The sequence below is a fragment of the Nonomuraea sp. NPDC051191 genome, assembly GCF_044455665.1.
In the GTDB taxonomy this organism is placed as follows: Bacteria; Actinomycetota; Actinomycetes; order Streptosporangiales; family Streptosporangiaceae; genus Nonomuraea.
Genome location: NZ_JBITEZ010000001.1, coordinates 276002 through 332879 on the forward strand (window position 1 = coordinate 276002; position 56878 = coordinate 332879).

At 72.5% G+C, this 56878-nt stretch carries 49 protein-coding genes and 1 pseudogene (2 of these 50 cut by a window edge); 27 read left to right on the forward strand and 23 right to left on the reverse strand.

The features are described from left to right. Positions 1-775, reverse strand: the start of a protein-coding gene (locus ACIA8R_RS01155) for a fatty acyl-AMP ligase (RefSeq protein WP_397035802.1). It extends 944 nt beyond the left edge of the window; 775 of the gene's 1719 nt are visible here — the first part of the coding sequence; its start codon is at positions 773-775; the stop codon falls past the left edge of the window. A 333-nt stretch (positions 776-1108) separates the two neighbouring features. Between ACIA8R_RS01155 and ACIA8R_RS01160 the strand changes: the two genes are divergently transcribed. The 3 genes from ACIA8R_RS01160 to ACIA8R_RS01170 all read left to right on the forward strand — a co-directional run bounded on the left by ACIA8R_RS01160 (position 1109) and on the right by ACIA8R_RS01170 (position 6203). Then, complete coding sequence (locus ACIA8R_RS01160) at positions 1109-3916, forward strand: PEP/pyruvate-binding domain-containing protein (protein ID WP_397035804.1); 2808 nt, start codon at positions 1109-1111, stop codon at positions 3914-3916. Next, positions 3913-4545 (forward strand): phosphatidylinositol phosphate synthase, encoded by a 633-nt coding sequence (gene pgsA / locus ACIA8R_RS01165; RefSeq protein WP_397035806.1) that lies wholly within the window; start codon positions 3913-3915, stop codon positions 4543-4545. The genes ACIA8R_RS01160 and pgsA overlap by 4 nt, the downstream gene beginning before the upstream one ends. Positions 4546-4796: 251 nt before the next feature. Further along, positions 4797-6203 carry an MDR family MFS transporter gene (locus tag ACIA8R_RS01170; protein ID WP_357702121.1) on the forward strand — a complete coding sequence of 469 codons (1407 nt, stop codon included), beginning with the start codon at positions 4797-4799 and terminating at the stop codon, positions 6201-6203. Here ACIA8R_RS01170 and ACIA8R_RS01175 read toward each other — a convergent pair. From ACIA8R_RS01175 to ACIA8R_RS01185, 3 genes are all read right to left on the reverse strand, one after another. Continuing rightward, the gene (locus tag ACIA8R_RS01175; protein ID WP_364083877.1) at positions 6200-6853 is read right to left on the reverse strand and encodes a response regulator transcription factor; all 654 of its coding nucleotides are present in this window, start codon (positions 6851-6853) and stop codon (positions 6200-6202) included. The genes ACIA8R_RS01170 and ACIA8R_RS01175 overlap by 4 nt on opposite strands. After that, entirely contained in the window at positions 6838-8169 is a 1332-nt protein-coding gene (locus ACIA8R_RS01180) for a histidine kinase (protein ID WP_364083874.1), read from the reverse strand. Before ACIA8R_RS01180 ends, ACIA8R_RS01175 begins: the two co-directional genes overlap by 16 nt. Positions 8170-8323: 154 nt before the next feature. After that, a complete protein-coding gene (locus ACIA8R_RS01185) occupies positions 8324-9229 on the reverse strand; it encodes a LysR family transcriptional regulator (protein WP_397035809.1) in 906 nt (301 codons plus the stop codon). 110 nt (positions 9230-9339) lie between these two features. On the opposite strand from ACIA8R_RS01185, the gene ACIA8R_RS01190 reads away from it, so the two are divergent. The 4 genes from ACIA8R_RS01190 to ACIA8R_RS01205 all read left to right on the forward strand — a co-directional run bounded on the left by ACIA8R_RS01190 (position 9340) and on the right by ACIA8R_RS01205 (position 13125). Further along, positions 9340-10218: an NAD(P)H-binding protein gene (locus tag ACIA8R_RS01190; RefSeq protein ID WP_397035811.1), complete on the forward strand. Its 879-nt coding sequence runs from the start codon at positions 9340-9342 to the stop codon at positions 10216-10218. 79 nt (positions 10219-10297) lie between these two features. Beyond that, positions 10298-10957, forward strand: coding sequence for a TetR/AcrR family transcriptional regulator (locus tag ACIA8R_RS01195; protein WP_397035813.1), 660 nt, complete (start codon positions 10298-10300; stop codon positions 10955-10957). A 9-nt stretch (positions 10958-10966) separates the two neighbouring features. Next, positions 10967-12169, forward strand: coding sequence for a cytochrome P450 (locus ACIA8R_RS01200; RefSeq protein ID WP_357702109.1), 1203 nt, complete (start codon positions 10967-10969; stop codon positions 12167-12169). Positions 12170-12345: 176 nt separating this feature from the next. Continuing rightward, positions 12346-13125: a hypothetical protein gene (locus tag ACIA8R_RS01205; RefSeq protein WP_397035815.1), complete on the forward strand. Its 780-nt coding sequence runs from the start codon at positions 12346-12348 to the stop codon at positions 13123-13125. Between the two features lie 135 nt (positions 13126-13260). Here ACIA8R_RS01205 and ACIA8R_RS01210 read toward each other — a convergent pair whose 3' ends face one another. Next, entirely contained in the window at positions 13261-13503 is a 243-nt protein-coding gene (locus ACIA8R_RS01210) for an endo-1,4-beta-xylanase (RefSeq protein WP_397035817.1), read from the reverse strand. Between the two features lie 100 nt (positions 13504-13603). Here ACIA8R_RS01210 and ACIA8R_RS01215 point away from each other — a divergent pair, with 100 nt between their 5' ends. Together ACIA8R_RS01215 and ACIA8R_RS01220 are read left to right on the forward strand one after the other, a co-directional pair. Then, complete coding sequence (locus ACIA8R_RS01215) at positions 13604-13897, forward strand: hypothetical protein (protein WP_397035819.1); 294 nt, start codon at positions 13604-13606, stop codon at positions 13895-13897. Further along, entirely contained in the window at positions 13897-16035 is a 2139-nt protein-coding gene (locus ACIA8R_RS01220; RefSeq protein WP_397035821.1) for a peptidase domain-containing ABC transporter, read from the forward strand. The genes ACIA8R_RS01215 and ACIA8R_RS01220 overlap by 1 nt, the downstream gene beginning before the upstream one ends. A 3-nt stretch (positions 16036-16038) precedes the next feature. Here ACIA8R_RS01220 and ACIA8R_RS01225 read toward each other — a convergent pair whose 3' ends face one another. The 5 genes from ACIA8R_RS01225 to ACIA8R_RS01245 form a co-directional block, all read right to left on the reverse strand. Beyond that, on the reverse strand, positions 16039-18270 hold the full coding sequence (locus ACIA8R_RS01225; RefSeq protein WP_397035823.1) for a polysaccharide lyase 8 family protein: 2232 nt from the start codon (positions 18268-18270) through the stop codon (positions 16039-16041). Between the two features lie 46 nt (positions 18271-18316). Then, positions 18317-19291, reverse strand: a complete 975-nt coding sequence (locus ACIA8R_RS01230) for a zinc-binding dehydrogenase (protein WP_397035825.1) — start codon at positions 19289-19291, stop codon at positions 18317-18319. Between the two features lie 137 nt (positions 19292-19428). Further along, a complete protein-coding gene (locus ACIA8R_RS01235) occupies positions 19429-21144 on the reverse strand; it encodes an acetolactate synthase large subunit (protein ID WP_397035827.1) in 1716 nt (571 codons plus the stop codon). An 84-nt stretch (positions 21145-21228) separates the two neighbouring features. Beyond that, positions 21229-24510 (reverse strand): BTAD domain-containing putative transcriptional regulator, encoded by a 3282-nt coding sequence (locus tag ACIA8R_RS01240; protein ID WP_397035829.1) that lies wholly within the window; start codon positions 24508-24510, stop codon positions 21229-21231. A 73-nt stretch (positions 24511-24583) separates the two neighbouring features. Next, on the reverse strand, positions 24584-25051 hold the full coding sequence (locus ACIA8R_RS01245; protein WP_364083837.1) for an ATP-binding protein: 468 nt from the start codon (positions 25049-25051) through the stop codon (positions 24584-24586). Between the two features lie 194 nt (positions 25052-25245). Between ACIA8R_RS01245 and ACIA8R_RS01250 the strand changes: the two genes are divergently transcribed. Beyond that, on the forward strand, positions 25246-25467 hold the full coding sequence (locus tag ACIA8R_RS01250) for a hypothetical protein (RefSeq protein WP_397035831.1): 222 nt from the start codon (positions 25246-25248) through the stop codon (positions 25465-25467). Here ACIA8R_RS01250 and ACIA8R_RS01255 read toward each other — a convergent pair. Together ACIA8R_RS01255 and ACIA8R_RS01260 are read right to left on the reverse strand one after the other, a co-directional pair. Beyond that, positions 25464-26165 carry a DUF2267 domain-containing protein gene (locus tag ACIA8R_RS01255; protein WP_397035833.1) on the reverse strand — a complete coding sequence of 234 codons (702 nt, stop codon included), beginning with the start codon at positions 26163-26165 and terminating at the stop codon, positions 25464-25466. The two genes, ACIA8R_RS01250 and ACIA8R_RS01255, sit on opposite strands and share 4 nt — an antisense overlap. 38 nt (positions 26166-26203) lie before the next feature. Beyond that, on the reverse strand, positions 26204-28483 hold the full coding sequence (locus ACIA8R_RS01260; RefSeq protein WP_397035835.1) for a xanthine dehydrogenase family protein molybdopterin-binding subunit: 2280 nt from the start codon (positions 28481-28483) through the stop codon (positions 26204-26206). An 86-nt stretch (positions 28484-28569) separates the two neighbouring features. On the opposite strand from ACIA8R_RS01260, the pseudogene ACIA8R_RS01265 reads away from it, so the two are divergent. The 4 genes and pseudogenes from ACIA8R_RS01265 to ACIA8R_RS01280 form a co-directional block, all read left to right on the forward strand. Then, positions 28570-28923 (forward strand): annotated as a pseudogene (locus tag ACIA8R_RS01265) (MSMEG_6728 family protein); the annotation flags it as partial. Between the two features lie 142 nt (positions 28924-29065). Further along, complete coding sequence (locus ACIA8R_RS01270) at positions 29066-30202, forward strand: sensor histidine kinase (protein WP_397035837.1); 1137 nt, start codon at positions 29066-29068, stop codon at positions 30200-30202. Continuing rightward, entirely contained in the window at positions 30199-30858 is a 660-nt protein-coding gene (locus ACIA8R_RS01275; RefSeq protein WP_357702071.1) for a response regulator transcription factor, read from the forward strand. Before ACIA8R_RS01270 ends, ACIA8R_RS01275 begins: the two co-directional genes overlap by 4 nt. 147 nt (positions 30859-31005) lie before the next feature. Continuing rightward, entirely contained in the window at positions 31006-32415 is a 1410-nt protein-coding gene (locus ACIA8R_RS01280; RefSeq protein ID WP_357702068.1) for an LCP family protein, read from the forward strand. 27 nt (positions 32416-32442) lie between these two features. Here the strand turns inward: ACIA8R_RS01280 and ACIA8R_RS01285 are convergent, their stop codons facing one another. Further along, positions 32443-33009 (reverse strand): NAD(P)-binding domain-containing protein, encoded by a 567-nt coding sequence (locus ACIA8R_RS01285; protein ID WP_357702066.1) that lies wholly within the window; start codon positions 33007-33009, stop codon positions 32443-32445. Between the two features lie 117 nt (positions 33010-33126). On the opposite strand from ACIA8R_RS01285, the gene ACIA8R_RS01290 reads away from it, so the two are divergent. Next, positions 33127-33954 carry an alpha/beta hydrolase gene (locus tag ACIA8R_RS01290; protein WP_397035840.1) on the forward strand — a complete coding sequence of 276 codons (828 nt, stop codon included), beginning with the start codon at positions 33127-33129 and terminating at the stop codon, positions 33952-33954. A 149-nt stretch (positions 33955-34103) separates the two neighbouring features. Here the strand turns inward: ACIA8R_RS01290 and ACIA8R_RS01295 are convergent, their stop codons facing one another. Continuing rightward, positions 34104-34274 carry a DUF3073 domain-containing protein gene (locus tag ACIA8R_RS01295; RefSeq protein WP_357702062.1) on the reverse strand — a complete coding sequence of 57 codons (171 nt, stop codon included), beginning with the start codon at positions 34272-34274 and terminating at the stop codon, positions 34104-34106. 86 nt (positions 34275-34360) lie between these two features. Between ACIA8R_RS01295 and ACIA8R_RS01300 the strand changes: the two genes are divergently transcribed. Beyond that, positions 34361-34693: a helix-turn-helix transcriptional regulator gene (locus tag ACIA8R_RS01300; RefSeq protein WP_090938046.1), complete on the forward strand. Its 333-nt coding sequence runs from the start codon at positions 34361-34363 to the stop codon at positions 34691-34693. Here ACIA8R_RS01300 and ACIA8R_RS01305 read toward each other — a convergent pair. Beyond that, positions 34686-35249: a hypothetical protein gene (locus ACIA8R_RS01305; RefSeq protein ID WP_397035842.1), complete on the reverse strand. Its 564-nt coding sequence runs from the start codon at positions 35247-35249 to the stop codon at positions 34686-34688. The two genes, ACIA8R_RS01300 and ACIA8R_RS01305, sit on opposite strands and share 8 nt — an antisense overlap. 76 nt (positions 35250-35325) lie before the next feature. Here ACIA8R_RS01305 and ACIA8R_RS01310 point away from each other — a divergent pair, with 76 nt between their 5' ends. From ACIA8R_RS01310 to ACIA8R_RS01320, 3 genes are read left to right on the forward strand one after another with little or no spacing between them, the layout of a single operon-like run. Continuing rightward, entirely contained in the window at positions 35326-35838 is a 513-nt protein-coding gene (locus tag ACIA8R_RS01310) for a PadR family transcriptional regulator (protein ID WP_357702057.1), read from the forward strand. A gap of 10 nt (positions 35839-35848) precedes the next feature. Continuing rightward, positions 35849-36727 carry a 1,4-dihydroxy-2-naphthoyl-CoA synthase gene (locus tag ACIA8R_RS01315; RefSeq protein ID WP_364083809.1) on the forward strand — a complete coding sequence of 293 codons (879 nt, stop codon included), beginning with the start codon at positions 35849-35851 and terminating at the stop codon, positions 36725-36727. 34 nt (positions 36728-36761) lie between these two features. Beyond that, positions 36762-37679, forward strand: coding sequence for an aminoglycoside phosphotransferase family protein (locus tag ACIA8R_RS01320; RefSeq protein ID WP_397035845.1), 918 nt, complete (start codon positions 36762-36764; stop codon positions 37677-37679). A gap of 14 nt (positions 37680-37693) precedes the next feature. On the opposite strand, the gene ACIA8R_RS01325 is transcribed toward ACIA8R_RS01320, so the two are convergent. Both ACIA8R_RS01325 and ACIA8R_RS01330 read right to left on the reverse strand, forming a co-directional pair. Beyond that, positions 37694-38383 carry an HPP family protein gene (locus ACIA8R_RS01325; RefSeq protein ID WP_364083803.1) on the reverse strand — a complete coding sequence of 230 codons (690 nt, stop codon included), beginning with the start codon at positions 38381-38383 and terminating at the stop codon, positions 37694-37696. A 12-nt stretch (positions 38384-38395) separates the two neighbouring features. Further along, on the reverse strand, positions 38396-39256 hold the full coding sequence (locus ACIA8R_RS01330) for an alpha/beta fold hydrolase (protein ID WP_397035847.1): 861 nt from the start codon (positions 39254-39256) through the stop codon (positions 38396-38398). 96 nt (positions 39257-39352) lie between these two features. Here ACIA8R_RS01330 and ACIA8R_RS01335 point away from each other — a divergent pair, with 96 nt between their 5' ends. Then, positions 39353-39874 (forward strand): CGNR zinc finger domain-containing protein, encoded by a 522-nt coding sequence (locus ACIA8R_RS01335; RefSeq protein WP_364083798.1) that lies wholly within the window; start codon positions 39353-39355, stop codon positions 39872-39874. 34 nt (positions 39875-39908) lie between these two features. Here the strand turns inward: ACIA8R_RS01335 and ACIA8R_RS01340 are convergent, their stop codons facing one another. Continuing rightward, complete coding sequence (locus ACIA8R_RS01340) at positions 39909-40823, reverse strand: NADP-dependent oxidoreductase (RefSeq protein WP_397036524.1); 915 nt, start codon at positions 40821-40823, stop codon at positions 39909-39911. Positions 40824-41037: 214 nt separating this feature from the next. Between ACIA8R_RS01340 and ACIA8R_RS01345 the strand changes: the two genes are divergently transcribed. From ACIA8R_RS01345 to ACIA8R_RS01355, 3 genes are read left to right on the forward strand one after another with little or no spacing between them, the layout of a single operon-like run. Further along, entirely contained in the window at positions 41038-41529 is a 492-nt protein-coding gene (locus ACIA8R_RS01345; protein WP_357693516.1) for a hypothetical protein, read from the forward strand. Beyond that, on the forward strand, positions 41529-43625 hold the full coding sequence (locus ACIA8R_RS01350; protein ID WP_357693514.1) for a flotillin family protein: 2097 nt from the start codon (positions 41529-41531) through the stop codon (positions 43623-43625). The genes ACIA8R_RS01345 and ACIA8R_RS01350 overlap by 1 nt, the downstream gene beginning before the upstream one ends. 1 nt (position 43626) lies before the next feature. Next, positions 43627-48459: a DNA repair ATPase gene (locus ACIA8R_RS01355; protein ID WP_397035850.1), complete on the forward strand. Its 4833-nt coding sequence runs from the start codon at positions 43627-43629 to the stop codon at positions 48457-48459. Positions 48460-48558: 99 nt separating this feature from the next. On the opposite strand, the gene abc-f is transcribed toward ACIA8R_RS01355, so the two are convergent. Together abc-f and ACIA8R_RS01365 are read right to left on the reverse strand one after the other, a co-directional pair. Next, a complete protein-coding gene (gene abc-f, locus ACIA8R_RS01360) occupies positions 48559-50184 on the reverse strand; it encodes a ribosomal protection-like ABC-F family protein (protein WP_397035852.1) in 1626 nt (541 codons plus the stop codon). A 158-nt stretch (positions 50185-50342) separates the two neighbouring features. Beyond that, positions 50343-50783: a MarR family transcriptional regulator gene (locus tag ACIA8R_RS01365; protein WP_364083783.1), complete on the reverse strand. Its 441-nt coding sequence runs from the start codon at positions 50781-50783 to the stop codon at positions 50343-50345. 245 nt (positions 50784-51028) lie between these two features. On the opposite strand from ACIA8R_RS01365, the gene ACIA8R_RS01370 reads away from it, so the two are divergent. Next, positions 51029-52012: an FAD-dependent oxidoreductase gene (locus tag ACIA8R_RS01370; protein WP_397035855.1), complete on the forward strand. Its 984-nt coding sequence runs from the start codon at positions 51029-51031 to the stop codon at positions 52010-52012. On the opposite strand, the gene ACIA8R_RS01375 is transcribed toward ACIA8R_RS01370, so the two are convergent. Next, entirely contained in the window at positions 51974-52852 is an 879-nt protein-coding gene (locus ACIA8R_RS01375) for a 4-hydroxy-tetrahydrodipicolinate synthase family protein (protein WP_397035857.1), read from the reverse strand. The two genes, ACIA8R_RS01370 and ACIA8R_RS01375, sit on opposite strands and share 39 nt — an antisense overlap. A gap of 71 nt (positions 52853-52923) precedes the next feature. On the opposite strand from ACIA8R_RS01375, the gene ACIA8R_RS01380 reads away from it, so the two are divergent. After that, on the forward strand, positions 52924-53793 hold the full coding sequence (locus tag ACIA8R_RS01380; RefSeq protein WP_357693502.1) for a LysR family transcriptional regulator: 870 nt from the start codon (positions 52924-52926) through the stop codon (positions 53791-53793). A gap of 321 nt (positions 53794-54114) precedes the next feature. Here ACIA8R_RS01380 and ACIA8R_RS01385 read toward each other — a convergent pair whose 3' ends face one another. Continuing rightward, positions 54115-55038, reverse strand: a complete 924-nt coding sequence (locus ACIA8R_RS01385) for an NADP-dependent oxidoreductase (RefSeq protein WP_397035859.1) — start codon at positions 55036-55038, stop codon at positions 54115-54117. Between the two features lie 95 nt (positions 55039-55133). On the opposite strand from ACIA8R_RS01385, the gene ACIA8R_RS01390 reads away from it, so the two are divergent. Continuing rightward, the gene (locus tag ACIA8R_RS01390) at positions 55134-55721 is read left to right on the forward strand and encodes a TetR/AcrR family transcriptional regulator (RefSeq protein WP_397035861.1); all 588 of its coding nucleotides are present in this window, start codon (positions 55134-55136) and stop codon (positions 55719-55721) included. Between the two features lie 348 nt (positions 55722-56069). Here ACIA8R_RS01390 and ACIA8R_RS01395 read toward each other — a convergent pair whose 3' ends face one another. Then, entirely contained in the window at positions 56070-56657 is a 588-nt protein-coding gene (locus ACIA8R_RS01395) for a helix-turn-helix domain-containing protein (RefSeq protein ID WP_364083767.1), read from the reverse strand. Between the two features lie 82 nt (positions 56658-56739). On the opposite strand from ACIA8R_RS01395, the gene ACIA8R_RS01400 reads away from it, so the two are divergent. Beyond that, a protein-coding gene (locus ACIA8R_RS01400; protein ID WP_397035864.1) for a zinc-binding alcohol dehydrogenase family protein crosses the window boundary here: on the forward strand, positions 56740-56878 show its 5' portion. 815 nt of this gene lie beyond the right edge of the window; 139 of the gene's 954 nt are visible here — the first part of the coding sequence; its start codon is at positions 56740-56742; its stop codon lies beyond the right edge, outside the window.

The following is a 56878-nucleotide window of genomic DNA, read 5'->3' on the forward strand; positions in this document are numbered from 1 at the left end:
GGGCGCAGAGTTCATAGGCGAAATTCGGTGCGCCACTGGTGGTGGCCCGGGTCCGCGAAATCGTCTCCAGCCAGAGCAGCGGCCGCTGGAGAAAGGCGAGGGGCGAGAGAAGGGTTATTCGTGCGTCACTGAAAATCGGTTGGATCACGCCGCCGATCAGGCCCATGTCGTGTTGCGGCGGGAGCCAGATGACCCCGTGCGTCGCCGAACCGTGCCCGAAACAGTCTCTGATCATGGCCGAGTTGTGCATGATATTTCCATGGCTGACGGCCACTCCCCGGGGGGACGCCGTCGAGCCGGAGGTGTACTGCAGAAATGCGATGGAGTCGGCGCGGAGTTCGGGTTCCGACCATTCATCGGCCAGGTCCTCGACAACCGTGTCGGTGTATATCCATTTGGCCGGAGCCAGTGCCGGGGCGGCCGATGTCGCGGGTCCGGCCACTTCGGCGAGGGCCGAGGTCGTCAGCACGATCGCGGGTCGCGCGTCCGCCGCCAGACCGCGCAGGCGGTCGAGGGTCCGGCGGCGGGGCGGATGGGTGGGCACGGCGACGGTCCCCGCGTACAGGCAGCCGTAGAACGCCACCACGAAGTCAAGGCCGGGCGGGTAGAGCAGGAGCGCGCGCTCGCCGTCCGCGCCGCACTGCCGCAGCATGGCGGCGAGGGCTCGGGCGCGGCGGTCCAGCTCCTGGTAACTCAGCTCCAGCAGCCGCCCGTCGTCCTCCTGGTACCCGACCGCCTGCCGGTCGGGATGCTCGTGGGCACGCGACCGTAGCACCTCGACCAGAGTCGTGGAACGTTCCCGGGGCCGGGCTTCCACCACCACATCACCACCCTTCAGGAAACGACAACCAAGCGCTAAGCCCATAAACCAGGGGGAGCGGCTCTCATGGCCAGAACTCCGCCACCAGTGGACGCTTTCGACCGTTCCGACTGAATGAGAGGAGAATCCTTCATTGCGAGGAATGGGTCAAGCGCCACAGGGTAAAGACGGCGTGCTGCTTCGTATGTATTTTCATAAATCGGCCACGCGTCGCCATGTCGCAAATTATCCAGAATTCTGTTGAGAATGCCGATGGTTTCGGCTCGACGGAATGGGAAAGCTGAAATTGTGACGGAGTACGTGGTCGAGCTGTCGGCGGCCGACGCTGAACCGGAGCTGGTCGGCGGGAAGGCCGCCGGGCTGGCCAGGCTTTCGCGCGCCGGATTCGCCGTGCCCCCGGGCTTCGTCGTCACCGTCGCCGCCTACCGCGTTTTCGCCGGAGAGGCGCTGCCGAGCCGGATCGGCGAACTGCTCCGCCCGGTACCGCCCGGAGACCCGGTCGCGCTGAACGCCGCGGCGGCCCGCATCCGCGAAGCCGTCGTCTCGACCCCGATACCGCAGGCCCTCGCCGGGTCGATCGTCGCCGCATATCGCCGCCTGGGCACGACGGCGCACGCCGCCGGCCGGAGGGGCAGCGGCCCACTCCCGGTGGCGGTGCGCTCCTCCACCACCGCCGAGGACTCCGCGGAGCTCTCCTTCGCCGGTCAGCACGACAGCTTTCTCAACGTCCGCGGTGAGGCCGCGCTCCTCGACGCGGTACGGCGCTGCTGGGCGAGCCGCTGGACCGCCCGCGCCCTCTCCTACGCGGCCCACCAAGGCGGCACCGCGACGCCACGAGACGCAGGCGTGGCACCGGCGATCCTGGTCCAGGAGTTCGTGCCCGCCCGCGCGGCCGGAGTGCTGTTCACCCGCGCCCCGCTGACCGGCGCCGACGACGAGATGCTCGTCAACGCGGTGTGGGGGCTCGGCGAGACCGTCGTCGGCGGTCAGGCGACGCCGGACAGCATCGTGACCGACAAGGCCACCGGCCGCACCAAGAAGGTCCTCGTCGCCTGTAAGGACACCATGGCCGTTCCGGCGGCGAGCGGCACCCGGCTCGCACCGGTCCCCCGGCGGCGGCGTCGCTCCGCCGTGCTCGACCAGGAGCAGGCCGCCGAGCTGACCCGGCTGGGCGTCGCCGTCGAGCAGCACCAGGGCGCGGCCCAGGACATCGAGTGGGCGATCCTCGACGACGGCCGGGTGGTGATCCTGCAGACCCGGCCGATCACCCGCGGTCCGGCCCGATCCCCGGCTGCGCCGGATCGCGGCCTGCCGCCGGTGCCGGGCGACGACGACTGGCCGGTCCAGGGCACCGGCAGGTCGCACGACTTCGACATCTGGACCCGCGCCAACGTCGGCGAGCTTTGGCCCGACCCGGTGAGCCCGCTGGTCGCCTCGGTGGCACCCGAGATCATCACCAGCGCGGTGCGGCACTCCTTCCGGTCGCTGCGCGAGCCGTTCCTGGACGAGATCAGCTGGGCGCGGCGCATCCACGGGCGCATCTACTACAACGAGGGCGCGCTGGTCCACCTCCTGGAGCACAAGCTCGGCCTGCCGCCCGGGCTCATGGACCGGGCCCGGGGCAACAGCGGGTTCACCCAGCCCAGGGAGAGCCGGGTGCACCCGTGGCGGCTGCTGCGCCACCTGCCGACGCTGGCCCGGCTGGCGACCCGCCAGCGTGGCACCGCTCGTGAGCTGCGCGCGCTGATCCCGCGGATCGACCGTTGGGTCGCCGAGTTCGACGTGCGCTCCCACGACGGCCTGACGGACGCCGAACTCTGGGCGGCGGCGCAGCTCTGGCTGACGCGGACCAGCGACGCGATGAAGTTGCAGAACGACATGAGCGGGGTCTCCCTCACCGCGATCGCCACCCTGGAGAGACTGACGACCCGCTGGTTCGGCCGCCCCGAGGTGACGTACCGGCTGATCGGAGGGCTGTCCGGGATCAGGTCGGCCGAGCTCGGCGCCGCGCTGTCGCGGATCGCCCACGCGATCCGCGAGGCGGGGCTCGTCCAGGAGGTGCTCGGCGCGGACGCCGTGACCGCGCTGTCCCGGCTGCGCGAGCTGCCGGCGGCCGAGCCGGTCCTGCGGCTGCTCGACGAGTTCCTGCACCGGCACGGCTACCGATGCGCCAACGAGTCCGAGTGGCTCCATCCGCGCTGGCGCGACGCGCCGGAGCTCGTGGTCGAGCTGCTGGCCGGCTACCTGACGCCCGGCAAGGACGACCTCGCCATGAGCGCGGCGCTCCAGCAGCGCCACCGGGCGGAGGCACTCGCCTGGGCGAACGCGCGCCTCGGCCCGGTCCGCCGGCGGATCTTCCGTTCCGTGCTGTCCCGGGCACACGACTCCATCCGGCTGCGCGACAACGGGAAGGACGCGGCGATCAAGGCGTCCTACCCGGCTCGTCAGATCGCCGTGCACTTCGGCCGGCTCTGGGCCGGGCGTGGCTGGCTGTCGGCGGCGAACGACGTGTTCTTCCTCACCGTGGACGACATCGTCCGGGTGATCCGGCAGGGTTCGCCCGGGGCGGCCGGGCTGGACCTCGTCGAGCTGGTCCGCCTGCGGCGGCAGGCGTTCACCGCCTGGTTCGACATCGAGGCTCCTGACGTCGTCGGCGCCGACGGCTCTCCGCTCAGCCCGTCCTCCTCCGTACGAGACGCTTCGCCAGGGGCTGTGCGGCCAGGAGGACGGCCTCTCACCGGTATCGCCGCCAGCGCCGGCAGCGTGCAGGGCACCGCCCGCATCGTCTTGGACCCACGGGCGGCGGCCCGGATCCAGCGCGGCGAGATCCTGGTGACCCGATCCACCGATGTCGGCTGGACCGCCGTCTTCCCGCTGCTGGGCGGCCTGATCAGCGAGATCGGCGGGCAACTCTCGCACTCGGCCATCCTGGCCCGCGAGTACGGCCTGCCCGCCGTGGTCAACGTGCCCGGCGCGACCAAATTGATCAAGGAGGGCCAGCTGGTGCGCCTCGACGGGCTGACCGGCCAGATCCACCTCCTCGAAGGCTCGCCGGCGGTGACGTCGAGCGCCCCGGGTCCGGGAGAAGACCGTTGAGGGCGGCCGGCACGATCACCCGAGCCCGCTCCGCCACCGCACGCCTGCTGCTCCGCGCGGGTGTGTCGGCCGACGCGATGACGGTGCTCGGCCTGCTCGGCACCGTGATCGGAGCCGTCGGCTTCGCCGCCCGCGGCCACCTGCTCATCGCCACGGCCATCGTGGCGGTCAGCGCGCTGTGCGACGCCCTCGACGGCATGATGGCCCGCCTGAGCGGCGGCGGCACGCGATTCGGAGCACTGCTGGACTCGGCTGCCGACCGGATCGGCGACGGCGCCGTCTTCGCCTCGCTGGCCTTCTGGCTGGCCGACAGTGGCAGGCCCCGTGCTGCCGCCGCCGCCCTGTGCTGCCTGATCGGCGCGTATCTCGTCTCGTACGTCCGGGCGCGGGCCGAGGGGCTTGGCGTGTCGGGAGAGGTGGGGTTCGCTCACCGGTACGTCAGGCTCAAGTTCGTGGGAGTGGGCGTCCTGCTCGGCGCTCTCGGGCTGGTCGGGGCCTTCGAGGTGACGCTCTGGGCGCTCGCCGTACTGTCGGCGATCACTGCGGGGCAGCGGCTGGTCCATGCCCGGCGGCAGTTCCGTGCCGCGGACGGCCTCCTCGGGACGGAAGTCCTCGACAGCCCCTCCTGAACGAGCCTTTTCCGCGCGTTCCCACGGCTGCGAGATGCCGGTGTTGAGCTGCGGGTTCGTCCGGTGTGTGCTGTTCGTGGTGGTGGGTCGCGGTGGCGGGGCGATGAGTTTCGTCGGTGGGGTTGGTCAGTATGGGGGTGACGAGGACTGCTGATGAGACCGGGAACCGCCAGGCCGGCCGTGACGATGCCAGGCCCGAATCCGATAGAGGTATCGTGTCCAGCCCACAGCTTGAGTCATCCACCACGGGTGTGAGCGCCGGCTCGCGCCGCACGCCGGCCGTGATCCGGTTGCTGGTGCTGGCGACGTTCGTGGTCGTGCTGAACGAGACGATCATGATCAACGCGATCCCGCGGTTGATGGACGCCATGCACATCACCGAGCAGACCGCTCAGTGGCTGTCCACGGCCTTCATGCTGACCATGGCCGGGGTCATCCCGATCACCGGCTGGTTCCTGCAACGGGTCACCACCCGCACGGCGTACACCACCGCCATGGGGCTGTTCCTGCTCGGCACGGCGCTGGCCGCCGTCGCGCCGGTGTTCGGGGTGCTGCTGGGGGCCCGGATCATCCAGGCGTCCGGCACGGCCGTGATGATGCCGTTGTTGATGACCACGCTGATGCAGGTCGTGCCCGAGAAGGACCGGGGGCGGGTGATGGGCAACGTCACCCTGGCGATCTCCGTCGCCCCGGCCATGGGCCCGGCGATCTCCGGCGTGATCCTGCACTTCGGGTCGTGGCGGCTGCTGTTCGCGGTGGTGCTGCCGATCGCCGGTCTGATCACGTGGAGCGGGTTGAGGCAGCTCAGGAACACCGGCGAGCCCGAGATCAGCACGATCGACTGGTTCAGCGTGGCCACGGCGGCGGCCGGCTTCGGCGGCCTGGTCTACGGGCTGAGCCGGTTCGAGGGCGGGGACTCGCGCGTGGCCGTCGCGATCACGGTGGCCGGGCTGGTCACCATCGCCGTCTTCGTCGTCCGGCAGCTCGCGCTGCAGAAGCGCGGCACGCCGCTGATGGACCTGCGCACGCTGCGCCATCGCACGTACACGGTCGCGCTCGTCCTGATGTCGGTGGCGTTCATGGCGATGCTCGGCTCGATGATCCTGCTGCCGCTCTACCTGCAGAACGTCCGGGCGCTCAGCCCGCTGGAGACCGGGCTCCTGGTGATGCCGGGCGGCCTGGCGATGGGCCTGCTCGGTCCGGCGGTCGGCCGGCTGTTCGACAACCACGGCGGCCGGGTGCTGGTCATCCCCGGCTCGATCGGGATCATGCTCGCGCTGGCCGGGTTCACCCAGGTCACGATGACGATGCCCTACTGGCAGCTCCTCGGCCTGCACGCGCTGCTCATGGTGAGCCTGGCGGCGACGTTCACCCCGGTCTTCACGCTCGGCCTCGGGGCGGTCCCACCGCACCTGTACTCGCACGGCAGCTCGATCCTTAGCACGCTCCAGCAGGTCGCCGCGGCCATCGGCACCGCGCTCGTGATCACCGTGATGAGCGCGCGGGCCGACACCCTGCGGGCCGAGGGCGTCACGCAGGCGCTGGCCAGCCTCGACGGCATGCGGCTCGCGTTCATCGTGGGCGCGGTCCTGTCGGTGGCGGTGGTGGTCACCGCGCTGCTCCTGCCGGCCCGGGCCGAACGCGCCGTCGAGCACTAGGGGGCGGTGGCGCCCAGGTAGGTGAGGACGGCCCGCACCCGGCGGTTGGTGTCGTCGTCGGCGGCGAGGCCGAGCTTGGCGAAGATCGTGGTCGTGTACTTGCTGATGGCGCCCTCGCTGAGGAACAGCCGGGCCGCGATCGCCGTGTTGGACAGGCCCTCGGCCATCAGTTCGAGCACCGAGCGCTCGCGTTCGGTGAGGGTGGCGAGGGGGTCGGCGTGCGCGGGGCGGCCGAGCAGCTTCGCCACCACCGTCGGGTCGAGGGCCGTGCCGCCGCCGGCGACGCGGGTGAGCGCGTCCATGAACTCGCCGGCGTCCAGCACGCGGTCCTTGAGCTGGTAGCCGACGCCGCCCTGGCCGTCGGCCAGGAGCTCGCGGGCGTAGAGCTGCTCCACGTGCTGGGAGAGGATCAGCACGGGCAGGCCGGGCACCTCGCGGCGGGCGGCGAGCGCGGCCTGGAGCCCCTCGTCGGAGAACGTCGGCGGCAGCCGTACGTCCACGACGGCCACGTCCGGACGGGTGGCGAGCAGCGCTTCGAGCGTCGCGGGGCCGGAGTCGACGGCCGCGACCACGGTGTGCCCGTACGCCTGGACGAGCCGGACGAGCCCGTCGCGGAGCAGGAAGAGATCTTCGGCTATGACAACGCGCACGGCACCGCCACTGAGACGCGGGTGGGTCCCCCGAGGGGGCTGTCGATCTCCAGAAGGCCGCCGAAGGCCGCCATCCGGCGCTTGATGCCGTCCAGCCCGGAGCCGGAGGACGCGGTCGCCCCGCCGGAACCGTCGTCGGTGACGGCCGCGGTGAGGGTCCGCGTGCGCGGCTCGTAGTCGAGCTCGACGGTCACGTGGGTGGCCCGGGCGTGTTTGGCCACGTTCGCCAGCAGCTCGGCGACGGCGAAGTAGACCGCGGACTCGACCGGGCGCTCGGGCCGCGCGGGCACCGAACTGCGTACGTCGACCTCGACGGGCGCGTCGAGCGCCAGGGCTCGCACGGCGTCGACCAGGCCGCGCTCGGTGAGCACCGGCGGGTTGATGCCGCGGACCAGCGACCGCAGCTCGGCCAGCGCCGCGATCGACGAGGCGCGGGCGTCGGCCAGGATCGCGCGGGCGGCGGCGGGGTCGGTCTCCAGGAGGTGTTCGGCGGCCTGCATGGACATGCCCATGCCGACCACCCGCGCCTGGGCGCCGTCGTGCAGGCCGCGCTCGATGCGTTCGAGCTCGGCGGCCTGGGTCTGGGTCAGGTCGGCGCGGATGGCCTCCAGCTCCTCCACCCGCCGCCCGAGCCGCGAGTACGGGATCGGGCCCAGGAAGCGGCGGCCCAGGAGACCGAGGACCCGCCACGCGAACGGCGCCGCGGCCAGGCCGGCGACGATCAGGGCGACGCCGTGACCCAGGAAGCCCGGCGTGAGCGTCAGGAGGACGCCGCCGGCGATCCCGACCAGCGGCAGGGCCGCGACCGGCAGCACGCTCACACCGGCGAGCAGGCACCACAGCCCGTCCCAGTGCAGCTGGGGATCGTGGAAGCGGGCGTTCATCCGGGCGCGGCGGCGGGCCTCCCGTTCGGACTTGTGGTACTCCTCGCCGTCCCACCAGTGGCCGGTGGCCATGCGGGTGACCGGCGCGGGGACGCGGTAGGCGACCTCGACGCGCAGGCCGAGCCAGCGCGCGGCGAGCCGGCGGGCGGCCTGGCTGAGGGTGCGGCTGGTCAGCGGGTGCACGCACCACAGGGCCACGGCGATCCACAGGATCACCACCAGCGTCTCCCCCAGGAGCGCCAGGGCAACGACGAACGGGGGCCCGGTCAGGTTCGCCGACCAGGAGTAGGCGAGCTTGGAGCCGCCGTAGCCGACGGCGACGCCGACGATCGGCATCAGGCAGGTGAGCAGGACCAGGACGGCCGAACGGCAGAGCCCGAGCACGATCTCGGCGCCCCAGCGCAGGGGTCCGCCCCTCGTGGGCGACCTCACCTGCCAGCGTCCTTCGGCACGACGCCAATTGTGGCAGGCTGCCCTTTTTGGCGATGTCCGGGCACCTCCTCGACCGTCTGTGGTGGGCACGTCTGTCTTCTCCGGTTCCCGGGCGGTTCCGCCCGACCTCGGAGAACGTACGATCGTGCGCCGGTCACCCGGTATCCCGCCACGCCCCGTACGACGTGGGTCCAGCCCCACCCGAGGCGACGGCGACGGCGGCGCGGACGAACGCGGCCACGGCCGGTGAGCGGGAGCCCTGCGGCCACCCCACGGCGAGCACCGACGGCGACAGGTCGGCGACCTCCCGGTAGGCGACGCCCGGCCGGGGGTGCCGCCGCGCCACCGAGACCGGGACGAACCAGATGGCGCTGCCCAGCTCCACCAGGTTGCAGATCTGCGCCAGGTCCAGGCCGGTGCGCGGCGGGCGGCGGCCCGGGGGCGGTTCGGCGCCGTCCCACTCGGCCAGGGTGCCGTCGGGCAGCGGCTGGCCGGCCAGGTCGGCCACGGACAGGCGGGGACGGGCGGCCAGCGGGTCGGCGGCCGACAGCGCGACCAGGCGGGGCTCGGTCAGCAGGGGCTCGGTGTCGAGGTCGCGGTCGTCGAAGGGAGTGACCAGCAGCGCGACGTCGGCCCGGCCGTCGCGCAGGGCCGGCGCCTGCTCGTTGCGCCCGCCCAGCAGCAGCTCGGCCGGGAGCGCGGCCTCCTCCTCGCGGTAGGCGGCCAGGATGCGGGGCAGCAGCCCGGCGTCGTAGTCGGCCTTGAGCGCCACCCGGAGCCCCGGCCCGGGACGGGCCGCGTGCCGGACCCGGCGGGCCGCCGCGGTGACCGCGTCGATGGCGATCCTGGCGTCGCGCAGGAAGATCTCGCCCGGCGGGGTGAGGGTGACCTGCCGCGTGGTGCGCTCCAGCAGGCGCACGCCCAGCCGGCGTTCCAGCTCGCGGATCGCGCGGGACAGCGGGGGCTGAGCCATGCCGAGCCGCGCGGCGGCCCGCCCGAAGTGCAGCTCCTCGGCCACGGCCACGAAGTAGCGGAGCTCGCGGACCTCCAGGTCATTCATATCGGCAGGGTATCAATGGTGATCGGATCGGTCCTTCAGGTTCGCCGCCGTGCTCGGTTGACTGGCCGTGCCCCCCAGTACGACACCGTCGATTTCCCCTGGAGTTCTCCATGATCGTCATCACCACGCCCACCGGCCGGATCGGCCGGCAGGTCCTCGACCTCGTCCTGGCCGCGGACGAGCCGGTCCGCGTCGTCGTACGGGACCCCGCCCGCCTTCCGGCGCCCGTACGCGAGCGGGTGGAGGTCGTGCCGGGGTCGCACGGCGAGGCGCGCGTCGTCGAGGAGGCGTTCGCGGGCGCCGACGCCGTGTTCTGGGTCGTCCCGCCGAATCCGCGGGCCGCCGGCCTCGACGCCGCCTACCTGGACTTCACCCGGCCGGCGTGCGAGGCGTTCGTGAGCAGAAGCGTCGGCCGGGTGGTCGGGGTCTCGGCCCTGGGCCGCGGCCTGCCCCTGGACGCCGGTCTCGTGACGGCCTCGCTGGCCATGGACGACCTGATCACGGGCACGGGCGTGCACTACCGGGCCCTGACGCTGCCTTCGTTCATGGACAACCTGCTCGACCAGGCGGCGGTGATCAGGGACCAGGGCGTGTTCTTCTCCCCGGTGCACGGCGACCTCAAGGCCCCCGCCTGCGCCACCCGCGACATCGCGGCGGTGGCCGCCGGGCTGCTGCTCGACCGTGGCTGGACCGGGCGGGCCGACGTCCCCGTGCTCGGGCCGGAGGATCTGTCGGGCGAGGACATGGCGCGGATCATGTCCGACGTGCTGGGACGGCCGATCCGGCTGCGGCACGTGCCGGTGGCGGCGTTCAGGGCCATGATGGTCGAGCAGGGCAGGTCGGAGGCGATGGCCCAGGGGATGGCCGACATGATGGAGGCCAAGAACCGGGGCCTGGACAACGCCGAGCCGCGCACCCCGGAGGCCACCACCCCCACCGGTTTCCGCCAGTGGTGCGAGGACGAGCTCAGGCCCGTCGTCCTGGGCTGAACGTGCCCCTTGTACGCGGCACCGGCGCGGCGTAGCGTGACTGATGACCAGATTTCGTATCTAGTCACGAGGTGTGGCGATGGTCGAAAGGGCGGACCGGATCCTCGACGCCGCGGGCGAGCTGCTGCTGCGTCACGGGTACCGGAGGGTCACCGTCGAAGACATCGCGGGCCGCGCCGGAGTGGGTAAGGGCACCGTCTACCTGCACTGGCGGACCAAGAACGAGCTGTTCGAGGCGCTGCTCCTCCGGGAGTCCATCGAGGTCGTGGAGGAGTCCGCGGCAATGTTGCGGCGCGACCCCACCCAGGTGCTGCCCCACCGCTTCTCGCGGGCGGCCTTCGTCTCCATGAGCCGCAGGCCGCTGCTCCAGGCGCTGTTCACGACCGACTTCGAGCTGCTGGGCAAGCTGGCCAAGCATCCGCTGCGCAGCCACGACCTCCTCGCCTCCCAGCGGTTCCAGCGGATGGCCGACCGGTACGGGCTGCTCAGGGCGGACATGCCGCACCCCCGGTACACGCTGAGCGCCGCGTCCACGGGCTTCTACCTGATCAACGGCGTCGACGCCACGGGGTCGGAGCTGAGCGTCGAGGAGCGGGCGGACGCGCTCGCCTTCACCGTGCGCCACGCTTTCGAGCCCGTCGAGGAGCCGTCCGCCGAGGTGCTGGAGGCGGCGGCGGCGGAGTACGTCGCGATTCTCGAGGAGCTGATCCCGCCCTACCGCAAGTGGATCTACGACTAAGGAGAGGCGATGTCCGACATCGTCGAACGGTACAAGATCTCCAAGCAGCACTTCTGGTTGCACGGGCCCCGATCGGGCCCGTCCGTCGAGTACGACGCCGCCGCCGGGATGTACAACGTCCACGGCTACCAGGAAGTGCACGACGTTCTCGGCGACCCCACCACGTTCTCCTCCGACACCATGCGGCTGGTCCCCAAGGGGCTGCTGCCGCAGGGCGACGAGATCTCGCTGGAGGGGTTCATCACCCAGATCGATCCGCCGGAGCACGGCAAGCTGCGCAAGCTGGTCAGCAGCGCGTTCACCCGCAAGGTCGTCGCGGACCTCGAACCGCGCATAGCCGCCGTCACCCACGAGCTGCTCGACGCGACCGAGGGCCGCGACCGCCTGGAGCTGGTGACCGACCTGGCCTACCCGCTCCCCGTCATCGTCATCGCCGAGCTGCTGGGGGTGCCGAGCAGCGACCGGGCCCTGTTCAGGAAGTGGGCCGACGGACTGTTCCAGCGCGACGCCAAGGTCTCGCTCGCCGAGCCCACGGAGGAACAGAGCGCGCAGGTGGCGAGCACCCTCAAACCGTGGCGGGAGATGACCGAGTACCTCGCCGGGCACTCCGCCGAGCGCCGGGCGCGGCCCCGCGCCGACCTGCTCACCAAGCTGGTCGAGGCCGAGGTGGACGGCGAGCGCCTGCCCGACGACCAGGTCGTCAACTTCGCGATGGTCCTGCTGCTCGCCGGGCACATCACCACGACGATGCTGCTCGGCAACACCGTGGTCTGCCTGGACGCCTTCCCCGACCAGCAGGACAAGGTGCGGGCCGACCGCTCCACGGTGCCGGCCGTGATCGAGGAGTCGCTGCGGCTCTTCACCCCGTTCTCCGCGCTGGGCCGGTCGACCACCCGCGAGGTCGAACTGGGCGGGGTGACGATACCGGCCGACAAGATGGTCATGCTCTGGCTCGGATCGGCCAACCGGGACCCCCGGCAGTTCCACGACCCCGAGGTCTTCGACGCCGGCCGCGATCCCAACCCGCATCTCGCCTTCGGCCGCGGCATCCACTTCTGCCTGGGCGCCCCCCTGGCCCGGCTGGAGGGACGGGTGGCGCTGAACATCCTGCTCGACCGGGTCGAGGTCCTGCGCACCGACCCCGACGACCCGGTGCTCTTCATCCCCACGCCGACCATGACGGGGGTGAGCCGGCTACCGCTCGTGCGGTGAGCCGCCGTCCGCGGAACGCACAGGCCGGGTGATGGCGGCGCGGGCGGTTCCCGTCCTCGGCAAGGGCGGGCTCAGGAGGCGGCAAAGTGCCGCGCGTTGCCGTGGGCGTCCTGCTCTGTGGGGGCCAAGGTGGCTTGTTCACCTTCGTCGCAGCATAAGAGGGGACGATCCTGGCTATGGGCGGCAAGCAGCGGAAGCTGGAGCTGAGCGGGCCGCAGATCGTGGGAAGCGCCCTGGCCGCGGTCACCGCCGCGGTCGCGGCCTCGTACCTGGGCACGGCGGGGACGGTGATCGGGGCCGCGATGATGAGCGTGGCCAGCACCGTCGTCGCCGACGTCTACACGCATTACCTCAAGCGCACCGGCGACAAGGTGAAGCGGCGCACGGCGGTCGCCCTGCGCGGCCACCCGGCCCTGCCCGGCCCGCCCGCCGCCCCTGCCCCGCCGGGCCCGCCCGTCGCTCCCGCCGCGGCGCAGATTGTCAGGGGGAAGGGGGGCAGGAGGCCCCGGTGGGCCAGGGTCTGCGGGGCGGCGGCGCTGGTGTTCACCGTCAGCATGGGGAGCATCGTGATCTACGAGCTCGTCGCGGACCGCACGGTGGCCGACCAGGTCGCCGGACGCACCTCGGGCGAGGCCGGCAGGGCGCCGGGCAGGAAGGACCGCCGGGACGGGCGGGCGGTCGGCGAGCCGCGGCACGAACGTCCCGCCACCCGGCAGCCGAGCCCGACGCCGTCACCCGGGCCGTCCACAGGGCCGTCCGCGACGCCCAGCCCGTCGGCGCCCGCCACGGTCACGCCGACGCCGACGCCCGGCGGGACGGGCACCACCGTCCCGTCCCCCGCGCCCACGCCGGACGCCGGCCCTTCGGAGCCCAGCCCCACCTCCTTCCCCTCGCCGACCGGCCACGACCCGACCGACGCGCCCGACCAGAGCTTCCCCGACCTCCTCTTCCGCTGACCATTCCGCCCCCTTTCGGTGGCCGTCGGCGACGAAGGCCCGGGGCCGGGGGTCGGGGGGCCGGGGCCGGGGGTCGGGGGGCCGGGGCCGGGGGTCGGGGGGCCGGGGCCGGGGGTCGGGGGGCCGGGGCGGGGGTTAGGGCTTTGTGGTTAGGAGGGTGGTGTAGGCGGGTTTGGCGGTCAGGCGGTCGTCCAGGAGGCAGGCGGCGCCTTCGCCGTCGAACCAGCCCGGCACCCACGAGTGGCGGTCGGGGCCGAGGTGGGTGAGCCAGCTGGACTTCCGGAGCGTGCCGTCCTCCTCGATCACCTCGTTGACGACGTCCCAGGCCCGTACCTTGCCCTTGTGCGCGTCAAGCAGTCGATCCCAAGTGGCTTCCAAGTAGGCGTTCCTAGCCTTTGTCGTGACTTGAGTGGAGGGGCAGGTGGGCCATGGGGTGGCGGGTCAGGCAGACGACGGTCCGAGGCGGGGGGCGCCGGCCTTGAACGATCCGTACGGCACGACGCGCCCGATCCCGCGTCACGCCGCACCACCCCCCCGCCACGCGGCCCCCCACCCACCCCAGCCGGTGCAGCCGGGCGGGCAGGACAAGAGCGGGCAGGACGGGCAGGGGCTCTTCCGGGAGGAGGCGTTGCGGCATCGGGCGATGTCGCGGGTCACCCGGATGCCACTGGTGATCAGCACCCCGTCGTTCCTGGCGTTGTGGCTGCTGGCGGCCGTGCTCCTCGTCATCGGCATCCTGCTGACCATGGTCGCGGTCGAGGCGGTCGCCTGATGTTCCGCCGCGTCCCCGTACTGCTCCAGAACACCGACACCGAGTGCGGCGCCGCCTGCCTGGCCATGGTGCTGTGCCACCACGGGCAGCGCACCACCCTCCACCAGATCGCCGAGCAGCTCCGGGTCGGCCGGGACGGCCTGAGCGCCAAGGCCATCGTGGACGGCGCCCGCGAGCACGGCCTCAAGGCCCGCGCCTTCTCCCTGGCCCCCGAGGACCTGGCCCGCGTGCCGCTCCCCGCCGTCGCGCACTGGGAGTTCAACCACTTCATCGTGGTCGAACGCTGGTCCCCCGACCACGTGGACGTCGTCGACCCCGGGTACGGCCGCCGCAGGCTGACCGCGGAGGAGTTCGGCGCCGGGTTCACCGGCGTGCTGCTGGTGTTCGAGCCGGGCGAGGGCTTCCGGCGCGGCACGACCTCGGCGGCGGGGGCCTGGCGCAAGGAGTTCGTCCGGACCCTGTTCCGGCGGCGCAGGGGCCTGCTCGCGCAGCTCATCGCGGCCTCGTTGCTGCTCCAGCTGCTCGGGCTCGCCCTGCCGATGTTCTCGCAGCTCCTCCTGGACTCCATCGTGCCCAGGCGGGCGGTGGAGGTGCTGTCCCTGCTGGGCGTCTCCGTGCTGCTCGCGGGGGCGGCCCAGCTCGTGATCGGGTACCTGCGGGCGGCCCTGCTGGTCGCCGTACGGGCCCGTGCCGACCAGGAGCTCACCGAAAGTCTGGTGACCCACCTGGTGACGCTGCCGTACCGGTACTTCCAGCAGCGCGGCAGGGGCGACCTGGTGACCAGGGCGGGCAGCGTCTCGACGCTCGGCGACATCCTCACCGGGCAGGTCGTCGCGGCGCTGCTGGACGGCCCGCTGGCCGTGGGCTACCTGGCGCTGGTCTACCTCTGGGACCCGGTGTTCGGGCTCGCGCTGACCGGCGTGGCCGTGCTGCAGACGATCCTGCTGCTGGCCACGACGAGCCGGATCGCCACGCTCACCCGACAGGAGCTGACGGCGCTGGCGGCGTCCCAGACCAGCCTCATCCAGACGATCACCGGCATCGAGACGCTGAAGGCGTCGGGGGCCGAGAAGCGGGCCGTGGACCAGTGGTCGTCCCACTTCGCCAAACAGCTCAACGCGGACGTGCGCGCCGGGCTCACCAGGGGGCTGCTGGAGTCGGCGCTGGCCGCGATCCGGGTGACGGCGCCGCTCGGGCTGCTGTGGCTGGGCGCCTGGCGGGTGCTCGACGGGCAGCTCACGGTGGGCGAGCTGGTCGCGCTGAACGCCATCGCGCTCGGCGCGCTGACCCCGCTCGGCTCGCTGATGACCGGGTTGCAGAGCCTCCAGCAGGCGGGCGCGCACTTCGACCGGCTCTCCGACATCCTGGCCTCGGAGCCGGAGCCGAGCAACGGCATCGAGGTGCTGCGGCTGCGGGGCTCGGTCGAGCTGCGCGGGGTGAGCTTCCGCCACGACCCGCGCGCCCCCTGGACCGTGCGCGACGTCTCGGTCTCCATCCGGCCGGGGCAGAAGGTCGCCCTGGTGGGCTCGTCCGGCTCGGGCAAGAGCACGCTGGCCCGGCTGCTGCTCGCGCTGCACACCCCCGTGCTGGGCGAGATCCGTTACGACGGCGTCCCGGCCGCCGAGCTGAATCTGCGCACGCTGCGCCGCCAGTTCGGCGTGGTCACCCAGGACCCGTCCCTGTTCAGCGGCTCGATCAGGGAGAACATCGCGCTGAACGAGCCGGGCGCGTCGCTGGAGCGGGTGGTCGCCGCGGCCCGCCTGGCCGCGCTGCACGACGAGATCATGGACATGCCCATGGGGTACGAGACGATGCTCACCGACGGCGGCGGCCTGTCCGGCGGGCAGCGGCAGCGGCTCGCCCTGGCCCGTGCCGTCCTGTCGCGCCCGAAGGTGCTGCTGCTCGACGAGGCCACCAGCAACCTGGACAGCGCCACGGAGGCGGCCATCGAGGCGAACCTGAGCCGGCTCGTCCAGACCAGGATCGTGATCGCCCACCGGCTGAGCACGGTCAGGGACGCCGACGTGATCCTCGTGATCGACGCGGGCCGGGTGGTGGAACGCGGCACCCACGACGAGCTGACGGCCGTGGGCGGCAAGTACGCCGAACTGGTCGCCGCCCAGGCCGTCATGTCCTGACGTTCATGTGAGCCGCACGCTCACCGTGACGGACGCGCCCTCCAGGCGGACCAGCGGCCCGAAGGTGAGCGTCAGCCGGTCGCCCGTCGCCGCGCCCACCACCGGCGGGCCGCCGCGCAGCACCTCGGCGACCGGCCGGACCCAGGTCACGGTCAGCCCGTCCAGGTCGCACCGGGGATCGGCCACGGTCACCGTGGCCGTGCCTTCGGCGTCCTCCCTGACCAGCACGGCGCAGGGCCCGGACGCGGCCAGCGGGCCGGCGACGCCGTCGTTCCAGAAGGCGGCCGCGGTGACGCCCAGCGCGTCCACCCGGACGGCCTGCTGCCGCGCGGTGTTGGCCAGCACGCGGGCCCACCCGGGATCGGCGGCCCTGGCGATCGTGCGTTCGCGGCTCGCGCCGGGCAGGAGCAGGTAGACGTAGTCCGCCTGGTCGGGGTCGATGCCGTGGTCGAGCCAGAGCGTGCGGTAGTCGCGGTTCCCGCGCCGCTCCCGGAGGGTGCGCAGGCCGTCCGGCACGACGTAGCCGCCGTGGCCGTCGAGGTGCGCCCAGCCCGCCCGGGGATCGACGGTCAGCGGGGCGGCGGTCCTGCGGTTGTCCACGATCGTCTCGACCGGCACGCCGTCCGCGCCGCTGATCCCCGCGCCGAGGCAGACCACCGCGTCGTCGAGGAAGAACCAGGACTTGAACGCCTCCATCGTGCTGTCGAGGCCGTTGAGGTGCTGGCCGGCGACGGCGTACAAGCCGTCCGTGGCGCCGCCGACCCAGCGGCCGGGCGGGCAGGTGTCGCCCCAGGCCGGGCCGGCGCCGTCGGGCAGCCGCCGGGTCGAGACCGTCGTGCCGGGCAGCCGGTAGGGGTCGACGGTGGTCCAGAACGAGTCGGAGTACTGGTCGGCGTGGCCGTCGGCCCACCAGTAGAGCATGCCCGAACCGGTGTGCCAGCCCCGCAGGTTCTCGCCGTTGCCGTGCTCGTAGTGGCCGATCCTGGACGAGGCCATGCTGAGCGCGGCGCACCAGCCCGGCCGGCGGTGCACGGCCCGCGCGCTCATCGGGAACAGCCGGTGGCCGACGGGCTCCGGCGCGGCGGGCACGGCGGCGTCACCGAGGACGGCGGCCAGGCGGGCGTGGAAGCCCGGCTCGGCCTCGGCCAGCATGGGACGGCACGTCTCGCGTACGGCCCAGCCCTTGACCATCGCCTGCCAGCGGGCCCGGTCGGCGGCCGGGGCCACCTCGCCGAGCAGCAGGATCGCGTCGGCCAGCTCGCGCCCCCTGTCGTGGTCGCCGAACGGCTTCCTGCCGACCCCTCTGCCGCGCACCAGGTCCATGCAGAACCCGTCGCGGACGAACGGCGCGAACGACCGCTCCACCATGGCGAACACGGTCGGGTCGGCGACCTCCCACGGCGTGCCGCGCAGCACCGCGAACAACGTCGCCAGCCCGGCGAGCAGCGTCACCCCGTAGGCCCCCTGGTAGGGCACGGTCGAGTGCTGGACGAACGACCCGTCCCGGTAGAAACCGTCACCCTCGGAGACCGTGCGGAACACCGGGGAGAGCGCCGAGACCGCCAGCCCCGCCTTGCCCGGGTCGGCCCTGAGCATGGCGCGCAGCAGCATCACCACGCACAGGTCCACCCGGTTGGCGGCGGTGCTGGTGCCGCTGTAGTCGCCCAGGCGGCTCTCGGGCACGAAGTGGTCGACGGCGTCCCGTAACGCGGCGCTCCGCCGCTCGCCCAGGTGCGGCCCGACCAGCACGGCGGCGTCGAGCAGCGCCTTCGGCACGCCGATCTCCCAGTGCCACCAGTTGCCGGCCGGGTCGGCGCCGTCGGCGTACACGTGGCGGCGGTAGTGGTCGATCCCGGCGGCGACGGCGGCGGCCAGGCCCGCGTCGCCGGTCAGCCCGGTCCCGGGCGACGCGTACGCGCGGGCCATGGCCAGCAGCCTTCGCGGCGTCGCGACGAACGACGGGAACGGCTGGTCCGGCCAGAGCGACGTGCCCGTGTACGCCATCGCCGCCCGGTTGCGGGCCGCCCGCCGCCCCGCCTCGGCCAGCCGCGTCCGGTACGGCTCCGCGCCCGCGTCGAACCCCGACCCCGCCGTCACCTCCCGCCACCGGCGGCGCAGCGTGACGAAGGAGTCGTCCGGCGTGTGGGCGGGCTCGACCCGGGCGAGCGCCCCCGCCACGCCGGCCACGGCGACCGCGCCCGCCTGGAGCAGAAGTCGCCTGGACGGCCGGTGCACGCCTCGATTATGACCTCATGGCCCGCCTGGATCGGGCCGCCGGCGGTCAGACCTCCAGCAGGGTCTTGCCGTTCACCGCGCGGGCCTCGATCGCCGCGTGCGCCTCGGCCGCCCGCTCCAGCGGGAACGTACGCCCCACGACCGCCCTGAGCCGCCCGCCCGCCGCCTCGGCGATCGCCCGCTCGGTCCGCTCGTTCCCGTCGCCGCTCAGGGCGGCCAGCTGCTCCAGGCCGATCACGGTGACGCCCCGCCGGGCGGCCTCCTCGGGATCGACCGTCGTGGTGCTGCCGCTGGACGCGCCGTGCACGGAGAACCGCCCGCCGCGCGCGGTCACCTCGAACGCCTGGCGGCCGAGGTCGCCGCCCACACCGTCGAAGACCACGTCGGCCCCGCGCCCGCCGGTCGCGTCGAGCACCTCGCCGGTCCAGCCCGGACGCGAGTAGTCGACGGTGACCTCGGCGCCGAGCCCGGCCACCACCTCCAGCTTGGCCGCGCCGCCCGCCGCCCCGATGACCCGCGCGCCGGCCCCCCGCGCGAGCTGCACGAGCAGGCTGCCGAGCCCTCCGGCGGCGGCCTCGACGAGCACCCATTCACCAGGCTGGATCGCGGCGTTGGCGAACAGGCCCACGGCCGTGTTGCCGTCCACGAGCAGCGCCGTCGCGTCGGCCAGTTCGAGCTCGTCCGGCACCTCGACCAGGTCGGCGGCCCTGGCCACGACCAGTTCGGCGTTCCCGCCGCCGAAGCCCGGCGTACGGGTCACCACCCGCCGCCCCACCAGCCCGGGATCGACGCCCTCGCCCACGGAGAGCACGAGCCCGCCCACGCCGCCGCCCGGCACGTACGGGAGCTCGGGCAGCGGCGGCCCCGGCGTGAACCCCCGCCTGAGCTGCGTCTCGATGAAATTGATCTCGGCGAAGGCGACCCGCACCACGACCTCGCCCGACCCGGCCACCGGGTCGGGGACGGTCTGCGTCTCCAGCACCCCGGGCCCGCCGAACCTCGTCACCCGCACAACTCTCATGCCCACTCCTCATCCGGAACAGCTTCCCTGCCAGGTTGCTACCTCAAGGCGACTTGAGGTCAACCCGTCCGGGCCGCTCCGGGTCAAGGAAGCTTAAACGAGGTTCGCCGGCTATCGCCGCTTCGTAATGACTTGACTTATTCGTCATCTCCCCAGTTCGGAGCCAGGTTCCTGGCGATCCGGATGTCGTCGTTGCTCGTGCCGGCCGGGACCATGGGCCAGACCATGGCGTCCCGGTGCACGACGAAGTCCACCACCACCGGCAGGTCGTCAATGGCCATGGCCTTCTCGATGACGGCGTCCACGTCTTCGGGGCGTTCGCAGCGCAGGCCGTGGCAGCCGTACGCCTCGGCGAGGGCGACGAAGTCGGGGATGCGGCGGGCGGGACGCAGGTCGGTGTTGGAGTAGCGGCCGTCGTACAGGAGGGTCTGCCACTGGCGGACCATCCCGAGGCTGCCGTTGTTGATGACGGCCACCTTGATCGGCACGCCCTCCAGGGCGCACACGGCCAGCTCCTGGTTGGTCATCTGGAAGCAGCCGTCGCCGTCGATCGCCCACACCGTGCGGTCGGGGCAGCCGATCTTGGCGCCCATCGCCGCCGGGACCGCGAAGCCCATCGTGCCCGCGCCCCCGGAGTTGATGAACGAGCCCGGCCGCTCGTGCCCGATGAACTGGGCGGCCCACATCTGGTGCTGTCCCACGCCGGAGGTGTAGACGGCCTCCGGCCCGACCAGGGCGCTCAGCCGCTGCATGACGTACTGCGGGGCGAGCGCGCCCTCGAACGTCTCGTAGCCCAGCGGGTACGTGCGCCGGTACCCCTCCAGCGTGCGCAACCAGGCCGTACGGTCACCCGGCCGGCCGTCGAGGGCGGTGATCAGGTCGGCCAGCACCTCCTGGCAGTCGCCCACGACGGGCACGTCGGCCCGCCGGTTCTTGGAGATCTCGGCCGGGTCCACGTCGGCGTGCACGACCTTGGCGTGCGGCGCGAACGTGGCCAGGTCGCCGGTGACGCGCTCGTCGAACCGGGTGCCGAGCGCGATGATCAGGTCGGCCCGCTGGAGGGCCCCGACGGCCGGGACCGAACCGTGCATGCCGGGCATGCCCATGTGCAGGGGGTGGCTGTCGGGGAACGTGCCGCGGGCCATGAGCGTGGTGACGACCGGGATGCCCGTCAACTCGGCGAACCGCAGCAGCTCCGCGGACGCGCCCGCCTTGTGCACGCCGCCGCCGACGTACAGGACGGGCCGCCGGGCCTCGGCGATCAGCTCGGCGGCGGCCCTGATCTGCCGGGCGCTCGGCCGGGCGACCGGGCGGTAGCCGGGCAGCCGCATGACCGGCGGCCAGACGAAGGCGGTCTCGGCCTGGAGCGCGTCCTTGGTGATGTCCACCAGCACCGGCCCCGGACGTCCCGTGGAGGCGATGTGGAACGCCTCCGTGATCGTACGGGGGATGTCGGCCGCGTCCGTGACCAGGAAGCTGTGCTTGGTGATCGACAGGGTGATGCCCGTGATGTCGGCCTCCTGGAAGGCGTCCGTGCCGATCTGCGAGCTGGGCACCTGGCCGGTGATCGCGACGATCGGCACCGAGTCCATGTAGGCGTCGGCGAGGGGCGTCACCAGGTTCGTGGCCCCCGGGCCGCTGGTCGCCATGCAGACCCCGACCTTGCCGGTGGCCTGCGCGTACCCCTCGGCCGCGTGCCCGGCGCCCTGCTCGTGCCGGACCAGCACGTGCCTGATCGAGGTCGAGCGGTAGAGCGGGTCGTAGGCGGGCAGTACGGCGCCGCCGGGGATGCCGAACACGGTGTCCACGCCGACCCGTTCAAGCGCCCTCACCAGAGCCTGCGCGCCCGTCATCCCGCTCTCCCCTCCTGGCGATCAACTGGCGATCGACCGGCGATCCACCGGCGACCGGCGCACCAGTCGACCAGGAGGACCTTGTCATCCGCTGGTGGCCAGTTGCAGGCGCTTGCGGCCGGGCCGCCGGGCCTCGGCCGCCCGTTCGCGCCACCAGGCCAGGCCGTTGCGGGCGGCCAGCCGTTCGAGCGCGCTCAGGTGCCGGACGGCGCTCTCGTGCCGGCCGGTCGCCTCGGCCAGCAGCGCGAGGTGCCAGTCCACCGGGCCCACCCAGGCGCAGGCGGACAGGACGCTGATCCGGCCGCTGAAAGGCAGCAGCGCCTCGTAGAGCGCGCGGCACTCGTGCACCCGGCCGAGCGCGACCGCGGCGGCGGCCCGCAGGCACAGGGTGGACGGGCGCGACCGGTCGAGCAGCGGCTGCCCGTTCAGCTTGCGGGCCTCGTCCAGGCGGCCGAGCGCGTGCAGGTGGAGGGTGCCGGCGGCCTGGTCGAGCGCGTGGTTCGCGCCGCGCAGGACGTCGATGAGCGGGCCCGCGGCGGCCATCGTGCCCCGGTGGTAGTCCAGGGCGAGGCGGCCGGCGGTGACGGCACGGGCGGCGTGCCAGATGCCGAGACCGGTCGCCTGGTCGGCGGCGTCGGCGTACAGGTCCTCCGCCTCGTCGAAGTGGCCGCAGAGCACCAGCCGGCCCGCCCGCCACAGCGTGTGCTGGAAGCGCGGCCAGGGCAGCGGGAGGCGTTCGAGCAGGTCGTCGCAGCGGGCCGCGGCCAGGTCGGCGCCGGTGACGTCGAACAGCTCCAGCCGGTTGTGGGTGTCCATCATGCTCGCCAGGAGCTGGTACGCCGGTTCGCCGTCCGCCAGCTCGTGCAGCTCGGCGGCGAGTTCCACCAGCTCGTGCACGTGCAGGGGCCGGGGCAGCGACAGGTGCCTGGCGTTGAGCGCGCGCATCAGCAGCCGCCGGTCGCCCAGCCGCCTTGCCATGGCCACGGCCTGCGCGGACAGCCCTTCGGCCCGCGGGTCGCCGGAGGCGTCGTAGAGCTCCTGGGCCAGCCCGGCCAGCAGCATCGCCCGGTCGGGGCCGTCCGCCTCGGGCAGCTCGCGCAGCGCGTCCTCGAAGCGGCGGACGAGCAGCGGGTCGGCGGCGCCGTACGGGTCGCGCAGCGTCCAGATGGACGGCGTGTCGAACGAGGTCAGCGCCCGGACCCGCACCTGCGAGCCGCCCTGCGCGATGCGGCCGGACGCCCGCACGGCCTCGTCCCTGACCCGGCGGGCCCTGGCCGGCTCGCCCGCCGCCAGCAGCGCGCCCACCTGCCGCAGCAGCAGCTCCACGTGCTCGGCCGGATCGCCGCCGCAGGCGTCGTGCGCGGTCACCGCGTGCCCCAGCCAGGACGCGGACTCGGCGTACCCCAGGCGCAGCTCGGCCTGCTCGGCGGCGGCCCGCGCCCACCGCACCGCCTCCTCGTACGCCACCGGCCCCGCCTGCACCGCGTGGTGGGCGATCACCGCGACGTCGGTCGCCGGGCGGGCGGACAGGGCGGCGGCGAGGTCGCGGTGCAGCGCGGCCTTGCGCAACGGCGGCAGGTCCCTGACCAGCGCCTCGCGCACCAGGTCGTGCACGAACGCCAGCCGGCCTCCCGTACGCGCCGCCAGCAGGCCGCCGCGCACGGCCCGGTCGAGCGGCCCGTACGCCTCCTCCCCCGCGACCCGGGCCACCACGGCCGGGTCGAACTCCCTGCCGATCAGCGCCGCGACCGCCAGCACGTCCGTGACCTCGGCGAGCGCGTCCAGGCGCAGGCGGACCAGCTCGGTCACCGCGGCGGGCACCTCGTACGCGTCCGGGTCCACGTCCGGGTCCTGGGCCATCAGCCTGATGCTCTCGCGCAGGAAGAACGGGTTGCCGCCGGTGCAGTCGGCCATCCTGGCGCACGACTCGTCGTCCAGCTCGACGCCGAGGTCGGCCGCGATGGCGCGGACCGCCTCGGGGCCGACGCCGGTCAGGCGCAGCCGCAGCAGATCGTAGCGGACCAGCCGCCCGAGCACGTCACCGGTGCCGGTGCGGAAGGCGGCGACCAGCGTGATCGCGCCGCCCCGCAGCAGCATCACCAGATGCCTGAGCAGGTCGAGCGAGGCGGGGTCGGCCCACTGGAGGTCGTCCAGGACGATCACCAGCGGCTGGGCGCGCGAGGCCGTGACGAGCCACCGGGCGACGGCCTGGTTCCGGCGCGACACCAACGCCTCGGCCGACCCTCCGGCCACCGGCGCCACGGCGGCCGGGGCGTCGAGGAGGCCGGACAGGGCCTCGCGGTCCGGCGGCGGGCAGTGCGGCTCCAGCGCCTCGAACACCTGCGTCCACGGCCACAGCGCGGGGGTGCCCTCGGCGTCGTGGCAGCGTCCCCGGAGCACGAGCCGGCCGAGCCGCTCGCAGCGCTCGCCGAACGCCTCCAGCAGCCTGGTCTTCCCGATCCCGGGCTCGCCGCTGACCTCGGCGACCGCGAGCCCGGCGGGCGCGGCCGGCTCGGCCGGCTCGGCCAGCGCCATCAGCTCGGCGAGCTGGGCCTCGCGCCCGTGCAGGGTGTTCGGTGAACGCGGCGCGGCCACCAGCGCCGGGGTCTCGTTCACCGGCGCGAGCGAGTCGACCTGGCGCAGGATGTCCGACTCCAGGGAGCGCAGCTCGGGCCCCGGGTCGAGGCCGAGCTCGTCGGACAGCCGCCTGGCCGCCGTGCGCAGCACGGCCAGCGCCTCGGCCTGGCGCCCGGTGCGGTAGAGGGACAGCGCGAGCAGGCACCACAGGCGTTCGCGCAGCGGGTTGGCGACGGTCTCGGCCTCCAGCTCGGTGATCAGCGGCTGGGGGCGGCCCAGGTCGAGCAGCGCGCGGGCCCGCCGCTCGACCGCCACCAGGCGCAGCTCGCGCAGGCGGCTCACCTCGGTGAGCGCCCACGGCTCGTCCTGGAACTCCTCGTACGGCGAGCCGCGCCACAACCCCAGCGCCTCGTCCAGGCAGGCCAGCGCCTCCTCGGCCGACCGGAACTCCGCCCGGTTCACCAGCTCGGCGAACCGGCGTGCGTCCACGTGGTCGGCGGCCAGCAGGTAGCCGGGCGCGCGGGCGATCAGCGTCCTCGGCCGGACGCGCGGCCCGCGGTCCGGCTCGACCGCGCGGCGCAGGTTGGAGACGTAGGAGTGCAGGGTGGGCAGGGCGCTGGGCGGGGCGGCGCCGGCGTACAGGTCGTCGATCAGCGTCTCGGCGGGGACCACGGCCCCCTGCGCGACCAGCAGCCGGGCCAGCACGGCCCGCGGGCGGGGGCCGCCGAGGCCGACCGCGGCCCCGTCGGCGTCGCGGACCTCCAGCGGCCCCAGAACTCGGAATTCCACGTTGTCCCACTCATCGGCTTCATCCTGATCGATCACAGTATGGTCGAGCCGACTTGAAGGAGACTGGAACCCGTCACGTGCCCGCTCTGATCGGCACGACGTTGCCGGGCCCGCCGCGGCGTGGCAGCGCGAACCAGGTGGCCTTGCCGACCAGGTCGGGGTGGGTCAGGTAGCGCTGGGGATGGCAGCCGTAGAAGCCGTCGGAGAGCCGGGCGACGATGCGCAGCCCCCTTCCGTGCTCGGCGGCCGGGTCGGGGACGGACGGGGCGGGCAGGGGCGGGCCGGCGTCCACGACGACGCACATGATCTCCTTGGCGTCCACGTGGAGGAGCAGCTCGTACGGGCCCTCGCCGTACATGAACGCGTTGGTGACCAGTTCGCTCACCATGAGGACGGCGTCGTCCACGACGTCGTCGTGCAGGTCGAGCCCGGACAGCTCCGTACGGATGATCGACCGGGCGTGGCCGACGGTCCGGGCGTCCGCGCGCAACGGCCATACGTACTGGTTCCTGATCCGCCGGGCCGACCGCAGCCTGGACATGGCCTCTCCATCCTGGGAAGGGCGGCGAAGAACGCTCGTTTCACTCAACACGAGACCTGCCTCCGAGTTGACGGACATGCGGCTGTCCAAACCTGTACGCACGCAAGGGCCGAACGGGTCGAACGTTTTCCGAGAAATCCCGACTTTCTTCGCGCCCGACATGTCTTCCCAGGTCAGCGGGTACGGACAGGGCCATGAGCAGTCCTGACGAGAGCAGCCCCAAGACCGACACCAAGCCCCTCCTCGACGCGGCCAGGCGCCCGGCCGAGGAAGGCGGGACGCCGTCGGGGCGCCGGACCGCCGGGCAGGCGGCCCTGGAACAGGCCCTGTCACAGGCGGGCAAGGACCTGGAGGACCTCACCGGCGAAACAGCCGGCAGAGGTACCGGCGGGGGGACCGGCGGGGCCCGCGGTTAGGGGCGGCCGATACCGGCGCCCACCTCCTCGATGACGTCGTCCACCCGCCTGGCCAGGTCCACGTCGAGGGCCGTGACCGCGCCCACGGAGACGGTCCTGACCACGATGGCCAGGCCGTCGGCGGTGTCGTGGAGTTGGGGCTGGCGGCCGTAGGTGACCTTGAGGTGGTCGAGCGCGCGGCGGACGGCCCGCAGGTTCTCCCGCGGCAGGGAGATCTCGCGGCGCAGCGCCGAGCGGTCGCCGGTCCACAGGGGCAGCCCGGCCAGCGCCGAGGCGATCTCGTCGTCGGTGAGCGTGGCGGTGTGCCCCTTGGGGCCGGTGATGCCGCCGCCGCTGCCCGGCGGCTCGAACAGGGGGCGTACCTGCTCCGGGATGTGCAGCCGGGCGATCAGCTCGGGGTCCTGCTCGGCGACGGCGGCCAGCACGGCCTGGGCCCTGAGCCTGGCCTGCTCGGGCGGACGGCGGCCGAGCAGCGCGGCCTGGCGGACGAAGCCCTCCTCGGTGCCGTCGTTGCGCGGATGGTCCATGGGGAAGTCGTCGGTCAGCTCGGGCGGCAGGGCCTCGATGAGCTCGCGGCGGTCGTCGTCGTCGAGCGTACGGGCCAGCGTGGTCAGCGTGGCCTCCGCCGCCGCTCTGGCCGGGCCCGCCCCCAGGCCCGTCATGCGGCCGATGGAGGCCAAAAGTGCACGATATTCCATGATTCGTCCCCCGATCCTTCAGGCTCCTCGTGCCCAGGTCAGAGGTGTCGACACCTCCACACGACCTGCGGGGTGAGGGGCACGTCGGTGACGCGTCCGGCCAGCTCGGGCATGGCGGCGGCGACCGCGTTGCCGATGGCGGCGGGCGGGCCGATCGTGCCCGCCTCGCCCGCTCCCTTCATGCCGCCGGGGGTGCGCGGCGACGGGGTCTCCAGCAGCACGACCTCGATGTCGGGCACCTCGCGGGTGGTCGGCAGCAGGTACTCGGCGAGCGGCTGCCCGTCCTCGGTGTGGACGATCTCCTCGGTCAGCGCCATGCCGATGCTCTGCGCGACCCCGCCCCGGATCTGGCCCTCGACCAGGGACGGGTTGACCAGCGTCCCGGCGTCGTTGACCACCCAGTAACGCTCCACCTCGACCGCGCCGGTCTCGGGGTCCACCGCGACGGCGGCGGCGTGCGCGCCGTAGGCGAAGGTGTAGGCGGACGGGTCGTAGCTGACCCGCTCCTCCAGGCCCGGCGTGACGCCTTCCGGCAGGTCCCAGGCCCGCCAGGCGGACGTGGCCAGCTCCCGGAACGACACCGACGCCCGCGGGTCGCCCTTCACCCGCACGGACCCGTCGGCGATCTCCAGGTCGCCGGGCGCCGCCTCCAGCCGGTGGGCGGCGATGGCCAGCAGCTTGTCACGCAGCCGGGCTGCGGCCTGGACGAGCGCCCCGCCGCCGACCGCGAGCGAGCGGCTGGCGATCGACCCGACCGACGAGTACGGCGTCGCCGCGGTGTCCCCCAGCACCACCCGCACCCGCTCGATCGGCACCCCCACCCGGTCGGCCGCGAGCTGGGCCAGCGCGGTCTCGATGCCCTGCCCGATCGAGACCACCCCGGACGACACCACCACCGACGCGTCCTGCTCCATCCGCAGCACCGCCGTCTCGTAGCCGCCCGCCTGGATGCCCGTCGCCTTCATCTCCATCGACGGGCCCAGGCCGGTGGTCTCGACGTGGCAGGAGTAGCCGATGCCGCGCCGGCGCCCGTCGTCCACACCGGTCACCGGGGTGACCAGGTCGCGCAGGGTGCGCAGGGCCAGCGGATAGTCGCCGGAGTCGTACGTCTGGTACACCCGGCTCGTGACCGGCAGCTCGTCCGGCTCCAGCATGTTGCGCAGCCGCAGCTCGACCGGGTCGAGGCCGAGCCGCCGGGCCGCCTCGTCGATCAGGCGCTCCCTGGTCCATGTGCACTCGGGCTGCCCGAACCCGCGGTAGGAGCCGGTCGGGGTGGTGTTCGTGACGACCCCGCGCACGCGTACGCCGACCCGCTCGAACCGGTACGGCCCCGGCAACAGCGTGGCCGAGACCGCGAAGGGCGAGATGCCGACGTTCGACGGATGGGCGCCGAGGTCGCCGAGGATGTCGGCGTGCAGGGCGACGAACCGGCCCTCGCCGTCGAGCGCCAGCCTGGCCCGGTGGACGGCGGCCCGCGCGGGCAGCGTCGCCGACAGCCGGTCGCCGGGCGACTCGGTCCAGCTCACCGGACGGCCCAGGCGCATCGCGGCCAGGCAGACGGCCGCCTCGTCGGGGTAGGCGTGCTCCTTGCCGCCGAACCCGCCGCCGGTGTCCCGGCTGATCACGCGCACCCGGTCGTGGCTGAGCCCGAACGCCTCCGCCAGGTGCTCGCGCACGTGGTGCGGGGCCTGGGAGGAGATGTGCACGGTCAGCTCGTCGTCGGCGTAGGAGGCCACGACGCCGCGCGGCTCCAGGGGATGCGGCGAGATCCGGCCCATCCTGAACGTCATCTCGACGACGTGCTCGGCCGACTCGACGAACTCCGCGCAGTCGGCGTCGCCGATCGGGAAGTCGGTGACCAGGTTCGTGCCCCAGCCGGGGTGGAGCAGCGGCGCGTCCTCCTCCAGGGCGCGTTCCGCGCCGACGACCGCGGGGAACTGGTCCAGCTCCAGGTCCAGCAGGTCGGCGGCGTCGCGCGCGGCGGCGGGGGTCTCGGCCACGACGACGGCGAGCGGCTGGCCGGCGTACCTGATCGTGTCGTCGAGCGCCCGGTAGGAGGCGAGCGGCTGGCCGGGGGCGAGGGTGACGCAGGGCAGCAGGACCCCGGCCGCGTCGGCGGGGGTGACGACGTCGAGCACCCCCTCGACCGTCCAGGTCGCCTTGGCGTCGCAGCCCAGGAGCCGTCCGTGGGCGACGGGGCTGCGCACCACCACCGCGTACGCCATGCCCGGCAGGCGTACGTTGCCGACGTACCTTCCCCTTCCGGTCAGCAGTCTGGCGTCTTCCCTGCGAGGCGTCCGCGCGCCGACATAGCCCATGGGCCGATTGTGCGCGCCGGAAGGCGTGTGGTCTATACGATCGCGCGGGACGGCAGGCGCGAAGGACCAGGTCAGCGAGGGTATTGATGCAGACTTTTCTTCCATATCCGGATTTCACGGCAAGTGCCGGGGTTCTGGATGCCCTGCGGCTGGGCAAGCAGCGGGTGGAGGCCCTCCAGGTGTTGCGCGCCCTGATCGTCCCCGGCTACGGCTGGCGCCACCACCCCGCCGTCAAGATGTGGGCCGGCTACGAGGAGGCCCTGGTCCGTTACGGGCTCGACGTGTGCGACCGCTGGTGCTCGACCGGCCGGGCCGACACCTGCGCGGCCTCGATGTCCGTCGAGCTGGGCCGCGCCTGCGGCACCCCCGTCGTCCGCACCCAGCACGAGCTGGCGGCGGCCGACGAGCTGCCGCCCTGGCTCGGCGACGACGCCTTCCACCTCAGCCACCGCTCCGCCCTCCTGCGCAAGGACCCCGACCACTACCGCCCGCTGGTGCGGGCGGCGTACGACGGCGGGAGTAGTGCCCATTTCCGTCCGAATGAGGACGAACATCGACACATCACGATCTACTGTGCTTGGCATGAGCTTGCAGCACCGATGGCGTCCCGCCGCCATGGACGTGGCGCTCGCGGCGGTGGTGGCCGTGCTGCTGACGGCGACCGCGGTGGCCACGCCGGGCGCGGGCCCGGTGGACTACGTCGCCGTGCTCGCCGGGACGCTCACCCTCGTCGTCTGGCGGCGGGCGCCGGTGCCGGCGCTGCTGGTCACCACGCTGTGCATGCTGGTCTACTCCGCGCACGCGCAGCCCGGCCCGCCGGCCTCCTTCCCCGTCATGGTGACGGTGTTCGCCACGGTCAGGGCCGGGCACCGGGCGGTCGCGGCGGTCGCCGGCGCGGTGTTCCTGGGCGGCACCCTGGCGGTCAACCTGGCCGCGGCCGCCGGGCAGCCCCCGCAGGAGATCGTGCAGAAGACGACGCTGCTGCTCGGCTGGTTCCTGGCGGCCGGGGTGACCGCGACCGTGACCCGGCACCGGCAGGCGTACCTCGTGCAGGTCGAGCGGCGGGCCGCCGAGGCCGAGCGGACCCGCGAGGAGGCGGCGCTGCGCCGCGCGGGCGAGGAGCGGCTGCGCATCGCCAGGGAGCTGCACGACTCACTCACCCACACCATCTCGGTCATCAAGGTGCAGGCGGGCGTGGCCGTGCACCTCGCGCGCAAGCGCGGCGAGGAGGTGCCGGCGGCGCTGCTGGCCATCCAGGAGGCCAGCGGCGAGGCCATGCGCGAGCTGCGCGCCACGCTGGAGGTGCTGCGCGAGCCGGACGGCGACCCTCCGGCCAGCGGCCTCGACCGGCTCACCCACCTGGTCGAACGGGCCCGCTCGACCGGCGTCCCGGCCACGGTGACGGTCACCGGCGACCGCCGTGACCTGCCCGCCGAGGTCGACCGCGCGGCCTACAGGATCGTCCAGGAGGCGCTGACCAACGTCTCCAAGCACGCCGGGCCCGCCACCGCCTCGGTACGCGTCGACTACGGCAAGGAGGAGCTGACCGTGCAGGTGGACGACGACGGCCGCGCGAACGGCGACCCCTGCGACCCCGGCGTGGGCCTGCTGGGCATGCGGGAGCGGGTCACGGCGCTCGGCGGGCGGCTGCGCACCGGGCCGCGTCCCGAGGGCGGGTTCACCGTACGCGCCGAGCTGCCGTTGCAGGAGGCCCGATGATCCGCGTGCTGCTGGTGGACGACCAGGCCCTCATCCGCGGCGGCTTCCGCGCCCTGCTGGAGGCCGAGGACGACATCGAGGTCGTCGCCGAGGCGGCCAACGGGGAGCAGGCCGTCGCCCTCGCCCTGGAACACCGTCCGGACGTCGCGCTCGTAGACGTGCAGATGCCCGTCATGGACGGCATCGAGGCCACCAGGCGGATCGCCGCGGACGCACGCCTGTCCGAGGTCCACGTGGTCATCCTGACGAACTACGGCCTGGACGAGTACGTCTTCCACGCCCTGCGCGCCGGCGCGAGCGGCTTCCTGGTCAAGGACACCGAGCCCGCCGACCTGCTCCAGGGCGTCAGGGTGGCCGCCCGCGGCGACGCCCTGCTCTCCCCCGCCATCACCCGCCGCCTGATCGGCGAGTACGTCGCCCGCCGCCCCGAACCCGACCCCCAGGGCCTGGACGTGCTCACCAACCGCGAACGCGAGGTGACCGCCCTGGTCGCCCGCGGCATGTCCAACGACGAGATCGCCGCCCAGATGGTGATCAGCCCGACCACCGCCAAGACGCACGTGAGCCGGGCGATGACCAAGCTGCACGCCCGCGACCGCGCCCAGCTCGTGGTCTTCGCCTACGAGTCCGGCCTGGTGACCCCGCGCGAGCGCTGACCCGAGGCTTGACCGTCAAGGAACCCGGTCCCTCCTCATACCCGTCCCGGACTGAGTACACTCGGGCTCGTTCAACGGCCGAGACTTGTACGGCGAGGCTCTTGGCCCGGGGCGGTGGCCCCTTGGCCCCCGTCCCTCTGGAGTCACGTGAGCAGCGGGCTTGTCGACGCTCCGCCCTCCAGCGACCCCGGCGCCCCCAGGCGGCGCCGCCGGCGCTGGCTGCGCTGGGTGATCGCGATCGCGGTCGCCGTCGTCCTCCTCGTCGGCGGTGTGGCCGTCGGCGTCACCGCCAAACTCAGCGGCAACCTCAAGCGCTCGACGGTCACCAAGGAGGACCTCGGCGAGACGCGGCCCCCCAAGGTCGCCACCTCGGCGATGAACGTCCTGATCGTGGGCTCCGACCAGCGCGACGGCAAGAACGCCAGGTACGGCCACCGCATCGCGGGCGAGCGCACCGACACGATCATGCTGGCGCACGTGTCGTCCAAGCGGGACAACGCCATGGTGATCAGCTTCCCGCGCGACTCGCTGGTCCAGCTCCCCGCCTGCCGGGCCACCGGCGGCCTGCCCGGCCAGCAGCCGCACCTGGGCATGATCAACGAGTCGTTCAACTCCGGGGGCATCGCCTGCACCTGGAAGACGATCGAGTCGCTCACCCGCATCCACATCGACCACTTCGTGAAGGTCGACTTCACCGGCTTCAAGAGCATGGTCAACGCCGTGGGCGGCGTCGAGGTCTGCCTGCCCTCGCCGGTGAACGACAAGAAGGCCCTGCTCCACCTGCCCGCCGGGCGGCAGACGCTCAACGGCGAGCAGGCGCTCGGTTACGTCCGCGCCCGCTACAGCCTCGGCGACGGCTCCGACATCGGGCGCATCCAGCGGCAGCAGATGTTCATCGCCTCCATGCTCAAGAAGGTGATGAGCGGCGAAACGCTCACCGACCCGTCCAAGCTGTTCGGCTTCCTCGACGCCGGCACCAAGTCGGTGACCGTCGACGACGACCTGTCGGTCGGCGTCATGAAGGACCTCGCCACCAGCCTCCAGGGCCTCAACGCCGGGCAGATCCGCTTCATCACCACCCCCTGGCACTACTCGCTGACCCAGCCGGGCCGCGTCGAGTGGGTGCAGCCGCAGGCGGGCCGGCTGTTCCAGATCGCGGCCAGGGACCAGAGCGTCCAGGGCGTCAAGGGCGGCCAGGCCAAGGTGGGGCGGTCGAAGATCCAGATCGAGCTGCGCAACGGCACCTACCGCGGCGGCCTCGGCACGCAGGTGGCCGCCTTCCTCGAACAGCGCGGCTACCACATCAGCAAGATCGGCGACTCGGCGAAGAAGCCCCAGCCGAAGACCACGCTGCTGTACGGCCCCAACGCCGAGACGCGGGTGCCCACCCTCACCAACGACCTCCTGGCCGCCACGCCGAGGCTGGTCCCGGGCGCCCGGACGAACCACCTGGTGCTGGTGATCGGCGACGACTGGAAGGGGCTCAAGCCGCTGCGCGCCGACGACACCGAGGCGATCAAGGGCTTCGACGCCACCCACGACACCTGCGCGGCCTGACGCCGCTCACAGGGAGCTCAAGGGGGCTCACAGGGAGTCGGCCAGCCCGCCGCCGTCGATGGCGGTGAACCCGGCGTCCTCGATGAGCGGCACCACGACCTTCTTGGCGGCGTCGTCGTCGCCCCAGTAGGGCATGTCGGCCCGCGGGCCGCCGCGCTGCCCGGCCGTGCCCAGCTCCAGCAGCTCGTTGGGGTACTTGGTGTTGAACGTGCGCACCACCCGCACCTCGGGGCCGAGCACGTGCTGCTGGTACTGCGGGCTGGTGAGCCCGTCCGGGACGGCCACCACCGCCTCGGCGCCGTCGCGTTCGGTGATCGGGTTGCTGGGATCGATGACGATCTTGCCTGCCAGCGCCGCGCCCAGCTCCTCGACCACCGTGGGGAAGGCCTCCCACCACACCGCCATGACGACGACCTCGCCGAAGCGCGCCGCCTCGATCGGCGAGCCGCCGCCCGCCTGCCCCTCGGCGGCGACCGCGGCCTCCTCGGCCAGGGTCAGCCGGGCGTCGCTGAAGAGCACGTCGTGACCGGCCGCCGCGAGCAGCCGGCCGAGCGGCGCACCGAGCCTGCCCGCACCCACGATTCCTATGCGCATGTCTCGATCTCCTTGTCGGGCCCGATCGGCACCTGCCCATCGGCCTTCCCGGCATGCCTGTCTTTGCGCCGGAGCTGGGAGACCTTTGCCGTCGGGTGATCCCTACACTCGTCGTCCATGAGCGATCCCGACGTCCATGAGCTGCGCAGGGGCAGCGCCGAGCGAGCGCACCTGCGTGCGCGGGGGCCCGAGCTGCCGCACGTGACCGAGCTGACCGGGCCGCGCGGGCTGCGGCTGCGGCACTACCGGCCGGCGGAGGAGCGGCGGCCGCTCATGGTGTACGTGCACGGGGGCGCGTGGGTGTTCTGCGGCCTGGACACGCACGACCGGATCTGCCGCCTGCTGGCCGACGGGTGCGGCGTCGAGGTGATGGCCGTGGACTACCGGCTGGCGCCCGAGCACCCGTACCCGGCGGCGGTCGAGGACGTCGTGGAGGTGCTGCGCACGGCCCGTCCGGTCGCGGTGGCCGGGGACAGCGCGGGCGCCTACCTCGCCACGATGGCCTGCCTGGAGCTGCGCGACGCGGACGACCCGTCGCCCGCCGCCCAGATCCTGATCTGCCCCAACACCGACCTCACGCTCTCGCAGCCCAGCGTGCGGGAGAAGGGCACCGGTCACGGCCTCGACGAGAGCTTCCTCGCCTGGGCCGTCCGGCAGTGGGCGCCCGATCCGGCGCGGCGCGCCGACCCGGGGCTGAGCCCACTGCTCGTGCCCGACCTGCGCGGGCTGCCCGCCACGCTGATCGTCACCGCCGAGCACGACGCCCTCAGGGACGAGGGCGAGGCGTACGCCCGGCGGCTGGCCGAGGCGGGCGTGCCGGTCACGTGCCGCAGGGAACCCGGCCTCGCGCACGGCTTCCAGCAGAACGCCGACCCGGTGTCGGAGGCGGCCACCGGCCGCCTGCTCGCCGACGCGCGCCGCCTGCTCGAAGCGGTGACGGGCTGACCCCTCCACACCACGGCGGCGTGGCCGCACACCGCGGCACGCCACCGGGCGGGCACAGAAGCACCGCCTGGAACTCGCGGCGACCGGTCAGGCGCCGAAGGCCAGGCGGCCCAAGAACGTCGCGGACGCCCCCGCGAAGCCGGCGCGCGTCAATGCGCGCGCTCGGACTCCTGCTCGGACGCCGTAGACGGGTACATCTCCTCGCGCGGCGTGTCCGCGCCCAGCTCCTCGCGCAGCCGGTCGTAGTCGATGTTGTGGTTGGTGTACTTCAGCTGGCGAGCGACCTTCGTCTGCTTCGCCTTGGCTCTTCCTCGGCCCATGGCTACTCCCTAGTCCCCGCTGTCATGCTATCCAACAACGTTACGACTTGAAGAATTATGCAACTGCGCTCGATTAGTCTTGCAATATGCACGTGGAGGTCCACCAGGCCAAGGCCGACTTCTTCAGGACGCTCGGCCACCCCGCTCGCATCAGAGTGTTGGAGCTACTCCAGGAAGGTCCACTGCCCGTCAGAGACCTGCTGGCCCAGATCGACATCGAGGCGTCGAGCCTCTCACAACAGCTGGCGGTCCTGCGCAGGGCCGGGATCGTGAGCGCAATCCGCGAAGGCAGCACAGTGGTCTACACGCTGGCCACTCCCGAGCTGGCCGACCTGCTCGGAGCCGCCCGCCGCATCCTCACCGACATGCTGGCCGACCAGGGGGAGCTCCTGGCCGAGCTGCGGGCGGAGGTCACTTAGCGGCGGCCTCGGCGCGACGCCTGACGACCTTCGGGTAACGGGCGGTGAAGACGGCGGGGACGACGAACGAGAGCACCTTGATCGCGATGACGGCCGTGGTGGCGTGGGGGGCCGCGGCCAGCACGAACGTCAGCGAGACGGCGGCGAGCGTGAACGCCACCGCCCACACCGCCGTGATCACCACGTTGACGCGGTGGAAGGCGGGGGTCTCCCAGATCTCCTTGGGCGCCATCGTGCGCGCGATGCCCAGCGTGAACGGCTTGCGGATGGCCATCGAACCCCAGGCGGTGCCCGCCAGCCACACGTTGACCAGCGCGGGCCCGTACGGCGTGAGCGGCGAGTGCGGGGCCACCAGGGAGAGCACGGTGAGCAGGGCGAAGAAGACGGCGGCGCTCGTCTCGATCACGATCTCGTCCCAGGCCCGCCCGGAGCGGCGGTCGACGACCACGAGAGCAACGGCGATCACGAGGCCGGTGATGGCGCCCCAGCGCCATTCGTCGCCGGTGGCGATGACCGCGTAGACGACCCAGGGGAGGAAACCGAGCAGACCGCGCATCGCGCAACTCCTTTGACGTTCCTAAGTAGACATGTCGAAGGTAGAACCTCCTGTGGAGATATGTCAATATAGGAATATGAGCTTGAGACACGCCGTGCTGGGTCTGCTCGCCGAGGGGCCGGCCAGCGGCTACGACCTGCTGAAGACCTTCGACGTCTCATTGTCCAACGTCTGGCCCGCGACGCAGAGCCAGCTCTACGCCGAGCTCGGCAAGCTGGCCGACGCCGGTCTCGTGAGCGTGGCGGCCGAGGGCCCCCGGGGGCGCAAGGAGTACGCGATCACCCAGGAGGGCCGCGCCGAGCTGCGCCGCTGGATCACCGAGGTCGAGCCGGTCAGGGTCGGGCGCAGCGACATGCTGCTGCGCGTGTTCTTCCTCGGGCAGGTCGATCCCGAGCAGGCCCGCGCGTACCTGCGCCGCCAGGCCGAGGTGGTGGGCAAGCACCTGGAGCACATGGAGGCCATCAAGGGCTTCGTCGAGAGCGGCCAGGACAACCTGTCGGTCTACGGCCGGCTGGCCCTGGAGTACGGCCTGCGGCTGGGCGCCGTCCAGAAGGAGTGGGCCGAGTGGGCCGAGGGGCAGATCCGTTAGGCTCGCTCCCATGGTCTCCGAGCTGTTCGATCCGAAGATGTGGCAGGTAGTCGAGGGCTTCGACTTCACCGACATCACCTACCACCGGGCCCTCGACCAGGGCACGGTGCGGGTCGCGTTCAACCGGCCCGAAGTGCGCAACGCCTTCAGGCCGCAGACGGTCGACGAGCTCTACCGGGCACTCGACCACGCCAGGCAGACCACCGACGTCGGCTGCGTGCTGCTCACCGGCAACGGCCCCTCGCCCAAGGACGGCGGGTGGGCCTTCTGCTCCGGCGGCGACCAGCGCATCAGGGGCAAAGACGGCTACCAGTACGCCGACGGCACCCCCGCCACCGGGCGCCTGCACATCCTGGAGGTGCAGCGGCTGATCCGCTTCATGCCCAAGATCGTGATCTGCGTGGTGCCCGGCTGGGCCGCGGGCGGCGGCCACAGCCTCCACGTCGTGGCCGATCTCACACTCGCCAGCGCCGAGCACGCCCGCTTCAAGCAGACCGACGCCGATGTGGCCAGCTTCGACGGCGGCTTCGGCTCGGCCTACCTCGCGCGGCAGGTCGGGCAGAAGTTCGCCCGCGAGATCTTCTTCCTCGGCGACACCTACAGCGCGGCCGACGCCCACCGCATGGGCATGGTCAACGCCGTCGTCCCGCACGCGGAGCTGGAGGCCACGGCGCTGGAGTGGGCGCGCAAGGTCAACGGCAAGTCGCCGACCGCCCAGCGCATGCTGAAGTTCGCCTTCAACATGATCGACGACGGGCTCGTCGGGCAGCAGGTGTTCGCGGGCGAGGCGACGCGGCTGGCGTACATGACGGACGAGGCGGCCGAGGGGCGCGACTCCTTCCTGGAGAAGCGGGCGCCCGACTGGTCGCCCTACCCCTGGCACTTCTAGCCACGGGCTCCCCGGTCAGAGGCAGACTGGGGTGATGCGGATCAAGGTTCCCGAGGCACTGACCGAATCACATGTGAAGATCGACGGGGAGCGGGGGCGGGCGTGGTCGGCCGGCCTGCCGGCACTGGCCGAGCGCTACCTGGAGGAGTGGGGGCTGCGCCTGGAAGAGGGGCCGCCCATGCACGGCGTGGTCTCCCTCGTGCTGCCCGTCGTACGGGACGACGGCACCAGAGCGGCGCTCAAGCTCCAGCCCGTCACCGACGAGAACGCCACCGAGGCGCCCGGCCTGCGCACGTGGGCCGGGAAGGGCTCGGTGCTGCTGCTGGACGAGGACCCCGAGACCGGCACCCTGCTGCTGGAACGCCTCGACTCCGACCGCCCGCTGTCGGCCGTCCCGGACGACGTCGAGGCGCTGAAGATCCTGACCGAGTTGCTGGGCCGGTTGACCGCCTTCCCCGCCCCGCCGGGCCTGCGCCGGTTGGGCGACATCGCCGCGGAGATGCTGGCCGACGTCGACCGGGCGGCGGCCGCGCTGCCCCGCGAGCAGGACAGGTTCTGGCTGCGGTGGGCCGCGGACGCGGTCGCCGAGCTCGTCTCCGAACCCGGCGACCGGCTGCTGCACTGGGACCTGCACTACGACAACGTGCTGGCCGCCGAGCGGGAGCCGTGGCTGGCCATCGACCCCAAGCCGCTGGCCGGCGACCCCGGCTTCGACCTGTGGCCCGCCCTGGACAACCGGTGGGAGGCCGTCGTCGCCACCGGCGACCCGATCAAGGGCGTGCTGCGGCGGTTCGACCTGATGGTGGACGGACTGGGCCTCGACCCGGCCAGGGCGGCCGGCTGGACCCTCGGCCGCCTCCTGCAGAACGCCCTCTGGGACGTCGAGGACGGCGAGCGCGAGCTGAACGAGGTCGGCCTGGTGATCGCCGAGGCCATGCGCCACCGGCAGTGACGCCCGGCCCGCGGTCAACGCCAGTAGGCGGGGTACTTGTGGCCCGGCAGCGCCCTGCCGAGCGCCACACCGCCGGCGATCACCACGATGCCGGCCACCAGTACCGGGTCGAGCAGGTACACGGGGTCGGGGGCGGTGAGCCCGATCAGCGCCGCAGTGGCGCCCGCCGGGGGATGCGGGGCGCGCAGCAGCATCATCGGGGCCGTGGAGAGCGCCGCCGCGGCGACCGCCGCCCACACCGAGGGGCCGATGAGGGCGGTGAGGGCCAGGGCTAGCGCCGAGGCGCTCAGATGGCCGAGGAGGATGCTGCGCGGCTGGGCGAACGGCGCGGCGGGGGCCAGGGCCACGATCATGGCGGAGGCCGCGAACGGCAGCGCGAACAGCTCCAGGCCGGTGAGGGTGGTGACCAGGGCCAGCAGGGACAGCCCGGCCAGCGCTGCCACGGTGGCCAGGGCCACCACCCTTCCGGGCGGTCGTGCGGGCGCCCCCGACGCAGCGGCCCGCACGTACCTCTTCAAGGTCGCCGCCGCCGGCGAGGGCGGCGGCTCGGGCGTCACCGCCGCCCGGCCCACCGCGAGCCCCCGTGGCGGGGGTACGCGGTGGACGGCCGGGGACGGGAGCGCGGCGGAGTCATGCGGACGGGCGGTCACCGGGGCGGCCGAGCCGGTGCCGGCGGCGACGCTCCGGCGGCGGCGGTGGGACATCGGGGGCTCCCGTCAGTCGGAGAGGCGGCGGAGGAAGTCGCGGACCAGGGCGGCGATCTGCGGGCCGCGCGTCTCCAGGGCGAAGTGGCCCGCGTCCAGGAGCTGGATCTGCACGCGCTCGGTGTCCCGGTCGAAGGCGAGGGCGCCGTCGGGGCCGAAGATCTCGTCGTGCCGCCCCCAGACGGCCAGCACCGGCGTCTGGTTGGTGCGCAGGTACTCCTGCCACTCCGGGTAGAGGCCCGGGTTGCGGCCGTAGTCCACGAAGAGGGCGAGCTGGACGGCGTGGTTGCCGGGCCGGTCGAGCCGGGCCTGGTCGAGGACCGCCTTGTCGGGGTTGACCAGGCCGGCGTCACGGACGCCGTGCGTGTACTGCCAGTGAGTGGCCTCGGGCGTGAGCAGGCCGAGCAGCGCGGAGGTGTTCTCCTCGGACGGGTCGGCCCACGCCTTGCGCAGCGGCTCCCAGAAGGGCGTCAGGCCCTCCTCGTACGCGTTGCCGTTCTGGGTGACGATGCCGGTGATGCGCTCGGGGTGCCGCGTGGCGAGGCGGAAGCCGACCGGGGCGCCGTAGTCGTGCACGTAGAGGGCGTACTTGGTGAGGCCGAGGGTGTCGAGCAGCTGGTCGACGACGTCGGCCAGGTGGTCGAAGGTGTACTCCCACTCGTCGGCGGCAGGGGCCGAGCTGTGGCCGAATCCGGGGTAGTCGGGCGCGATCAGGTGGAACTCGTCGGCCAGCTCGGCGATCAGCTCCTGGTAGGCCACCGACGAGGTCGGGAACCCGTGCAGCAGCACCAGCGTGGGCGCCGAAGGGTCGCCCGCCTCCCGGTAGAACACGTCGAGTCCGTCGATCACAGCGGTGCGGTACTGAACAGTCATGTCAACACTCTCTCTAACCGGCTAAATCCCTTTTGCCGGTTAAGTGATAGCATGGCGAAAGTTAACCAGTCAAATCGCTTTGAGGGGTTAGAGGCAGTGAGGATACGGCCGCTCCGCGACGAGCCCTTGGCTCTGGACCTGGTGGACACCGTGTGGGTGGACCAGGGCGCCCTCGTGGACCAGTTCGACGACCTGGAAGGCGTGCGCGCCTGGCTCGGCGACCACGGCCTGCCGGGCGAGGACGATCTGGAACGCGTGCGCGACCGCCTCGTCCTGGCACGTGACGCGCTGCGCGGGCTGCTCGAAGGACGCGGGCACGACCGGCTCAACGCGGTGCTCGGCGAGGGCGCGACCAGACCGCAGGTGGGCGACGACGGGCCGCGTGACACGGTCGTGGTGAACGATCCGGCCTGGGAGGCGGCCTGGACGGCGGCCGCCGCCGTCGTCCCGCTGCTGCGCGGGCGTCCCGAACGGCTGCGCAAGTGCGCGAACCCGGCCTGCGTCCTGTGGTTCCTGGACGTGAGCAAGAACGGCAGCCGCAGGTGGTGCTCGATGGAGGTGTGCGGCAACCGCGCGAAGGCGGGCCGGTTCAACCAGCGTCACAAGAACGCCGACTGAACCGGCCCGCCCGGAATGCGAGGAGCGGGGAACCTCAGTCCGTCACCAGGACGACCTTGCCCCGGCCGTGGCCGGTCTCGACCTCCCTGTGGGCGTCGGCGGCCTCCTCCAGCCGGTACGTCCGCCGCACCGGGAAGGCGAACCGGCCCTCGGCGTACAGGGCGGCGTACCGGCCGAGGCGTTCGGCGGTGCGCTCGCCCATCACGGTCCTGACGCCCAGCTCGGCCGCCTTGCCGTGCTCGACCAGCGTGACGATGCGCGCCCGGTCGGCGACCAGGTCGAGCGAGACCTCCAGGGCGTGGCCGCCGGCGCCGTCGAGGGCCGCGTCCACGCCGCCGGGGGCGAGCGCGCGCACCCGGTCGGCGAGCCCGTCGCCGTAGGCCACCGGGATCGCACCGAGGTCGCGCAGGTGGTCGTGGTTGACCTCGCTGGCGGTGCCGATCACCGTGGCGCCGCGCATGCGGGCGATCTGCACGGCCGCCGTGCCCACGGACCCGGCCGCGCCGTGCACGAGCAGCGTCTCGCCGGCCCCGACGCCCAGGCTGTCGAGGGCCAGCTCGGCCGTCTGGACGCCGGACGTCAGCCCGCCGGCCACCTCCCAGGGCGTCCCGGCGGGCTTGGGCGCCACGTCGGCGACCGGGACCACGATGTACTCGGCGTAGGCGTACAGCCGCGAGAAGCCCAGCACCTCGTCCCCGGCCGACACCCCGGTGACCCCGTCGCCCACCTGGTCGACCACGCCGGCGAACTCGTTGCCAGGGATGCGCGGCCAGGGCACGTCCCCCAGGTACGGCGGCAGCCACCCCGCCCGTACGGCCGTGTCGAAGGGTTGCACACCGGCCGCCCGCACGCGTACGCGCACCTCTCCCGGGCCCGCCTGCGGCGCGGGCACCTCCATCACCTTCAGCACTTCGGGTCCGCCCGGCTCGGCGAACGCCGCCGCCCTCATCACATCGCTCATGCCGACGAGCGTGCTACCTCAACCCTGCTTGAGGTCAAGTCGGACAACTTTCGATATGAAGTCGGGAACTTTCCGCTTTAGTCGTGCTTTATATGTATATAGTCCGTCAGGACACACCGGGGGATGGGCAAACCGAGGGCTGATGACCGAGTTCTTCCACGCCGCTCTGAGCTTTCCGACGGTTATTTTCACTTTCCTCCTCGTGGCCGTCGTGGCTTATTGGCTGGCCGTCATCGCCGGCCTGCTCGACCTCGACCACGACGCGCCGTGGCTGGGGTTCGGGGGCGTGCCCGCCGGGATCGCGATCTCCCTGTTGGTCGCGATCGCCTGGCTGCTGGCCCTGATCGGCGGCCAGGTGCTGCCGGACGCCGCGCTGGCCGCCGCGCCCTTCGCCGCGGCGGCGGGCGCCTGGCTCGCCACGCGCGCCCTGATCAGGCCGCTGCGCAGGGCCTTCCCGGACGGCGGACGCCACTCGCGCGACGACCTCGTGGGCCGCCCGTGCGTCATCCGCACCGGGGCCGCCACCCCCGACTTCGGCCAGGCCGAGGTCGCCGCCGAGGACGGCTCGACCGCCGTCGTCCAGGTCCGCACGACCGGCGGGGACCGCCTGGCCCGCGGCGACAAGGCACTCATCTTCCAATACGACAAAGACGGCGAATTCTTCTGGGTCATGCCCTACGAAAGCGAGATCTGATGGACGTCATCTCCACGGGCTTCGGCGTATTTCTCGCCGTCGTCCTGGTCATCGTGATTGGCCTGCTCGTCATCATCGGCCGCCTTTTCCGTAAGGTGGAACAGGGCAAGGCGCTGATCGTGTCGAAGGTCAACAAGGTGGACGTGACGTTCACCGGCGCCATCGTGCTGCCCGTCGTCCACAAGGCCGAGACCATGGACATCTCGGTGAAGACCATCGAGATCACGCGTACCGGCCGCGAGGGGCTGATCTGCCGGGACAACATCAGGGCCGACATCAAGATCACGTTCTTCGTCCGGGTGAACAAGACCGCCGAGGACGTCATCAAGGTCGCCCAGGCCATCGGCACCGCCAGGGCCAGTGACGAGAACACGCTCCAGGAGCTGTTCAGCGCCAAGTTCTCCGAGGCGCTGAAGACGGCCGGCAAGCACCTCGACTTCGTCGACCTCTACACCAAGCGGGACGAGTTCCGCGACGAGATCATCCGGCTCATCGGCACCGACCTGAACGGCTACAGCCTCGAAGACGCCGCCATCGACTACCTGGAGCAGACCGCGCTCACCCAGCTCGACTCCAGCAACATCCTGGACGCCCAGGGCATCAGGAAGATCACCGAGCTGACCGCGCTGGAACACGTACGGACCAACGAGTTCCAGCGGGCCGAGGAGAAGGAGATCACCCGCCAGAACGTGGACGCCCGCGAGGCCATCCTGGAACTCCAGCGCCGCCAGGCCGACGCCGAGCTCAAGCAGCGCCGCGAGATCGAGACCGTCAAGGCCCGTGAGGAGGCGGAGATCGCCCGCGTGCAGGCCGAGGAGCGGCTGCGCGCGCAGACGGCGGACATCAGGACCGACGAGCAGCTCGGCGTGCAGCGCGAGAACCAGGCCCGCGAGGTGGCGGTCGCCGAGAAGAACCGCGAACGGGTGATCGCGATCGAGAGCGAGCGCATCGAGAAGGACCGCCTGCTGGAGGTCATCGCCCGGGAGCGGGAGACCGAGCTGTCGCGCATCGCGAAGGACAAGGAGGTCGAGACCGAGAAGCGGTCGATCGCCGAGGTCATCAGGGAGCGCATCGCGGTCGACAAGACGGTGGCCGAGCAGGAGGAGAGCATCAAGCGGCTGCGCGTGGTCGAGGAGGCCGAGCGCACCCGCCAGCAGGTGATCATCGCCGCCGAGGCGGAGGCTCAGGAGAACCTGGTCAAGGACATCAAGGCGGCCGAGGCGGCGGAGGCGGCGTCGAAGTTCAGGGCCCGTGAGGAGCTGGTGCTGGCCGAGGCCCGGCAGCAGGCCGCCGAGCTGGACGCGCGGGCCAAGATCCGGCTCGCGGAGGGCGTCCAGGCCGAGTCCGCGGCGGCCGGGCTGGCGCAGGTGCAGGTCAAGGAGCGCGACGCGGACGCCATCGAGAAGGTCGGCCGCGCGGAGGCGGCGTCCCTGGGCGAGAAGCTGCGGGCCGAGGCCGAGGGCGCGCGGGCCATGGCGCTGATCGAGGGCGACCGGCTCAAGGCGCAGGCCGAGGGCGAGCAGGCCATGGCGCTGGCGGGCGCCACCGCGATCGGCGAGAAGCTGAAGGCCGAGGCCGAGGGCCTGACCCAGAAGGCCGCCGCGATGGCCGCCCTGGACGAGGCCAGCCGGGGCCACGAGGAGTACCGCCTGCGCCTGGAGGCCGACAAGGAGATCAGGCTCAAGCACATCGACGTCACCCGCCAGGTGGCCGAGTCGCAGGCCAGCGTGCTGGCGGCGGGCCTGTCCAAGGCCAACATCGACATCGTCGGCGGCGACACGATGTTCTTCGACAAGGTCGTCGGCTCGATCACCACGGGCAAGGCGGTGGACGGCTTCGTCGGCCACTCGGAGGTGGCCGGGGCCCTGGTGCAGCCGTACCTCAACGGGACGGCCAGCCTGGCGGCCGACATCGCGAGCGTGGTCGGCGGGGTGCGCACCGAGGACATCAAGAACCTGACCGTCTCGGCCCTGCTCATGCGGCTCATCCAGGACGGCGGCCCGCAGTCGTCGGCGCTCGGCGAGCTGCTGGAGACCGCGCGGCGGCTCGGGTTGGCCGACTCCCCGGTGGCCGCGCTGGCGGCGGCGAAGGGCTGACGTGAGCACCACCGAGCTGGAAGCCGGGACCTACGAGGTTCTCAGGAACCGTCTCCAGGCGCAGGCCAAGGCCCTGGCGGTCGCGGCGGAGGAGGTCAACGGGCAGCGGCTGCGCGTCTTCGGCGGCGCGGAGCTGCGCCTGCTCGGCACCGAGCGGATCAGGACGGAGAACAACTGCGTCCCGAGGGACATCGTCTCGCTGGGCGAGGTGATGTTGTTCGGCTACAACGTCTTCATCGGGCTCAAGCCGGAGACGACCGTGGCCGACGTGTTCGCCGTCCACCGCTTCACCAGGGACGGGGACACGTTCACGTTCGAGACGGGCAAGCTGGAGACGCTGGAGGAGCCGGCGTTCAGGAAGGACTTCGCCGAGCTGTACCGGTACTACAAGGAGACCAGCCTCCAGCAGCTCAGGCGGGTCGAGGGCAAGCTGCTGGCGGTGTTCCGGACGGGCCCCGCGGACACGCGGGTGCTCAGGTGGGCGGTCAGCAACGGCGGTGTCCCGAGATATCTGGACAACCGGGGAGAGCGGGACCACGTCTTCCCGCCGTCCCACGACTTCGAGTGGACGCCGACCACCCGCGACGACCACGTGCTCGGCCGCCATCCGCACATCTCGATCGAGGGCGAGGTCTTCGTCGAGACGATCGGCGGCGACCTGACCATCAAGGTCGAGAACAACACGGAGACCGGCGCGGGCGTCTACTCCGAGCCGGTCACCGAACGCCTCCAGTCGCTGGCCGACGCCGACGTCGAGTACGCCAGGATCGGGCCGCTCGTCCTCATGCGGATCAGGCCGTACAAGGAGCAGGACTGGCGGCATCTGGTCTTCAACACCCGTACCAAGGCGGTGACCAGGCTCGACGGCATCGGCCAGTCCTGCCAGCGGCTGCCCGAGGACCAGGGGCTGATCTTCCCGGGCGGCTACTACCTGGCGACCGGGGTCAGCAAGACGTTCGACACGGACGTGACGGACCTGGAGTTCGAGCGGGTCGTGCGCTCGCCCAACGGCGAGGACGTCCTGTACGTCTTCCACGCCCGGGGCGACGGCCGCTCGCTGCTGCTGCCGTACAACGTGATCAGGAAGGAGGTGGCCAACCCCATCGTCTGCCACGGGTACTCCCTGTTCGACGACGGCACGATGGTGGTCTTCCGCGCCCTCTCCGAGGAGCCGACCCGGGTCCACCCGATGCAGGTGTGGCAGACGCCGTACGTGTCCGACACCTACGCCGCCGCCCAGCCCGCCGGGACCGGGCCCCTGGAGCGCATCGGCAACGCCGAGCTGGTGCGCGGGATCTCCGACTGCCTGTCCGTGGCCCGCATGGTCGAGGAGATGGCGGCGTCGGAGGCCACGTTCGAGGCGCTGATCGCGGCCTGCACCCGCGCGGCGGACTCCTACCACTGGCTCGGCGAGCACGGGCTCGCCGCGCCGCTCGCCGACGTGCGCGCCACCGCCGAGCAGGTGCTCGACGAGTACGAGAACGTCGAGCAGCTCACCCGCCAGGCCGCCGACACGCTGACGGCGGCGGCCGAGGAGACCACCCACCTGGTACGCCAGGCCGCCGCCGACACCCCCGCCACCGCCGACGCCTGGGTCACCACGCTGGCCGGCCTGCGCAGGCAGCAGGGCCGCCTGGTGACCCTGCGCGACGTCCGCCACATGGACCTCGCCCGCCTGGACGAGCTGTCCGCCGCCGTGACCGCGGAGCTGGCCGCGACCGGCAGGCGCGCGGTCGCCTTCCTGGAGGGCGCGGAGGCGTTCACCGCCTACCACGCGGCCGTTGAAGGGCTGGCCGCCGACGCCGCCGCGATCGCGACCGTGGCCGAGGCCGCGCCCGTCGCGGACCGGCTGGCCGAGCAGGCGGAGGGCCTGGAGGTGGTGACGGAGGTCGTCGGTTCGCTGGAGATCGCCGACGCCACGGTCCGCACGTCGATCCTGGGCCGGATCGCCGAGGTGCTGGGCGGGGTGAACCGGGCGCGGGCCCTGCTCGACGGGCGGCGGCGCGAGCTGCTGGGCTCGGAGGGCCGCGCGGCCTTCGCCGCCGAGTTCGCCCTGTTCGGCCAGGCCGTCACGGGCGCGCTGGCGATGGCCGACACACCGGACAAGTGCGACGAGCAGCTCGGCCGCCTGATGCTCCAGGTGGAGAATCTGGAGGCCCGGTTCGGCGAGTTCGACGACTTCGCCGCCCAGCTCGCGGGCCGGCGGGACGAGGTCTACGAGGCGTTCTCGGCCAGGAAGCAGACCCAGCTCGACGGCCTGGCGCGGCGGGCCGACCGGGTCTTCGCCTCGGCCGGGCGCATTTTGGCCAGTGTGACCGGGCGGCTGGCGTCCCTGGGGTCGATGGACGAGGTCAACACGTACTTCGCCACCGATCCGATGGTCGGCAGGATCCGTACGGCGGCGGCCGAGCTGCGTTCCCTGGGCGACGCCGTACGGGCCGAGGAGCTGGACGGCCGGGTCAAGGCGGCCCAGCAGGAGGCGGGCCGCGCCCTGCGGGACCGGCTGGACCTGTTCACCGACGGCGGCGAGACGCTGCGCCTCGGCCGTCACCGCTTCGCCGTCAACACCCAGCCGATCGACCTGACGCTGGTCCCGCACGACGGCGACCTGCACTTCGCGATCACGGGGACGGACTACCGCGCGCCCGTGCCGGCCTCGTTCGCCGACACGCGGCCGTTCTGGGACCAGCTCCTGGTGTCGGAGACGCCGGACATGTACCGGGCCGAGCACCTGGCCGCCTCCCTCCTGGAGTCCGTACGGCCCGGGGCTCCCCTGGCCGACCTGGTACGTCAGGCCGCCGAGCAGCGATACGACGAGGGTTACGAGCGCGGCGTCCACGACCACGACGCGATCCTCGTCCTGGAGAGCCTGGTCCGCCTGAGCGAGGGCGCCGGACTCCTGCGCTACCCGCCCGAGGCCCGCGCGGCGGCCCAGCTCTTCTGGGCCTTCGGCACGGACGAGGTTTCACGTAAAACATTGACCACCAGAGCCGCCTCCCTGGTCCGCGCCCGCTCGGTCTTCGGCCACACCCCCGCCCTGGAGGCCCTGGCCGCCGAACTCGGCGGCCAGATCGCCGCCTTCTCCCCCGGCGTGGAGAGCACGGCCGCGCTGGCGGGCGAGTACCTGGTCGAGGAGCTGGGCGCGACGCCGTTCGGCTTCGTGACCGGCAAGGCGGCCCGCGACCTGCTCGACGGCTTCAGGCAGACACTCGGCCCGGCCAGGACGCGCGAGTTCGAGGAGGAGCTGGCCGCGCTCCCCCTGCCCGAGCGGCTCCAGCTCGCCCACGCCTGGATCGGCGCCTACCGCCAGGGGCCCGAGGTGGCCGAGGCCGTCACCGTGCACCTGTGCGACCTGCCCCGCCACGACTCCGACGCCGCCGTCGAGGAGACCGTCGAGGGCCTGCTCGGCGCGCATCCGCGCGTCCAGGACCGCAGGCTGCGGTTCAGGCTCGACGAGCTGCTGACCAGGGCACGCGCCTTCAGGCGGGAACGGGTTCCGGCCTTCCGGGCCTACCAGCGCCGCCGCAACGAGCTGGTCGAGCAGGAACGCCGCCGGCTGCGCCTGGAGGAGTACCGGCCCAAGGTCATGAGCGCGTTCGTCCGCAACCGGCTGCTGGACGAGGTCTACCTGCCGCTGATCGGCGACAACCTGGCCAAGCAGCTCGGCGCGGCGGGCGCGGGCAAGCGCACCGACCAGATGGGCCTGCTGCTGCTCATCTCCCCGCCCGGCTACGGCAAGACCACGCTGATGGAGTACGTCGCCAGCCGCCTCGGCCTGGTCTTCGTCAAGGTGAACGGCCCGGCGCTCGGCCACGGCGTCACCTCGCTCGACCCGGCCGACGCGCCCGACGCCACGGCCAGGCAGGAGGTCGAGAAGATCTCCTTCGCGCTGGAGACCGGCAACAACACCCTGCTCTACCTGGACGACATCCAGCACACCTCGCCGGAGCTGCTGCAGAAGTTCATCTCGCTGTGCGACGCCCAGCGCCGCATCGAAGGCGTCTGGAACGGCCGGACCCGCACGTACGACCTGCGCGGCAAGCGGTTCGCGGTGTGCATGGCGGGCAACCCGTACACCGAGTCCGGGCAGCGCTTCCGCATCCCGGACATGCTGGCCAACCGCGCCGACGTGTGGAACCTGGGCGACGTGCTCTCCGGCAAGGACGAGCTGTTCGCGCTGAGCTACGTCGACAACGCGCTGACCTCCAACCCGGTGCTGGCCCCCCTCTCGGGGCGCGACGGGGGCGACGTCGAGCTGCTGGTACGCCTGGCCAAGGGCGACCCGGCCGTCCGCCCGGACCAGCTCCGGCACCCGTACGGGAAGGCCGAGCTGGACCAGGTGCTCGGCGTGCTGGGCAAGCTGGTGCGCGTCCAGGAGGTGGTGCTGGCCAACAACGCGGCGTACATCGCGTCGGCGTCGCAGGCGGAGGCGTCCAGGACCGAGCCGCCGTACCGGTTGCAGGGGTCGTACCGGAACATGAACAAGCTGGCCGAGCGCATCGTGCCCGCCATGAACGACGACGAGCTGGAGGCGGTGATCGACGACCACTACCTGGGCGAGGCGCAGACCCTCACCCAGGACGCCGAGGCCAACCTGCTCAAACTGGCCGAGCTGCGCGGCCGTCTGACCCCCGCCCAGGCGGCGCGCTGGGCGGAGATCAAGGCGGCCTTCCTCCGGGCCAGGGCGCTGGGCGGCGACGGCGACGACCCGATGACCCGAGCTGTGGGCGCCCTCGGCCTCCTCGCCGACCGGGTCGGCGAGGTGGGCACGGCCATCAGGGAATCCGACCGGGTCGGCGAGGTGGGCACGGCCATCAGGGAATCCGACCGCTGAGCGAGGCGGCCACCGGCCGTCGGGGAGTGCGGCCGGTGGCCGAGGGAGGCACGGCCATCCGTCGGTCGGCCCGCCCTCTGAGCCGGGCGGGCACGGCCGTCAGAGGGTGCGGCCGTTGCGGGGGGCTGGGGGGAGCTCCAGGTGGGCGCCGGTGAAGGCGGCGCGCAGGCGGCGGTCGTGGGTGACGACCACCAGCGCGCCCTCGTAGTCGGCCAGCGCCTCCTCAAGCTGCTCCACCAGCATCGGCGACAGGTGGTTGGTCGGCTCGTCGAGCAGGAGCAGGTCCACCGGGTCGCTGACCAGGCGGGCCAGCTCGACCCTGCGGCGCTGCCCGTACGAGAGGTCGGCGAGCCGCCGCCGCAGGTCGCCCGGCCGGAACAGGCCCAGGCCGAGCAGCCGGTCGGCGTGCTCGTCGGGGCTGCCCGGCCGCCCCTCGGCGAAGGCCGCGAGCACGGTACGGTCCAGCCGCGCCGCCTGTTCCTCCTGGCGGAGCAGCCCGGCCCGCCCGGCCCGGCGTACGGTGCCCGCGTCGGGACGCAGTTCGCCGGCGAGCACCCGCATGAGCGTGGTCTTGCCCGCGCCGTTCGGCCCGGTGACCAGCAGCCGCTCCCCCCGCCGCACGGTGAGCCCGTCGAGCCGCAGCCGCCCCGCCACCCGCACCCCGTCGAGCACGACCGCCGACGGCGGCCCGTCCGGCACGTCGGTGAGGGACGGGACGGAGGTGGCGATGGAGGCGGTGAACCGCAGCGGGACGGGCGGCGGTGGCACCGGGTGCTCCCTGAGCCACCGCATCCGCTGCTGCGACTGCCGGACGCGCCCGGCCGCACCGTGCGTACGCGACCGCGCCCGCCACGCGCCGGTGCCCATCCCTGCCTTCGCCATCGCCCGCGGGACGGCCGCCATCCGCCCGGCGTTGGCCGTCACCAGACCGGCGTGCCGGGCCAGCTCGGACCGCCACTCCTCGTGGGCCCGCACGTGCGCGGCCCGTTCGGCGGCCTTGGCCGTGAGGTAGCCGGAGTAGCCGTCGCCGTAGCGGCGCACCCGTCCGGCGGAGACCTCCAGGATCACCGTGGTGACCCGGTCGAGGAACTCCCGGTCGTGACTGATCGCCACGACCGTGCCGCGGTGCTCGCGCAGACGCTCTTCGAGCCAGGCGACGGCCTGGTCGTCCAGGTCGTTGGTCGGCTCGTCGAGCAGCAGCAGCTCCGGCGCGGCGGCCAGCGTCGCGGCCAGGGCCAGCCTCGACCGCTCGCCGCCCGACATCGTGGAGACCGGGCGGTCCCGGTCCAGGCCGGGCAGGCCGAGGCCGTGCAGGGCGACGTCCACGCGGGTGTCGGCCTCGTAGCCGCCGCGCGCCTCGAACTCGGCGACGGCCTTGGCGTAGGCGTCCAGGTCGGTGGCGGCGAGCGCGCGCATCCGCGCCTCGATCTCGCGCAGCTCGGCCAGGGCCAGGTCCACGACGTCGGCCACGGTGGCGTGCGGCGGCAGCTCCAGCGACTGCGGGAGGTACCCCACGCCGCCGGGCGCGACCACGGTCAGCTCGCCGTTGTCCGGACGTTCGACGCCCGCCATGAGCTTGAGCAGCGTGGACTTGCCCGAGCCGTTGTCGCCGATCACGCCGGCCCGCTCGCCGGGCCTGACGGTGAGCGACACGCGGTCCAGGACGGCCCGGGTGTCGTAACGCTTGGTGATCTCGGTCAGCGCCAATTGGGCAGCAGTACGCATAGAGGCTCCACCTCCTTGTCTCAACGCGGATATGACCGGTACGAGGCGCGGCGGAGCTGTCGGCTCAACGCGGATGCGCCTCGGGCGTGAGAATCACAGGAAGCAGTAACCCATATCGCCGGACACGGTAGCCCGTAATGGGATCTTTGTACAGCCCTTTATTCGGCCCGCAGTTCCGTGGTGGCCTCCCGTTGCAGGGCCGTGGACCGCCGGAGGAAGTCGACGATCAGGGCCAGTTCCTCGTCGGTGTAGCGGTCGTACAGGCCGGACATCGCGGCCACGAACGGCTCGAACAGCTCGCCGAAGCCGGCCAGCCGCTCCCAGTTGATCTCCACGATGACCCGGCGCCGGTCCTTGGTGTCGCGCACCCGGCGGACCAGCCACTTGGCCTCCAGCCGGTCGATCAGCCCGCTGACCGAGGCCGGGGCCAGGCCGGTGTGCTGGGACAGCTCCCCCGCGGTCAGCGGGCCCTGGCGCTGGAGCAGGTCGAGTGTCTTCTCCTCGGTCATCCCCAGGCCCAGCCGCTCGCCCATGGCGCTGTGGTACATGACCGCGGCGTTGCTGCTCTCGCGACCCGCCTCGACCAGTTCGTCCAACAATTTCTTTCGATGCACCGAAATATCTCTGGACATCCCGCTGCCTGCTCTCATATATTTCGTTCGGTCGAACGAAAGGATATCACCATGAAGGCTCTGGTCATAGGCTGCGGGATCGGCGGTCCGGTACGGCGAAGGCCCTCCAGGCGGTCGGCATCGACGCCGAGATCCACGAGGCGTACGGGCGGGGCGCCGAGAACGTCGGCTCGTTCCTCAACCTGGCCTCCAACGGCCTGGCCGCCCTGCGTGTGCTCGGCGTCCACCGCGAGGCGCTGTCGTCGGCCATCCCCACCCCGCGCATGGTCATGTGGAGCGGCACCGGCAAGCGCCTCGGCGAGGTGGCCAACGGCCTGCGGCTCGACGACGGCACGGTCAGCCACACCGTGCTCCGCTCCGACCTCTACGGCTCCCTGCGTGACGAGGCCGCCCGGCGCGGCATCCCCATCACGTACGGCAAACGCCTGGTCTCCTACGAGGACACCGGCGACGAGGTCGTGGCCACCTTCGAGGACGGCACCTCGGCCACCGGCGACCTGCTGATCGCCTGCGACGGCGTGCACTCGCGCACCCGTTCGCTCCTCGACCCCGGCGCGCCCGGCCCGCGCTACAGCGGTCTGTACAGCTTCGGCGGCATCGTCCGGGACGCCGGGGTCGGCGGCGAGCCCGGCGTCTACAACATGATCTTCGGCAAGCGGGCCTTCTTCGGTTACACGGTGGCCGAGTCGGGCGACACGTGGTGGTTCGCGAACCTGCCCAGGCGGCTCGGCGACGTGCCGGCGGACTGGAAGCCGGTCCTGGTGGAGGCGTTCGAGGGCGACGCGAACGTCTCGGCCGACGTCGTCCGCCGCGGCCCGGTCGACCTGGCGCTGCCGGTGTACGACCTGCCGCCGGTGCCCGTCTGGCACAAGGGCCGCGTCCTGCTCACCGGGGACGCCGCCCACGCCACCTCGCCCAGCTCCGGCCAGGGCGCCTCGCTGGCCGTCGAGGACGCGGTCGTGCTGGCCAGGTACCTGCGGGAGGCGAAGGGCCACCGCGAGGCGTTCGAGCGCTTCGAGGCCGAGCGGCGGCCCAGGGTCGAGCGGGTGGTGGCCTACTCCAGGACGATCAGCAACAGCAAGGCCGCGGGCCCGGTCGCCCGGGTCTTCCGCGACCTGATGCTGCCGATGTTCCTGAAGCGGAGCGCGAGCCAGGAGTCACTGGCCTGGATGTACCGCCACCAGGTCGGCCTGTGACACCGCGGCGGCCGAGGCGGGCAGCAGCGGCAGCCGCACGTCCGGCGTGGGGATCAGGCCCCTGGCGTGCAGGACGCCCTTGATCACGGTCGGGTTGGGCTCGGCGAAGAGCGCGCGGGAGACCTGCGCCAGCCGGTGCCCGAGCGGACGCGCGGTGGCCACGTCACCGGCCTGCCAGGCGTCCACCAGCTCGACGAAGCTCCTGGTCAGCAGGTGCGCCGAGGCCAGGATGCCGCCGGAGGCGCCGAGGGCGAGCAGCGGCGAGACGAACGCGTCGTCGCCGCCGAGCACCTCGAACCCGTCGGGCAGGTCCGCGAGCAGGTCGATCGTGTCCTGGTCGATGCCGCCCGCGGCGTACTTGACGCCCGCGACGTTCGGATGGGCCCCGATGCGCCGCAGGGTCTCGGCTCCCACGGCCTGTCCCGTCCGGTAGGGGATGTGGTAGACCACCAGCGGCACGGGTGACGCCTCGGCCAGCGCCTCGAAGTGCGCGATCACACCGCGCTCGCCGGGCCGCAGGAAGTACGGCACGGTCACCAGGGCCGCGTCCACCCCGGCGGGCAGCTCGCGCAGCGCCGCGGCCGTCGTCCGGGTGTCGTTCCCGGTCACGCCCACGGTCAGCACCGCCCGGCGTCCGGCGCACACGCGGACGCAGGTCTCGACCACCAGCGCCCGCTCGGCGGGGTCGAGGGCGGCCACCTCGGCCGTCGTCCCCAGCGCCACCAGCCCGGCCGCGCCCTCGTCGAGCATCTGCCCGGCCAGCTTCTCGACCGCGTCGGCGGCCACCTCGCCCGACGACGTGAACGGCGTGACCAGCGGTACGTGGATTCCTCTCAGCATGCTCCGAGCCTGCCGCCCGACGACCTGTTAGGTCCAGTTCGGATTTCTTCGTTCGAGCTTAAGATGAACTTATGCTCGATCCTCGCAAGCTCCACCTGCTCCGCGAGCTGGCCAGGCGCGGCACGATCACCGCCGTGGCCGAGGCGGTCACGTTCACGCCTTCGGCGGTCTCGCAGCAGCTCAGCGCGCTGGAGCGGGAGGCGGGCGTGCCGCTGCTGGAACGCACCGGCCGCACGGTCACCCTCACCCCGGCCGGGCTGCTGCTCGTCGAGCACGCGCAGGCCGTGCTCGAACAGCTCGAACGCGCCTCGGCCGCGCTCGCCGCCGCCCGGGGCGGGCCGTCGGGCCCGCTGCGGATCGGCGCTTTCCCGACGGCCACCCGCGTGCTGCTGCCGCCCGCGCTGGCCCGTCTGACCGGCGCGTACCCGGGCCTTGAGCCGATGGTCGCCGAGATCGACCCCGCAGACGTCTCGGCGGCGCTGCGGGCGGGCGAGCTCGACGTAGCCCTCGTGCACGAGTACGACTTCGTGCCCCCGGTCACCGACGCCTCCATCGAGACCGAACCGCTGTTCACCGAGCCGATGTACCTGACCGACCGCGCCTGCGTCCCCGACGCCCGCGACGATCCGTGGATCCTGAGCAAGCCGGGCACGCTCTGCCACACCATGGCGATCAGGGCCTGCCAGGCGGCCGGCTTCGAGCCGCGGGTCCGGCACCACATCGACGACTTCGACACCGTGCTCGCCTTCGCCGCCGCGGGGCAGGGCGTCGCGCTCGTGCCCCGGCTGGCGGCGCTCACCCCGCCCGGCGGCGTCTCGCTGACCCGCCTTCCCCTGAGCCGCCGCACGCGGGCCGCCTTCCGCCGCGGCTACGGCGACCATCCGGCGGTCCGGGCGGCCGTCGCCGCCTTCCACGCCGCCGCCACCACCCTCCCCCTCTGACCGGCCTTCCGTCTCCGATCGGCGCCCGGTCTAAGAGCCTGCTGACGAAGACTTAAGTGCTCGTGGGCATGGGGCCATAGAGGGCTGGTCCGATCTTGTTGATGTAACCCTGGTGGGACCAGTGGGACAGCTGGACGCGGAAGCTATTGACGTTCTCGATCCCGAGGATGGCGGCCGGGTAGGACGGCTTTCGGCCACGACATCGACACCCCGGTGAAGCACAACCAATGGCGCCCACGGACGCGAGCGTGTAAACCACAACACGGGCTCCTGGCCGCTGAGCTGCTTCAGGCACCGATCGTCGCAGGGATCATGGAGGTGTCAGTCAGGAATCAGCACGAGCTTGCCGCGGACGTGGCCGGTTTCGCTGGCGCGGTGGGCGGCCGCGGAGTCGGAGAGGCGGTAGGAAGTGAGCGGGAGCGTGATCGCGTCGGCGGCTGCAAGCCCCGCGACCTCGGCGAGGATCGCTGGCATGTCGCCGGGCTCCTCCGCGATGAACCGGGCGCCGAGTTGCCCAGCCGAGAAGTCGGCCAGCGTTACGACACGATCGGGGTCGCCGGCCAGGCTGATCAGTTCGGGCAGCGAGCCGTGGCCGGCGGTGTCCAGGACGGCATCGACGCCTCCAGGAGCGATCGCGGCGATGCGCTCGCCGAGGCTGGTGCCGTAGCGAACCGGCGTGGCTCCGAGCGACCGTAGGTAGTCGTGGTTGGTTTCACTGGCCGTCCCGATCACCGTGGCACCCCGCCGCCTGGCCAGTTGCACCGCGAGCGTTCCGACCCCGCCTGATGCGCCGTTGATGACCAGTGTCTCGCCGGACTTGAGGTTGAGCACGTCGAGCGCGTGGTGAGCGGTCGTTGCGGCAACGGGTAGTGCGGCCGCAAGCTCCCAGGAGAGCCCCGTCGGCTTGACGGCGATCCGGTCCACCTGGGCCAGCGCTTTTTCGCCGTAGCTGCCGGCGAGCGCTTTGCCCAGTACCTCGTCGCCGACGGCGAATCCCTGTGTGTCCTCGCCGACGGCCTCGATCACGCCGGCCACGTCGATGCCGGGTACGTGTGGCAGCTCGACGGGCATCACGTCGGCCAGCGCGCCGGAGCGGATCTTCCAATCGATCGGGTTCACGGCAGCGGCGCGGACGCCGATACGTACTTGCCCGCATCCTGGCTCGGGCACGGCGAGCTCGAGGAGGTCAAGGACCTCCGCATCCCCATATCGGGAGAACACAACTGCCTGATAGCTGTCTGGCATCGGAGCCTTTCGGAATCGAGGCTCGCTTTTGAACTAAACGAACCGATGGTTTGTTTCAGCTCCAGTAGCATACGAACCGACGGTTCGATTTTCAAATGGGGACGATCATGCTGCCGACCAACAAGGCCCGCGCGGACGCGACGAGAAACCGCGCGGCGATCCTCGCCGCGGCCACGTCCCTGTTCGCGCGAGAGGACATCTCGAACGTCTCGGTGCAGGACATCGCGCAGGCGGCGGGTGTCAGCAAGGCAGCGATCTTCCGACACTTCGGCGACCGCTCGGGCCTCATCCAGGAGATCCTGGAGCCCCGCGCCGCGCAACTGCGCGAAGCGGTTGAGAGCGGTCCCCCACCCCTCGGGCCAGGGGCGCCGCCAGCCGAAGCGCTGGAAACCTACGTCGAGGCGCTGCTCGACTTCGTATGGCGCAACCGGGCGCTCATCCGGGCCTTCGAGTACCTCGGACCAGACGCCTACTACGCCAACAACGCCAGCCGCTTCTGGCTCGCCGAACTGACCCGCCGACTCGCCGCGACCAACCCCGACGTCGACGCCAAGTACCTGGCCTACGCCGTGTTCACGGCACTACGCGCCGACGTCATCGACCATCTCCTGACCGTTCCGGGGATGACCCGCGAGCGCATCAGAACAGGAATCCACAACCTGGCGACGAGCCGCCCGGCATGACTGTCGCCCACCGAGCGTGTGCGAATGGCTGCCGAAGGGGTGGGAGACACATCGGGACGGAACGAAACACCAAGGTCAGCCGAGGCGACCGCCTTACGCGTTTTGTTCCGACGCTGGTCGACCCCGCGGAGATTCCAGAGTTCAGGCGAACCGAAGGTTCCTCAAGATGAACCTGAGGGCCTGCTGACGAAGGATCTGGTCGCTGCGGCCGAGACCCTCGGGATCGAGAACGTCAACAGCTTCCCGAGTCCAGCCGTCTCAATGGTCTCACCAGGGCGACATCAACAAGATCTGGCCAGCCCTCGACGGTCCCATAGCCACGAGCGCTAAAGCCTTTGTCAGCAGGCTCTAAGGCGCGGGCCTGCCGAGCAGCCCCTCGGCGAGGGCGGCGAAGCTGCGGGCGAGGCGCGCGCTGTCCCCGGCGCGCAGCCGGCTCGCGATCGGCTCCATGTGCAGGGACCCGAGCAGCAGGTGGGCGATCTCGTCCGCGTCCACGTCCGGCCGTCCTTCGGTGATCAGCGCGGTGACGTGCCGGTGCCAGCCGACGTAGATCGGGTTGGCCTCGCGAGGCTCGGACCTGCTCGTCGCCACCGCGTGCTCGTGCGCGGCGACCAGGTTGCCGTTGCGCGCCGCCAGCTCGGCCACCGCTCCGAGGAAGGCGACCAGCCGTTCGACGGGCGGCGCTCCGGGGCCGAGCGGCGGCGGCCCCTCGGCCACCGCCTGGTCCAGCTCGTGGGCCCGCTCGCTCATCAGCTCCCGCATCAGGCCCGTACGGCTGCCGAAGCGGTGGAACACCGTCCCCTTGCCCACGCCCGCGGCCACCGCGACCCGCTCGACGGAGACCTGCTCGGGCGGGTGCAGGCGCAGCAGCTCCTCGGCCGCCCGCAGGATCGCCCGCCTGTTGCGCGCGGCGTCGGCCCGCTCTCGACGTTCCATCCGGTCATTGTTTCCCATGGACAAGTTGACCAGCGGTCCATATATTAACTGGACCAGCGGTTCAGATATGGGAGGAACAACCATGCTCGCCATCCAGCTCGACGCGACCGGCGGCCCCGAGGCCCTGCGACCCGTGGATCTGCCCCGCCCACGCGCCGCCGCGGGCCAGGTCGTCGTCCGCGCGCAGGCGATCGGCGTCAGCCATGCCGAGACGCAGATCC

Bases quoted from the DNA above. Each gene is read 5' to 3' on its own strand.
- ACIA8R_RS01185 (WP_397035809.1), bottom strand. From the start codon at position 9,229: ATGAATGACCTGGAGGTCCGCGAGCTCCGCTACTTCGTGGCCGTGGCC.
- ACIA8R_RS01190 (WP_397035811.1), top strand. From the start codon at position 9,340: ATGATCGTCATCACCACGCCCACCGGCCGGATCGGCCGGCAGGTCCTC.
- ACIA8R_RS01195 (WP_397035813.1), top strand. From the start codon at position 10,298: ATGGTCGAAAGGGCGGACCGGATCCTCGACGCCGCGGGCGAGCTGCTG.
- ACIA8R_RS01200 (WP_357702109.1), top strand. From the start codon at position 10,967: ATGTCCGACATCGTCGAACGGTACAAGATCTCCAAGCAGCACTTCTGG.
- ACIA8R_RS01205 (WP_397035815.1), top strand. From the start codon at position 12,346: ATGGGCGGCAAGCAGCGGAAGCTGGAGCTGAGCGGGCCGCAGATCGTG.
- ACIA8R_RS01220 (WP_397035821.1), top strand. From the start codon at position 13,897: ATGTTCCGCCGCGTCCCCGTACTGCTCCAGAACACCGACACCGAGTGC.
- ACIA8R_RS01230 (WP_397035825.1), bottom strand. From the start codon at position 19,291: ATGAGAGTTGTGCGGGTGACGAGGTTCGGCGGGCCCGGGGTGCTGGAG.
- ACIA8R_RS01235 (WP_397035827.1), bottom strand. From the start codon at position 21,144: ATGACGGGCGCGCAGGCTCTGGTGAGGGCGCTTGAACGGGTCGGCGTG.
- ACIA8R_RS01245 (WP_364083837.1), bottom strand. From the start codon at position 25,051: ATGTCCAGGCTGCGGTCGGCCCGGCGGATCAGGAACCAGTACGTATGG.
- ACIA8R_RS01250 (WP_397035831.1), top strand. From the start codon at position 25,246: ATGAGCAGTCCTGACGAGAGCAGCCCCAAGACCGACACCAAGCCCCTC.
- ACIA8R_RS01255 (WP_397035833.1), bottom strand. From the start codon at position 26,165: ATGGAATATCGTGCACTTTTGGCCTCCATCGGCCGCATGACGGGCCTG.
- ACIA8R_RS01260 (WP_397035835.1), bottom strand. From the start codon at position 28,483: ATGGGCTATGTCGGCGCGCGGACGCCTCGCAGGGAAGACGCCAGACTG.
- ACIA8R_RS01270 (WP_397035837.1), top strand. From the start codon at position 29,066: ATGAGCTTGCAGCACCGATGGCGTCCCGCCGCCATGGACGTGGCGCTC.
- ACIA8R_RS01275 (WP_357702071.1), top strand. From the start codon at position 30,199: ATGATCCGCGTGCTGCTGGTGGACGACCAGGCCCTCATCCGCGGCGGC.
- ACIA8R_RS01285 (WP_357702066.1), bottom strand. From the start codon at position 33,009: ATGCGCATAGGAATCGTGGGTGCGGGCAGGCTCGGTGCGCCGCTCGGC.
- ACIA8R_RS01290 (WP_397035840.1), top strand. From the start codon at position 33,127: ATGAGCGATCCCGACGTCCATGAGCTGCGCAGGGGCAGCGCCGAGCGA.
- ACIA8R_RS01295 (WP_357702062.1), bottom strand. From the start codon at position 34,274: ATGGGCCGAGGAAGAGCCAAGGCGAAGCAGACGAAGGTCGCTCGCCAG.
- ACIA8R_RS01300 (WP_090938046.1), top strand. From the start codon at position 34,361: ATGCACGTGGAGGTCCACCAGGCCAAGGCCGACTTCTTCAGGACGCTC.
- ACIA8R_RS01305 (WP_397035842.1), bottom strand. From the start codon at position 35,249: ATGCGCGGTCTGCTCGGTTTCCTCCCCTGGGTCGTCTACGCGGTCATC.
- ACIA8R_RS01310 (WP_357702057.1), top strand. From the start codon at position 35,326: ATGAGCTTGAGACACGCCGTGCTGGGTCTGCTCGCCGAGGGGCCGGCC.
- ACIA8R_RS01315 (WP_364083809.1), top strand. From the start codon at position 35,849: ATGGTCTCCGAGCTGTTCGATCCGAAGATGTGGCAGGTAGTCGAGGGC.
- ACIA8R_RS01320 (WP_397035845.1), top strand. From the start codon at position 36,762: ATGCGGATCAAGGTTCCCGAGGCACTGACCGAATCACATGTGAAGATC.
- ACIA8R_RS01325 (WP_364083803.1), bottom strand. From the start codon at position 38,383: ATGTCCCACCGCCGCCGCCGGAGCGTCGCCGCCGGCACCGGCTCGGCC.
- ACIA8R_RS01330 (WP_397035847.1), bottom strand. From the start codon at position 39,256: ATGACTGTTCAGTACCGCACCGCTGTGATCGACGGACTCGACGTGTTC.
- ACIA8R_RS01340 (WP_397036524.1), bottom strand. From the start codon at position 40,823: ATGAGGGCGGCGGCGTTCGCCGAGCCGGGCGGACCCGAAGTGCTGAAG.
- ACIA8R_RS01350 (WP_357693514.1), top strand. From the start codon at position 41,529: ATGGACGTCATCTCCACGGGCTTCGGCGTATTTCTCGCCGTCGTCCTG.
- abc-f (WP_397035852.1), bottom strand. From the start codon at position 50,184: ATGCGTACTGCTGCCCAATTGGCGCTGACCGAGATCACCAAGCGTTAC.
- ACIA8R_RS01375 (WP_397035857.1), bottom strand. From the start codon at position 52,852: ATGCTGAGAGGAATCCACGTACCGCTGGTCACGCCGTTCACGTCGTCG.
- ACIA8R_RS01380 (WP_357693502.1), top strand. From the start codon at position 52,924: ATGCTCGATCCTCGCAAGCTCCACCTGCTCCGCGAGCTGGCCAGGCGC.
- ACIA8R_RS01385 (WP_397035859.1), bottom strand. From the start codon at position 55,038: ATGCCAGACAGCTATCAGGCAGTTGTGTTCTCCCGATATGGGGATGCG.
- ACIA8R_RS01390 (WP_397035861.1), top strand. From the start codon at position 55,134: ATGGGGACGATCATGCTGCCGACCAACAAGGCCCGCGCGGACGCGACG.
- ACIA8R_RS01395 (WP_364083767.1), bottom strand. From the start codon at position 56,657: ATGGAACGTCGAGAGCGGGCCGACGCCGCGCGCAACAGGCGGGCGATC.